At 62.9% G+C, this 50,168-nt stretch carries 45 protein-coding genes; 24 read left to right on the top strand and 21 right to left on the bottom strand.

Going from position 1 to position 50,168, the window contains the following annotated elements:
* Window positions 1–126: 126 nt before the first annotated feature.
* Both AB1384_14030 and AB1384_14025 read right to left on the bottom strand, forming a co-directional pair.
* On the bottom strand, window positions 127–1,260 hold the full coding sequence (locus AB1384_14030; GenBank protein ID MEW6555391.1) for a mandelate racemase/muconate lactonizing enzyme family protein: 1,134 nt from the start codon (window positions 1,258–1,260) through the stop codon (window positions 127–129).
* A 29-nt stretch (window positions 1,261–1,289) separates the two neighbouring features.
* Window positions 1,290–2,708 carry an amidase family protein gene (locus AB1384_14025; protein ID MEW6555390.1) on the bottom strand — a complete coding sequence of 473 codons (1,419 nt, stop codon included), beginning with the start codon at window positions 2,706–2,708 and terminating at the stop codon, window positions 1,290–1,292.
* 365 nt (window positions 2,709–3,073) lie between these two features.
* Here AB1384_14025 and AB1384_14020 point away from each other — a divergent pair, with 365 nt between their 5' ends.
* Window positions 3,074–5,959, top strand: coding sequence for a helicase C-terminal domain-containing protein (locus tag AB1384_14020; GenBank protein MEW6555389.1), 2,886 nt, complete (start codon window positions 3,074–3,076; stop codon window positions 5,957–5,959).
* A gap of 318 nt (window positions 5,960–6,277) precedes the next feature.
* Here AB1384_14020 and AB1384_14015 read toward each other — a convergent pair whose 3' ends face one another.
* Entirely contained in the window at window positions 6,278–7,921 is a 1,644-nt protein-coding gene (locus AB1384_14015) for an AMP-binding protein (GenBank protein ID MEW6555388.1), read from the bottom strand.
* Window positions 7,922–8,117: 196 nt separating this feature from the next.
* Between AB1384_14015 and AB1384_14010 the strand changes: the two genes are divergently transcribed.
* Window positions 8,118–8,717, top strand: a complete 600-nt coding sequence (locus tag AB1384_14010; GenBank protein ID MEW6555387.1) for a TetR/AcrR family transcriptional regulator — start codon at window positions 8,118–8,120, stop codon at window positions 8,715–8,717.
* Between the two features lie 84 nt (window positions 8,718–8,801).
* Window positions 8,802–10,232 carry an alpha-L-arabinofuranosidase C-terminal domain-containing protein gene (locus tag AB1384_14005; GenBank protein ID MEW6555386.1) on the top strand — a complete coding sequence of 477 codons (1,431 nt, stop codon included), beginning with the start codon at window positions 8,802–8,804 and terminating at the stop codon, window positions 10,230–10,232.
* 24 nt (window positions 10,233–10,256) lie between these two features.
* Here the strand turns inward: AB1384_14005 and AB1384_14000 are convergent, their stop codons facing one another.
* From AB1384_14000 to AB1384_13980, 5 genes are all read right to left on the bottom strand, one after another.
* Entirely contained in the window at window positions 10,257–10,691 is a 435-nt protein-coding gene (locus AB1384_14000) for a hypothetical protein (GenBank protein MEW6555385.1), read from the bottom strand.
* 141 nt (window positions 10,692–10,832) lie between these two features.
* Complete coding sequence (locus AB1384_13995; protein ID MEW6555384.1) at window positions 10,833–11,330, bottom strand: hypothetical protein; 498 nt, start codon at window positions 11,328–11,330, stop codon at window positions 10,833–10,835.
* 221 nt (window positions 11,331–11,551) lie between these two features.
* Window positions 11,552–12,859, bottom strand: coding sequence for a TrpB-like pyridoxal phosphate-dependent enzyme (locus AB1384_13990; protein MEW6555383.1), 1,308 nt, complete (start codon window positions 12,857–12,859; stop codon window positions 11,552–11,554).
* A gap of 718 nt (window positions 12,860–13,577) precedes the next feature.
* Window positions 13,578–14,270, bottom strand: coding sequence for a deoxyribonuclease V (gene nfi, locus AB1384_13985; GenBank protein ID MEW6555382.1), 693 nt, complete (start codon window positions 14,268–14,270; stop codon window positions 13,578–13,580).
* A gap of 128 nt (window positions 14,271–14,398) precedes the next feature.
* The gene (locus AB1384_13980; protein MEW6555381.1) at window positions 14,399–14,674 is read right to left on the bottom strand and encodes a late competence development ComFB family protein; all 276 of its coding nucleotides are present in this window, start codon (window positions 14,672–14,674) and stop codon (window positions 14,399–14,401) included.
* A 191-nt stretch (window positions 14,675–14,865) separates the two neighbouring features.
* Between AB1384_13980 and rpsF the strand changes: the two genes are divergently transcribed.
* The 5 genes from rpsF to dnaB all read left to right on the top strand — a co-directional run bounded on the left by rpsF (window position 14,866) and on the right by dnaB (window position 17,943).
* Window positions 14,866–15,159, top strand: coding sequence for a 30S ribosomal protein S6 (rpsF, locus tag AB1384_13975; protein ID MEW6555380.1), 294 nt, complete (start codon window positions 14,866–14,868; stop codon window positions 15,157–15,159).
* An 81-nt stretch (window positions 15,160–15,240) separates the two neighbouring features.
* Window positions 15,241–15,669, top strand: coding sequence for a single-stranded DNA-binding protein (gene ssb / locus AB1384_13970; protein ID MEW6555379.1), 429 nt, complete (start codon window positions 15,241–15,243; stop codon window positions 15,667–15,669).
* 49 nt (window positions 15,670–15,718) lie between these two features.
* Window positions 15,719–16,009 (top strand): 30S ribosomal protein S18, encoded by a 291-nt coding sequence (gene rpsR / locus AB1384_13965; protein ID MEW6555378.1) that lies wholly within the window; start codon window positions 15,719–15,721, stop codon window positions 16,007–16,009.
* A gap of 77 nt (window positions 16,010–16,086) precedes the next feature.
* On the top strand, window positions 16,087–16,533 hold the full coding sequence (gene rplI, locus AB1384_13960; GenBank protein ID MEW6555377.1) for a 50S ribosomal protein L9: 447 nt from the start codon (window positions 16,087–16,089) through the stop codon (window positions 16,531–16,533).
* Between the two features lie 60 nt (window positions 16,534–16,593).
* Window positions 16,594–17,943: a replicative DNA helicase gene (dnaB, locus tag AB1384_13955; GenBank protein MEW6555376.1), complete on the top strand. Its 1,350-nt coding sequence runs from the start codon at window positions 16,594–16,596 to the stop codon at window positions 17,941–17,943.
* 137 nt (window positions 17,944–18,080) lie between these two features.
* Here the strand turns inward: dnaB and AB1384_13950 are convergent, their stop codons facing one another.
* The gene (locus tag AB1384_13950; GenBank protein MEW6555375.1) at window positions 18,081–18,983 is read right to left on the bottom strand and encodes a 4Fe-4S binding protein; all 903 of its coding nucleotides are present in this window, start codon (window positions 18,981–18,983) and stop codon (window positions 18,081–18,083) included.
* Between the two features lie 329 nt (window positions 18,984–19,312).
* Between AB1384_13950 and AB1384_13945 the strand changes: the two genes are divergently transcribed.
* The 11 genes from AB1384_13945 (at window position 19,313) to AB1384_13895 (ending at window position 31,165) form a co-directional block, all read left to right on the top strand.
* The gene (locus tag AB1384_13945) at window positions 19,313–19,978 is read left to right on the top strand and encodes a TetR/AcrR family transcriptional regulator (GenBank protein MEW6555374.1); all 666 of its coding nucleotides are present in this window, start codon (window positions 19,313–19,315) and stop codon (window positions 19,976–19,978) included.
* Between the two features lie 369 nt (window positions 19,979–20,347).
* Window positions 20,348–21,616, top strand: coding sequence for an acyl-CoA dehydrogenase family protein (locus AB1384_13940; GenBank protein ID MEW6555373.1), 1,269 nt, complete (start codon window positions 20,348–20,350; stop codon window positions 21,614–21,616).
* A 46-nt stretch (window positions 21,617–21,662) separates the two neighbouring features.
* Window positions 21,663–22,898, top strand: coding sequence for an acyl-CoA dehydrogenase family protein (locus AB1384_13935; GenBank protein ID MEW6555372.1), 1,236 nt, complete (start codon window positions 21,663–21,665; stop codon window positions 22,896–22,898).
* A gap of 14 nt (window positions 22,899–22,912) precedes the next feature.
* Entirely contained in the window at window positions 22,913–24,181 is a 1,269-nt protein-coding gene (locus AB1384_13930) for an acyl-CoA dehydrogenase family protein (GenBank protein ID MEW6555371.1), read from the top strand.
* A 10-nt stretch (window positions 24,182–24,191) separates the two neighbouring features.
* Entirely contained in the window at window positions 24,192–24,890 is a 699-nt protein-coding gene (locus tag AB1384_13925) for a hypothetical protein (protein MEW6555370.1), read from the top strand.
* A 14-nt stretch (window positions 24,891–24,904) separates the two neighbouring features.
* On the top strand, window positions 24,905–25,588 hold the full coding sequence (locus AB1384_13920) for a hypothetical protein (GenBank protein MEW6555369.1): 684 nt from the start codon (window positions 24,905–24,907) through the stop codon (window positions 25,586–25,588).
* 92 nt (window positions 25,589–25,680) lie between these two features.
* On the top strand, window positions 25,681–26,127 hold the full coding sequence (locus AB1384_13915) for a hypothetical protein (protein ID MEW6555368.1): 447 nt from the start codon (window positions 25,681–25,683) through the stop codon (window positions 26,125–26,127).
* Between the two features lie 45 nt (window positions 26,128–26,172).
* Entirely contained in the window at window positions 26,173–27,591 is a 1,419-nt protein-coding gene (locus AB1384_13910) for a hypothetical protein (GenBank protein ID MEW6555367.1), read from the top strand.
* Between the two features lie 4 nt (window positions 27,592–27,595).
* Window positions 27,596–28,723 carry a 2-hydroxyacyl-CoA dehydratase family protein gene (locus tag AB1384_13905; protein MEW6555366.1) on the top strand — a complete coding sequence of 376 codons (1,128 nt, stop codon included), beginning with the start codon at window positions 27,596–27,598 and terminating at the stop codon, window positions 28,721–28,723.
* Window positions 28,723–30,144, top strand: a complete 1,422-nt coding sequence (locus tag AB1384_13900) for a 2-hydroxyacyl-CoA dehydratase family protein (GenBank protein MEW6555365.1) — start codon at window positions 28,723–28,725, stop codon at window positions 30,142–30,144. Before AB1384_13905 ends, AB1384_13900 begins: the two co-directional genes overlap by 1 nt.
* Window positions 30,145–30,385: 241 nt before the next feature.
* Window positions 30,386–31,165 (top strand): 4Fe-4S binding protein, encoded by a 780-nt coding sequence (locus AB1384_13895; protein MEW6555364.1) that lies wholly within the window; start codon window positions 30,386–30,388, stop codon window positions 31,163–31,165.
* A 24-nt stretch (window positions 31,166–31,189) separates the two neighbouring features.
* On the opposite strand, the gene AB1384_13890 is transcribed toward AB1384_13895, so the two are convergent.
* From AB1384_13890 to AB1384_13880, 3 genes are all read right to left on the bottom strand, one after another.
* On the bottom strand, window positions 31,190–32,575 hold the full coding sequence (locus AB1384_13890) for an NAD(P)/FAD-dependent oxidoreductase (protein ID MEW6555363.1): 1,386 nt from the start codon (window positions 32,573–32,575) through the stop codon (window positions 31,190–31,192).
* Window positions 32,576–32,610: 35 nt separating this feature from the next.
* Complete coding sequence (locus AB1384_13885) at window positions 32,611–33,345, bottom strand: hypothetical protein (protein ID MEW6555362.1); 735 nt, start codon at window positions 33,343–33,345, stop codon at window positions 32,611–32,613.
* 216 nt (window positions 33,346–33,561) lie between these two features.
* Complete coding sequence (locus AB1384_13880; protein MEW6555361.1) at window positions 33,562–34,296, bottom strand: GH25 family lysozyme; 735 nt, start codon at window positions 34,294–34,296, stop codon at window positions 33,562–33,564.
* 169 nt (window positions 34,297–34,465) lie between these two features.
* Between AB1384_13880 and AB1384_13875 the strand changes: the two genes are divergently transcribed.
* Together AB1384_13875 and AB1384_13870 are read left to right on the top strand one after the other, a co-directional pair.
* The gene (locus tag AB1384_13875; protein ID MEW6555360.1) at window positions 34,466–35,149 is read left to right on the top strand and encodes an epoxyqueuosine reductase; all 684 of its coding nucleotides are present in this window, start codon (window positions 34,466–34,468) and stop codon (window positions 35,147–35,149) included.
* Window positions 35,150–35,160: 11 nt separating this feature from the next.
* A complete protein-coding gene (locus tag AB1384_13870; GenBank protein MEW6555359.1) occupies window positions 35,161–35,622 on the top strand; it encodes an HXXEE domain-containing protein in 462 nt (153 codons plus the stop codon).
* Window positions 35,623–35,744: 122 nt separating this feature from the next.
* Here the strand turns inward: AB1384_13870 and AB1384_13865 are convergent, their stop codons facing one another.
* The 5 genes from AB1384_13865 to AB1384_13845 all read right to left on the bottom strand — a co-directional run bounded on the left by AB1384_13865 (window position 35,745) and on the right by AB1384_13845 (window position 41,505).
* On the bottom strand, window positions 35,745–36,560 hold the full coding sequence (locus tag AB1384_13865; GenBank protein MEW6555358.1) for an SDR family NAD(P)-dependent oxidoreductase: 816 nt from the start codon (window positions 36,558–36,560) through the stop codon (window positions 35,745–35,747).
* 97 nt (window positions 36,561–36,657) lie between these two features.
* Entirely contained in the window at window positions 36,658–37,860 is a 1,203-nt protein-coding gene (locus tag AB1384_13860) for an acetyl-CoA acetyltransferase (GenBank protein MEW6555357.1), read from the bottom strand.
* 1 nt (window position 37,861) lies between these two features.
* Window positions 37,862–39,322: an OB-fold domain-containing protein gene (locus AB1384_13855; GenBank protein ID MEW6555356.1), complete on the bottom strand. Its 1,461-nt coding sequence runs from the start codon at window positions 39,320–39,322 to the stop codon at window positions 37,862–37,864.
* A 93-nt stretch (window positions 39,323–39,415) separates the two neighbouring features.
* Window positions 39,416–40,321, bottom strand: a complete 906-nt coding sequence (locus AB1384_13850; GenBank protein ID MEW6555355.1) for an SDR family oxidoreductase — start codon at window positions 40,319–40,321, stop codon at window positions 39,416–39,418.
* Window positions 40,322–40,350: 29 nt separating this feature from the next.
* The gene (locus tag AB1384_13845) at window positions 40,351–41,505 is read right to left on the bottom strand and encodes an acyl-CoA dehydrogenase family protein (protein MEW6555354.1); all 1,155 of its coding nucleotides are present in this window, start codon (window positions 41,503–41,505) and stop codon (window positions 40,351–40,353) included.
* Between the two features lie 321 nt (window positions 41,506–41,826).
* Between AB1384_13845 and AB1384_13840 the strand changes: the two genes are divergently transcribed.
* Both AB1384_13840 and AB1384_13835 read left to right on the top strand, forming a co-directional pair.
* Window positions 41,827–42,663: a TetR family transcriptional regulator gene (locus AB1384_13840; GenBank protein MEW6555353.1), complete on the top strand. Its 837-nt coding sequence runs from the start codon at window positions 41,827–41,829 to the stop codon at window positions 42,661–42,663.
* 180 nt (window positions 42,664–42,843) lie between these two features.
* A complete protein-coding gene (locus tag AB1384_13835; GenBank protein ID MEW6555352.1) occupies window positions 42,844–43,830 on the top strand; it encodes an acyl-CoA dehydratase activase in 987 nt (328 codons plus the stop codon).
* A 198-nt stretch (window positions 43,831–44,028) separates the two neighbouring features.
* On the opposite strand, the gene AB1384_13830 is transcribed toward AB1384_13835, so the two are convergent.
* Complete coding sequence (locus AB1384_13830; protein MEW6555351.1) at window positions 44,029–44,334, bottom strand: DUF6788 family protein; 306 nt, start codon at window positions 44,332–44,334, stop codon at window positions 44,029–44,031.
* A gap of 63 nt (window positions 44,335–44,397) precedes the next feature.
* Between AB1384_13830 and AB1384_13825 the strand changes: the two genes are divergently transcribed.
* Complete coding sequence (locus AB1384_13825) at window positions 44,398–46,134, top strand: IS1634 family transposase (GenBank protein ID MEW6555350.1); 1,737 nt, start codon at window positions 44,398–44,400, stop codon at window positions 46,132–46,134.
* A 90-nt stretch (window positions 46,135–46,224) separates the two neighbouring features.
* On the opposite strand, the gene AB1384_13820 is transcribed toward AB1384_13825, so the two are convergent.
* From AB1384_13820 to AB1384_13810, 3 genes are all read right to left on the bottom strand, one after another.
* Window positions 46,225–46,908 carry a DUF4878 domain-containing protein gene (locus AB1384_13820; protein ID MEW6555349.1) on the bottom strand — a complete coding sequence of 228 codons (684 nt, stop codon included), beginning with the start codon at window positions 46,906–46,908 and terminating at the stop codon, window positions 46,225–46,227.
* Window positions 46,909–47,084: 176 nt separating this feature from the next.
* Entirely contained in the window at window positions 47,085–48,809 is a 1,725-nt protein-coding gene (locus AB1384_13815) for an IS1634 family transposase (protein ID MEW6555348.1), read from the bottom strand.
* 565 nt (window positions 48,810–49,374) lie between these two features.
* A partial coding sequence (locus AB1384_13810; protein MEW6555347.1) for a hypothetical protein occupies window positions 49,375–50,168 on the bottom strand: 794 nt, incomplete at its 5' end.

The raw sequence follows: 50,168 nt of genomic DNA, 5'->3' as shown, positions 1-50,168 counted from the left end.
CCGCTAAGGCGAAAGGGGCAAGGTGCCCGTTCGGAGGCGTCCTCCCAAGCTAATAGTTTTCAGCAACCCCTTCCGAAAGGGGCATGGAGAGGCTTACCCTTGACTTGGGTCTTTAAAGGTGACCCCTCAGATCTTTTCGCCGTTGGCGCGCACCTTCTCCCAGTCGACCTCCACCCCCAGGCCGGGCAGGGACGGGACGGCCACGTATCCATCGCCGTCGATGGTTATGGGCTGAGTGAGCATGGCGTCCCTCCCCTCCGGCACCCAGCCGGGCGGGTCGTAGGGGAACTCGCAGTGGGTGCAGTTGGGGATAGCCCCCATGAGCTGCAGGTTGGCCGCCAGCCCCAGCCCGTTGGTCCAGGTATGCGGGTTGTAGACGACGTTCGCGGCCTCGGCCATGCCCGCGATCTTGCGGCAGGTAAGGATGCCGCCCGCGAAGGTGACGTCCGGCTGTAGGATATCGTAGCAGCCCCGGCCCAGGAACTCGCGGAAATCGTCCAGGTCGTCGTTGAGTTCCCCGCCGCTGATGGCCAGGGTGGTGGAGCGCCTCAGGATCGTCAGCCCCTCGTAGTCGTTCATGCGCAGCGGTTCCTCCAGCCATGTCACGCCCAGCTCCTCCAGTTCGCGTGCCATGTACATGGCGCGCTTCAGGTCCCACAGGGGATATCCCGCGAATCCGTGGATGAGCCACGCCTGGTTGGCGTCCACCATGATCTCGATATCGTCTCCCACCGCCACGCGTACCGCTTCCACCACCGCGAGGTCCACGTGTGGGTCCTGGTTACGGACGCGCAGCTTTATCCCCTTGAAGCCCTCCTCCACCAGTCGCAGCGCGTCCTGGGCCCTGGTCTCCGGGTCACGCAGCTCACCGGTGGAGGCGTAGGCCTTGACTCGGTCGCGGGAACCCCCCAGGAGGCGGTAGACCGGCTGCCCCGTCGCCTTGCCGATGATGTCCCAGAAGGCGACCTCGACGAACCAGGGCCGGAAGCCTATGACCTTGGCAGCGCGCAGGACCTTGAGGAAGTCCTCCACCTGGAACGGGTCCCTGCCGATGAGGAAGAGCTTGATGAGGTCGGGTACCCCTTTCCACTCCTGGGTGAAGGCCATGCCCGCACACACCCCGTCGATGCCCTCGTCGGTGATGAGGCGCACGATGACGCAGCTGTTGTTCTGCAGGGGAAGTCCCGGTATCCAGCTGGGGTGGAACGGTTCCGCCAGGGGGAAGTGGCATATGTAGGCCTCGGCGTCGACGATCTTCATCCTGATCCTCCTTGCTTCGTCCTTGCCTTCTAATCCACCGCAGGCCTGGCCTGGCTCCAGGGGCGGGCCCTCTCCAGGGCCGCCGACGCGCGCAGCACCACCGCTTCCTGGAAGCGGTCCCCGACGATCTGCAGGCCCACCGGCAGGCCTTGAGAATTGAAACCGCACGGGACGGAGGCGGCGGGCTGTCCGGTCATGTTGAAGTGCATGGTGAACGGGACCCATCCGGCGGGCCCTACCTCCACCCCCTCGACATCGGGCGGGCCGAGGGGTCCGATGTCGGCATGATCGAAGGCGGGTGCGGCGGTGGTGGGGGTCAGGAGCAGGTCGTAGCGGTCGAATATCTTCCTCACCGCTTCCCATAGTGCGTAGCGGTGATTGAGGATCCTCACAATGTCTTTACTGGAAAAGACCGCCGCGAGGTCCAGGAACGGCAGGTATAGAGGGTAGGCCACGGCCTTGTATTCCTCGAGCCTCTCCTCGTTTGCGGCCACCATCTCGCAGATGGTCAGGGCAATGAAATCCGCCTCCGAAGTGGATGGGAGAGCCGCATCGATCTCCTCGACACTGCAGCCCAGGTCGGCGAAGGCGAAGGCCGCTTCCCTGGCGAGGGCAGCTACTTCGCGGTCCACGGCTGCGGCTACGCCGAGGTCAGGGCTGTAGGCGATGCGCAGGCCTTTAACGTCCTCCCTCATCTCATCCAGGAAACTGCCCGGATAGGCGGGGAGGGACGAGAAGTCTCGCCGGTCGGGCCCGGAGATCACGTCCAGCACGAGGGCGGAGTCCGCCACGGTACGGCTGAGGGGGCCCTCGTGCTCCAGCAGGTCGAAGCCGGGAAGGTGCGGGTACCACGGGACCCTGCCGATGTTGGGCTTGATCCCGAAGACCCCGCACAGCGCCGCGGGAATGCGGATGGAGCCCCCCGCATCGTTACCCATGGCCACGGGGCAGAGCCCGGCCGCCACCGCCGCAGCGGAGCCGCCGCTGGACCCCCCGCAGTGCTTGCCGGTGTCCCAGGGATTGGCAGTCCTCCCGAAGAGGGGGTTCTCGGTGATGCCGATGACGCCGAACTCCGGCATGTTGGTCTTGCCCAGGATGATCGCCCCCGCCTCCTTGAGCCTCTCCAGCAGCACCGCGTCCTCGTCGGGCACGAAGTCCTCGTAGAGCTTCGAGCCGTAGGTGGTCCTGACCCCCTTGGAGTGGATGTTGTCCTTGATGGCCACGGGAACCCCCTCCAGGGGCCTGGCCTTGCCCTGCCGATAGGCTTCCTCCGACTTCTTCGCTGCCTCCTCCGCCGCCTCGGGCAGCAGGGTGACGAAGGCGTTGATGAGCGGATTGACGCGGTCGATGCGGTCCCCCAGTTCCCTGATGGCCTCCCTGGGCGACAGTTCGCCCTTTTCGTAAGCGGTGATCAGCTCCAGGCCCGACATCCATGGTATCTCGGACATGACGGCAACCTCCTGGCTTAACCTCGAGCAGCGGCGGCCGCTCGCGCGGGACCTGCCCAACGTCTTATCCCAACGCAAAGCAAGCAATTTATGTCCTATATACCCACGCCTCGCCCCCGCAAAACCACGGCCGTGCCGTTACCCACAGTCCCTTCCGCCCCGCTCTACCCTTTCCCCGTAGAGCGTGGCCGGCATTAATACTGGCCCCAGTCGCCGGTACGGGGGGATCTTGTTAGATCCATATAGGTTCCCAAACACCATAACAAACCCGATATACCAGGGCCAATGCTCAGGCGTCATCACTCCGTTGTAGAATCAGCATGGTATATCCGACCGCCTGATTTCGTGCGCCCCGGAGGCCTGTTTTGAAGGACTGGAGCGACGGCTACTGCGTCCTGGAGATGGCGACCACCGGCCCCGACCCCGAGACCGCCATGCCGGTGGAGGTGGCGGCCATCCGGGTGCGCGGCGGTGCGGAGGCCGACAGCTTTCACGTTCTCATAGATGCGGGAGTGACCGTGCCGGCGTCCGTGTGCGAGCGGAGCGGCAGGAGCGCGGCGGACTACCACGACGGCGAGGGACCGCACGAAGCCCTGTCTCGCCTGCGCGACTTCCTCGGCCGCAGTAGGGTCCTCGCGCACGAGGGGAAGGCAATGAAGGCCGCGGTCCTGGAGCGCTTCGGGGCCCTCCCCGCCGGACCGGTCCTGGACACCCTTGAACTGGCCTGGATCGTCTCCCCCTACCTGCGCGATCATTCCCTCGCCGCCCTGGCATCAGCCCTGCTGGGCGAGGAACCATCCCATAACGCCCTGGGGGACGCCCGCCTGCTCCTGCGCCTGCTCGCCGAGCTGCGCCGGTCCTGGGAGGAGGCGCCGAGGCGACTGCGCTCCGCTGTTGCCGGCGCATTGGCGGAGGCCGGCAGCCCTTGGGAGGGTTTCCTGCCGGGAAGCGGCGGCCGCACCCCATTCCCCGACCTCGCCGACAGGCTCCCGTGCGTGGACGAAGAGGTGCGGGGCGGAGCGGTTCCGGACCGGTCCGACGAGGACGCCGCGGGAGAGGGGGGCGGCATCGACCCGCACCACGCCGTCTCGCTCTTCGCGCCCGGCGGTCCCCTGTCGGGACTCCTTCCCGACCATGAGTCCCGTCCCCAGCAGGATGCAATGGTCGAAGCGGTGGCCTCGGCTCTGAACGAGTCCGCCTGCCTGGTGGTCGAGGCGGGCACCGGGGTGGGCAAGTCCCTGGCCTACCTGGTCCCCGGGGTCCTGCACGCCCGTGCCAGCGGCGAGCCCCTGGTGGTCTCCACCTACACCCGCAACCTGCAGGAGCAGCTCTTCCACAACGACCTGCCCACCCTCTCACGGGCCCTGGGCAGCTTCGATTTCGCCCTGTTGAAAGGAAGGGGCAACTACCTCTGCGTGCGTAAGTGGGTCGAGTGGTGCGGGCTGCTCGCGCGCGGGGAACCGGTGCTCCACTTCGGCGAGCAGGCCCCGGCCGAGTCCTACGCTTTCCTGGTGTCGTGGCTGTCGCGCACCCCCTCCGGGGACCTGGAGGAGATCTCCCTGGGCCTGCGGTTCCTCCTTGCCGAGCTCGTGCAGGAACTGGCGTCAAGCTCCGAGGACTGCCTGCGCTCCCACTGCCCCTGGTTCAGGCGCTGCTGGGTAGAGAAGGCGCGGGCGCGGGCCGCGGCGAGCGAAGTGGTGGTGGTCAACCACGCCCTGCTCCTCTCGCAGGTGTGCGAGGCCGCTGAAGGGCCCGCCAATCTCGTCCTTCCAGACCACCATACTCTGGTGCTGGACGAGGCGCACCACCTGGAGGACGTGGCCACGGACGCCTTCAGCCTCTCCTTCTCCCTGGAGGCGTGCCTGCGGACCATGGAGGACATCTCCGGCCGCAACGGGCTGTTGACGCGCTGGGGGACCCTGCCGCTGGACCCGGAGGGACAGGCCATGCTCTCCGAGTCATACGAACTCGCGGACAGGTGCCGCTCCCGGGCGGAGGACCTCTGCCTGGGCCCCATCGCCTCGATGCTGCCCGGAGGCGCGGGGATGCGGCCCGAGGGGACGAAGGTGCGCGTGGAGCCGGGCCTGCTCACGCACCCGGCATGGGACCCGGCGCGCGCCGCCGGCCTGGACCTGGCGGCGGACCTCTCCCGCCTCGCGGAACTCTTTCCCGCCCTGGCGGAGAAGGCCCTGGCGCTTGAGGGTAAGGGCGACGAGGAGGCCCTGCACGCTGCGCGCAGGGCGGAGGCCCTCTCCATGCGGGCCGGGGAGGAGGCTGCCGGCCTGGCGGTCTTCCTGCGCGAGCCGGTGGACGAGGACTTCCCCCGTCACCTGCGCTGGATCGAGCGCGCGCGGCCGCGCGCGCGGTCCTCCGCGCCCATCTCCATGGCCCTCATCAGCGCCCCGGTGAGCGTGAGCGAGGAACTCTCGTCCCTGCTCTTCGCGCCCCTGCGGTCGTGCGTGTGCACTTCCGCCTCGCTGTGCGTGCCGGGCGAGCGGGGAGGTTTCGCGTTCTTCCTGCGGCGCACGGGGCTGGACACGCTGGAGGAATCCGGCAGGGATACGCGTCTGCTCGCCCTGGACTCGCCCTTCGACTACTCCTGCCAGGTGCGCCTCTTCGCAGTCACCGACCTGCCCGAGCCCAGGGCGGCGGGGGAGGGTTTCCGCCGCTACATGCAGAGGGTGAGCGGCGTGGTGGAGGAGACGGTGCTGGCCACCGGTGGCAAGGCCCTGGTGCTGCTCACCTCGCACCAGCAGGTGGAGTTCCTCTATTCCGAGCTGCGGCCCCGCCTGGAGGAACAGGGCATCTGCTGCCTGCGCCAGCAGCGCGGCATGCCCAACGCGCTGCTGTTGGAGAGGTTCCGCGCCGACCGTGATTCCGTGCTCCTGGCCACCGAGGCCTTCTGGGAAGGAGTGGACGTGCCGGGGGAATCACTCTCAGCGGTGATAATGGTCAAACTTCCCTTCCGCCACCCGCGGGACCCGGTGGTGGCGGGGCGCGTCGAGCACCACGACCGCGAGGGCAGCGGCGGTTGGGGCTCGTATTACCTGCCCCTGGCTGTGACCCTCTTCCGGCAGGGCATCGGCAGGCTGGTGCGGCGCTCCACGGACCAGGGGATCATCGTGGTGCTGGACCCGCGCTTTCTCACCCGCTCTTATGCGCGTCTCTTCCATGCCGCCCTCCCCGACGGCCTGCGCGTAGAGGTGGTGCGCCGCGAGGAACTGGGCGACTCCATCCGTTCCTGCTTCTGAGCCCTTCAATACCACCGAGAACCGGCGGTAACGGTCCTCGCACCAAGAACAATGGTCCGGCCCGGCGACAAGGCTGGTCGTAGTCGCAATTCCAGCCAGGCATTTCATGTTGTTTTCCCGCCCGCCTGCGCCTGTCGCCGGATTCCCCGCGCAGGCTTTTATATGGGAAACGCCCGATCGAGCTACAGTCCTCCCCCTAAGATGGCATACGCACGCCCTGGCCGTCGGGGCTGGCGCGCGTACCCCAGCCTTCCGGTTTCACGCCTGCGGCGTGAAACGTAGACCCCACCCTATTGGGAAAGGCCGCAGCGCGGGTGATCAGGCTTCGCCGGTGAAGAGGTCCGCGAAGCGGTCGCGCAGCTCCAGCTTGCGCACCTTCAGGGTCATGCCGTAGGGCATCTCCTCCGGCCTTATGATGCGCACGGCCCGGGGGCTCTTATAGAGCGCGATGTTCTCCTTGCACCAGGCCAGGATGTCGTCCTCGCCGGCCTGCGCGCCCGGCCTGAGGGTGACCACGGCCAGGGGGACCTGCTTCTTCAGGGGGTGCGGTATGCCCACCACCGCGGCGTCCGCGACGTCGGGGTGGTTGAGCACCTCCTGCTCAACCTCCACCGAGAAGACCGAGTAGCCGCCGCACTTGATGACGTCCTTCACGCGGTCCACGAAGAAGAGGCGGCCCCACTTGTCCTTGCGCCCCATGTCCCCGGTGCGCAGCCAGCCGTCCACGATGAGCTCGGAAGTGGCCTCGGGATTGCCCCAGTAGCCCTTGGTGATGCCGGGCCCGGCCACCGCCACCTCGCCCACCTCGCCAGCGGGGACCTTCCTGCCGTCCTCGTCGATGATGCGCACGCGCACGGGCGGCAGCGGCCACCCCACGCACCCGCGGGGATATTTCAGCCCCATGATGGCGATCTTCAAAGTGGCGATGCCCGCCAGCTCCACCATACCGTAGACCTCGGTGAAGAAGGCCTTGGGCTGGTAGGGCCCCAGCTTGAACAGTTTTCCCTTGGCGCGGAAGGCCTCCGCGTACTCCTCGGGCATGGCGTCGGCGGCGCTGCCGAACATCTTCAGGGTCGAGAGGTCGTATTTGTCTATCCCCTCGGCGAGCATCATGGCGTACATGGCGGGCACACCCACGAAGAGCCCGACCTTCTCCCTCTGCATGGCCTCGAGGACGGCGCGGGGCTCGAAGTGGCGCATGTAGTAGGCCTTCAGCCCCACGCAGGCGCCGATGATGTAGCAGCCGAAGCCCATGACGTGGGCCGCCGGCAGGCAGAAGAGCCCGGTGAAGCTGGGACCCACCGGGATGACGGCGGCGCCTATCTTCTGCGCGGTGAGCAGGCAGCGCGAGGTCATAACCGCGCCCTTGGGAAAGCCGGTGGTCCCCGAGGTATAGAAGATGGCCACCTCCTGGTCCGGGTCGAGCCTGACCCCTTCCCAGTCCCCCGCCGCGCTCATGGCCTCGTCCAGGGAATCGAAGCCGTCCATGGTCTCTTCACGCGGGCCGGCCATGATCCACTGCTTGATGCTGGGGATCTCGTCCTTGCTCCCGATGTTGCCCTGGAAGACCTCCCGGTCGACGATGATGCGCTCGGCGCCGCAGTTCTCCATGATGTAGCGCATCTCCCTGCCCTTGAGCATGTAGTTCATGGGCACGGCGATGGCGCCGGCGCGGGTGATGGCGAAGATGGATAGGGGGAGGTCGCCGTTGTTGCCGGTGGAGATGCCCACCCGTTCGCCCGGGCGCACCCCCAGGTCCCGCAGGGCGGAGGAGACCTTCTCCACGAAACGCGCGGCGTCCCGGTAGGACATGTGCTTGACTGGGAATTCCTGGTAGCGCAGCGGTTCGTGCAGGGTGCTGAAGGCCTGGTCCCCCCGCAGCTCCGCCATGCGGTCGTGGAAGTTGCCCAGGGTCAGGTCCCTCTGCAGCACAAGCTTGAATTTATCCGGTAAGAGTGCCATCCCGATCCCCTTCCTGCCTTGTGAACAATTATGCCGGAGTTGTCCGCTACTAATTTTACCTTCAGCCGACACCATGTCAAACCGGGCGCGGCCCGCGGTCCACCTGCGCCGCCTTATTGTGCTATATTGGGAATCGACATCAAGTCGAACCAATGGGCGGGCTTTTTCTGCACGGAGCCGGAGAAAGGTAGAGCAGATGACGGTGAAGCGGAGCAAATCCGACATCACCCGGGACAAGCTGACCATCGCCGCCCGCGAGGTCTTCGTGGAGAAGGGCTACCACCGCACCAAGGTGGTGGACATCATCGAGCGGGCGGGGTGCGGCCACGGCACCTTCTACGACTACTTCAAGAGCAAGGACGACGTGCTCATGGCCATCCTGGGTGAACTCATCCGCGAGCTGGAACGCCTGGGCGAGTCCTCGCGCGTGCTCATGGAGCGCATCGCCTTCGACGACTACGACGCCATCCGCATCCTGCTGCAGGGCATCAGCGACATCTTCAGCCGTCACGGCGACCTCAACAACGTCTACATCGAGGCGGCCCTGGAGAGCGCGGTCTTCAGCGACGTCTACAACGACTTCCACCGCGTCTTCTCGGGGATCCTCGAGAGCAAGATCCGGCAGATGCAGGAGGCCGGGAAGTGCGAAGGCCTGGACTCCCGCCTGGCGTCACAGATCCTCGTGACCCTGGTGGGACTGACCGATTACGGCCGCCAGGCCGGCTTCATCGAGGGCGACAACGAGGCGGTCACCGAGAACCTGGGGCTGCTGGTCTTCCGCGCCCTCAACTACTGAGCGCCCATCGCTTTCGCAAGACGGCGCGGCCGCTTCTCCGCCGGCCGACCGGACCTCGTCCCAGAGGAGTGAGGGGGGATAAGGATGAAGGCCAGGGTGACGCTGAAAGCGGGCGAGGCGCAGCAGGTAATAAGCCCGCTGCTCTACGGACATTTCATCGAGAACCTGGGCAAGTGCATCTACGGCGGCCTGCTCCGCCTCGGGGGCTCGGGGTGGGAGGTACACCCGGAAGTCAGGGAAGCGCTTACGGCGCTGCACCCTACCGTGATCCGCTGGCCCGGCGGGCTCTTCGCCGACGGCTATCACTGGAAGGACGGCATCGGCCCCCCCGCCTCAAGGCCGGTCAGGCCCAACCGCTACTGGCGGCGCTTCGGTCCCCTCATGGGCCCCCGGGACCCCAATGCCTTCGGGACCGACGAGTTCATCGACCTCTGCCGCGAGGTGGGAGCGGAGCCCCTGATCAACGTGAACCTGGCCACGGGGACGCCCGGGGAAGCCGCGGACTGGGCGCGCTACTGCGCTGGGCGCGTACGGTGGTGGGGGGTGGGGAACGAGCAATACGGGTTCTGGGCCCTGGGCCACTGCAAGCCCGCCGCATACGCCCGGCGCTACCTCGAGTTCCGCAGGGCGATGCTGGACGCCGACCCGGAGGTCCGCACCATGGTGGTGGGCACCGACGGCAGCTTCGTGCCGGAATGGAACCGCATCGTGCTCGACGCCGTAGGGGAGGAGGCCGACCTCCTCTCCTTCCACGCCTACGTGCCCGGCTTCGAGCACTACCTCTCTTACCTGCGGCGGCAGCGCCGGGACCCCGACGGGGTCTATTACGCCATGGTGGGGGCGGGAGCCGAGATCGAGAGGCGCATATCCTGGACGGAGGACACCCTGCGCGCTGCCCTGGGGCCCCGTTCCCGCCTGCGCCTGGCCCTGGACGAATGGAACCTGTGGTGGAAGCCCACCCAGACCTACCGCGCGGTCTTCACCATGCGGGAAGCCGTGGCCGTCGCGGGCATCCTCAACGCGCTGCACCGCAACGCCCACATCGTGGAGATGGCCAACATCGCGCAACTGGTCAACGTCCTCGGCCTCATCCTCGTCGATAAAAGCGGGGTCAGGCTCAACTCCATCTACCACCCCTTCCTCCTCTTCGCCCGGGAGGCCGGCAGGTTCCTGGTGCCGGTGGAAGCGGAGTCGGACTCTTACTGCACCCCTCCCCTGGGGCTCATCCCGGCCCTGGACAAGGTGCCCTATCTCGATGCCTCGGCGACGCTTTCGCTGGGCAAGGACCGGGTGGCCCTCTTCCTGGTAAACCGGCACCTGAGCGAGGAGGTGTCGGTGGAGGTGGAGGTCTCCGGGCTGCCGGTGCTGTGGGCAAAGCTGAATGCGCTGACCGCCGCTTCCCCTTACGACCGCGAGGTGCGCCTCGAGAAGAGGGAACTGGCGGTGAGCGGCCCCGGGCTGGAGCTGGCCCTGCCTCCCCACTCCATCGCGGCGCTCATCGTGGGCAACGCCTGAGAAAAAGCGGCGAGGCCTTTCGGGTCAGAGGTCGAGGAGGTCGAGGTAGGGGCGTCCGTCCTCGCCGACCAGCGGTATCCTGATGGCATCCGCCTCCTCGATGACCATCTCATCGCCATCGGCGCCCGTAAAACGGCCCCAGATATAGACGGCTGCCTTGCCCGTGCTCGCATATCCGAGGTAACTGTACTGCGGCGCCACTATCCCGGTGAACGGGATGTCCTCCAGGAAGCCGGCGATGAGCACCCCGCCCAGGACCTCGTCCCCCGCGTCCGGCATCTCCGCCCGCGCCTGCTCCAGGAAAGACGGGGCAACGTACCCAACGAACTCGGCCTTCTCCCCGGCCAGCGCCGCCTGCAGCGCCGCTTCCGCCACCTGCACCTCCCGGGGACGGGCATCGGGGACCTCGCCTCCGCAGCCGGCGGCGGTCGCGAGCAGGGCCAGGCAGGAAACGGCCATCAGCACTGCGGAGGCGCGGCCGCGCGAACACCGGCCAGGCCGTCCCCCGGCGCGGCAGCGGCCGGAAAAGGCGCCAGTGGCGGCGGAGGGAGTCCCTGAAGATGTATGCCCCTTACCCATGCGCTCTCCCCCAACGCGCGGTCACGACACCCAGACCGTCTGCTCCGAGACCTGCTCCCAGCCGTCCTCGCCCTTGCGCAGCAGGTAACGGACGCCGGAGCCCGCGAGGGGGCCATAGAGGGAGCCGACCTCCACCACCGCCTCCCCCTTCTCCTCGTCCGCCTCCATCACCGTGATGGAATGCTGGCTGTAGATCCAGACGCGGGGGTCCCCCACCTCTCTCTGCGCGGCCAGGTCCCCGAATTCCTCCAGGGTGATCTCGCTCAGGGCCCCGCCTTCCCACTTCCAGAAGCGCAGTCCCAGCTCCTCGGGGGAATCCTCCGCGACGCTGGCGGGTTTCCTCATCCACTCCACGACGAAGTCGGAGTCGCGGTTCTCGGGGATGAGGATGTTCTCGATGGCGTAGTCCACCGCCTCCTCCTCGAACCCCTGCCGGTCTCCGCCGCCGCAACCGGCCATGAAGGCCAGCGCCTGCAGGAGCAGCAGCAGCGCGATGGCGAAAGCACCCGTTCTTTTCATGCCCCCATTATAGCGGACGCGGAAGACCGCACCGTCCCGAAAACGTGCGGTTCCGGCAGGTCCCCGCTGAAAAGCGCGCTGGTCGCGAACCATCCTCTTCCGGTCCGGGCGGAACGCGCACGGTTAAGGCGAGCAACCGATGGCTGTCTTCGTCACGTCCGCCACAGAGAGAGGGGACCGCCCCGCGGCCCCCTCCTCCTCTGTCACTTCGGTGCTTGCGGCTACACGTCGTTCAGCTTGCCGCTGTGGTAGTCGTCGTAGGCCGACAGGTCGAGCATGCCGTGGCCGGAAAAGTTGAAGAAGATGCACTTGGACTCGCCGCTCTCCCGGCACTTCACCGCCTCGTCGATAACCGCCTTAATGGCGTGGGAGGTCTCGGGCGCCGGCACGATGCCCTCGGTCTGGGCGAAGGTGATCGCCGCGTCGAAGATCTCCACCTGGTGGTAAGCCCGGGCCTCCATGACGCCTTCTTTGACCAGCAGGCTGATGATGGGGGAGTCGCCATGATACCTGAGACCCCCGGCATGGGACGGCGGGGGCACGAAATCGTGACCCAGGGTGTACATGAGCACGATGGGCGCCATGCCCGCGGTGTCCCCGTAGTCGTATTCGTAGCGCCCCGTGGTCAGGGTGGCGCAGGATGTGGGCTCCACGGCGATGAGACGGATGTCGCTGCCGTCGAGCTTCTCCTTGACGAAGGGCAGGGCCACGCCGCCGAAGTTGGAGCCCCCGCCCACACAGCCGATGACCATGTCCGGGTAGTCGTCGAACATCTCGAAGGCCTTCTTGGCCTCTAGGCCGATGACCGTCTGATGCAGCAGCACGTGGTTTAGCACGCTGCCCAGGCTGTACTTGACGTCGTCAGCCTGCACCGCCTGCTCCACGGCCTCGGAGATAGCGATGCCCAGGCTCCCCGGCGTATCCGGGTACTCCGCGAGCATCTTCTTGCCGAACTCCGTCAGCTCGCTGGGACTCGCCGCCACCTGCGCCCCCCAGGTCTCCATCATGGAACGACGATAGGGTTTCTGAGCGTAGCTCGAGCGTACCATGAACACCTGAAGCTCCAGGTCGAAGAAGTTGCAGCCCAGGGAGAGGGCGCTCCCCCACTGCCCGGCGCCGGTCTCGGTGGTGAGCTTCCTCACCCCTTCCTTCTTGTTGTAGTAGGCCTGGGCGATGGCGGTGTTGGGCTTGTGGCTGCCCGCCGGGCTCTCGCCCTCGTTCTTGAAGTAGATACGTGCCGGGGTCTGCAGGCGCTGCTCCAGCCTGAGCGCCCGCACCAGCGAGGTGGGCCTCCAGATCTTGTAGATCTCGCGCACCTCCGGAGGGATCTCGATATAGCGCTCCTGGCTCACCTCCTGCATGATCAGGCCCATCGGGAAGAGCGGGGCGAAGTCGTCCGGGCCCGCCGGCTCCCTGGTCACGGGGTGCAGTGGCGGCGCCAGGGGCTTCGGGAGGTCGGGCTGCACGTTGTACCAGGCCTCCGGGATGTGCTCTTCGGACAATCGGATCGATTTCGGTTTTTCAGCCATCGTTCTCTCCTCCTGACTCCTTTCTCCGTCCATGAATGGAAAAATCTCTGCCTGCTCCCAGCTCCTTTCCCTGTCTATGCATAGAAAACGGCCACGGAGCTTTTCCTCTCCGTGGCCCGTTGATGCCTGCCCTCGGTTACCAGATGCACGGTGGGCAAACACCGCCACGGCGGGTCCGCCACCACCAGGTGAAGACTCCTCTGCTGCGTCCGATAACCTCGCTCACGTTTCCATCCTTTTCCTGGATGATCTCGACGTGGATTGATTATGGCCCCCACCTGCGCTTCTGTCAAGGTTTGCGGCTTCGTTTCTTGTCCGAAACCCAAAAGCGGACAGTTTAAGCTTGAAAACTGGGCACTAACATATTCCAGCTGGTGGTTTGCTCTCGGGAGCAATGGGGATTGAAATACCTTAGTATTTCCGAATATCGGAGGCAGTTGAGGATGAGCAGAGATGAAGCATTAAAGATGGGGAGGCGCGGAACGACGGTGATCCCAGCCTCTCTGCGCAAGGCCTATCACCTGGATGAGCGCTCTATGCTGGTAGCCGAGCTGACCCTCATCTTTACTATGTACTTTCATCGCTGGATTCATCCATGTATTCTTCTTCATCTTCGTACTTCCTTCTTTCTTGTTGCTCCTTTTAGGCAAGAGCCAATACTATCGAGACGATAACATTTCTCATGATAATCTCGCCCTCGATCTGATCACCACCGGCATCAGTGGCTTTCCTTCGCTTCGCGCTTCAGTTGCCCGGCTGTGGCGTGGGCACGCCGCTGGGGCTCGGGCAGCCTCACCCCGCGCAGGCAGGAAAGGACCATGCGCAGCGAGGTTGGCAGGTCCACCAGGTGCCCCACGGAGATGTAGAGGGGTTTCACGCCCCTGCGGGTGCGCAGCACCGCCCCCACCGCCCTCTCCTGGTAGATAAGCGGCTCCCAGTCCCCCACCTCGGGTCCGGGCTCCGCCGCCTCGCCCACCAGCCGGGACTTGGCGCAGCCGACGGTGGGGATGCCGGTGAGCACCCCCAGATGCGAGGCGAGGCCGAAGCCGCGGGGGTGGGCCAGCCCATGCCCGTCCGCGAGGATGAGGTCCGGCTTCCGCCCCAGGGCCTCCAGGGCGGGCAGCAGAGCGGGCAGTTCCCGGAACGAGAGCAGCCCCGGCACATAGGGAAATTCGACCCGCAGGACCGAGGTGTGCACCTCCAGCACCTCCAGGCGGGGAAAGCTCATGAGCACCACCGCGCCCAGGGCCAGCCGGCTCTCGCGCAGGTAGGAGATGTCGGTCCCCGCCACCGTCCGCACCGCGGCCGGATCCAGCAACGGCTCTTCGCGCACCTCGCGGCGCAGGCCTTCCTGGATAACCCTGGCCTCGGCCACGCTCACATCCAGAGGATGACATGATCGTATGCGCATGCGCTCTCCTTCTGCCGCGTCCATGCCTGAATGCTATCACCTTTGCCTGAGGCGGTATTGCAAATGGGATGGATATTTCACTGCCGGGGTGCCGCGTGGCCGACCGGTTGTTATCGTCCGCTTTACTCTCAGCAGCCCTCTTCGTGGCGGGGGTTCTTGCGGATGATCTTGATGGCGTTGGTGACCGCAACGGTGATGTCCGCCTTGAACTGGCTCTCCAGTTCGTTGACCTTGGTGTAAATATAACCCTTGTCCGTCACCACGTACTTGGGGGGGAGGTGGTTCAAGGCCAACGCCTTGATGTCCAGCTTGCACCTCTCGCACTTGCAGATGTCGTCGCGGAAGCCCAGTATCTCTTCCAGGGTCCTGTCCACAACTTCCTCCATATAGTTGGTCAGAAGCATGGCCGCACCTCCTTGTTCCTGATATGCAACCTCATTCTATCTCAATCGGGCGCCCCGCCATAGTGCGTACGCCGTCCTCCCTGCTCGCTCTGTAGCATGGCGGGCAGGCGGGTGCTATAATCTGGACTTGTGCTCGACGCTGCTCCTGCTCCCGGCACGGACCGGGGGCCGCTAGACCAAAGGAGGTGAAGATGCGCGAATACGAGCTCATGTACATCGCCAGGCCCAACCTGGAACCCGAGCAGTACGAAGCCCTGCAGGAAAGGGTCACCGCCCTCGTCGCCCGCGACGGCGGCGAGATGGCCGGCGCGGACGTGTGGGGGAAACGCAGGTTGGGATACCCCATCAAACACGAGACGGACGGTTATTACGTCCTGCTCACCTTCAAGGGCGGCGAGGAACTGGTGCGGGAACTGGACCGCGTCCTTTCCATAACCGACGAGATCATACGTTTCAAGATCTTCCGGATCGACCACCGGAAGTGACCTTCCGCCCGCCGGCGGCCTTGTCACTGCCCCGCGGTACCATCAGGGTGTGAGTCGGAAAGAGCGGAAGAGGAGGATATCATGGCTGGTTTGAACAACGTGGTGCTGATCGGGAACCTGACGCGGGATCCCGAACTCAGGTACACCCCGAGCGGATTGCCGGTTGCGACGCTGCGCCTCGCCGTCAACCGCAATTTCACCAACCAGCAGGGCGAGATAGAGACCGACTACTTCAACGTCATCGTCTGGCGCAACCAGGCGGAGAAGTGCGCGGAATATCTCAGCAAGGGACGCCAGGTAGCCATCACCGGCCGGCTGCAGAGCCGCAGCTGGGAGGCTAACGATGGACAGAAGAGGTCCGTCGTGGAGGTCGTGGCCGACCGCGTCGTCTTCCTGGGTCGCCGCGACCGCCAGGAGGGCGGCATGAGCGACCTGGTCGAGGTGGACCTCACCGAGGACGATCTCTCCACCGACCTGGAGGCCCGCGTGGAAGACGAGGTGGTCTTCTAACCGGAGGCGCGCCACAATAAAGAGAACGTGAACTGCAACTGGAGGAAAGATGAGTCCGAACCAGGGAAGAAAACCCGGCGGCAGGGAGAAGAGGTCCCGTGAGGGATACGCACGTAAGCCGCGCAAGAAGGTCTGTTACTTCTGCTCCGAGAAGATGGATTTCATCGACTACAAGGACGTCTCCCTGCTCAAGAAGTACGTCTCGGAGAAGGGCAAGATACGCCCGCGCCGCGTCACCGGCAACTGCGCCCAGCACCAGGCCAGGCTGGCCCTGGCCATCAAGAGCGCTCGGGAGATGGCCCTCCTCCCCTACACTTCGCGCCAGAGCGAGGTCAAGTAAGGCTCGTGGTTTCGCCGCAACAGGCGCCTGCCGTTTTGTTATACTGAGAAGGTTCGCAGACGACAAGGGAGTTCGCATTGAAGGTCATCCTGATAGCGGATGTGGAGGGACTGGGCGACCGTGGCGACGTGGTCGAGGTGAAGGACGGCTACGCCAACAACATGCTCATCCCCAAGGGGCTCGCCGTGCGCTCGACCAAGGGCAAGGCGAAGGAGGCCACCCAAGTGGCCAAGGAGAAGATGGCCAAGGCTGACCGTGAGCTGAAAAGGGCGGAGGACACCGCCCAAACCATAACCGGACACACCTTCGAGGTGGCCGCCAAGGCCGGCGAGGAGGGAAAGCTCTTCGGGACCATCACCTCCAAGGACGTCGCGGCCATGCTCGCGAGGGACCTGCATATCGAGGTGGACCGCAAGAAGATCCACATGGACGAGCACATAAAGACGGTGGGGTTCCACGAGGCGCGCATCAAGCTGCACCCCCAGGTCGAGGCCATCGTCCATCTCAAGGTGATACCGGAATAGAGCATTTTTCCAGGGCAGGGCGCCACCGACCCGCCCTGTCGCGATGGGGGGTAGAGGGGCATGAGCAACGTGATCCAAGCCTTCGACCGCCACGACCACCTGCCGCCGCACAGCCTGGAAGCGGAGGAGTCGGTGCTGGGCTCCATGCTCCTCTCGCAGGAGGCTATCGCCGAGGTCTCCGAGGTCCTCACCGCGCAGGACTTCTACAAGGAATCCAACGGCATCATCTACGACGCCGCCCTCTCCCTCTTCGCCTCCGGTGAGCCCGTGGACCCGGTCACCATCGGAGAGTCCCTGCGCGCCCAGGGCAACCTGGAGAAGGTGGGGGACCGCTCCTACATCCTCAACCTCGTGTCCTCGGTCCCCACCCCGGCCAACGCCCGTTACTATGCCGAAGTGGTCTCGCGCCTCTCCATCTACCGCCGCCTCATCGCGGCGGCGTCCCGGGTGGCGGCGGTGGGTTACAGCGCCCCCGAGGACCTGGCCGACGCCCTCGACGAGGCCGAGGACGCCGTCTTCAAGGTGGGCCAGCGCAAGCGGCGGGAGAGCATCAAGCCAATCAAGGAACTCATGGAGAGCACCTTCGAGGACCTGGAGAAGATAGCCGAGGGGACCATGGAGACCGGTGTGCTCACCGGCTTCACCGACCTCGACGAGCTGACCATGGGGCTGCAGCCCTCCGACCTCATCGTGGTGGCCGCCCGCCCCTCCATGGGAAAGACCTCGCTGGCGCTGAACATCGCCGACCACGTGGCGGTGGAGGAGAGGATACCGGTGGCCATCTTCAGCCTGGAGATGAGCGCCTCCGAGCTGACCAAGAGGATGCTGTGCTCGCGGGCCCGCGTCAACAGCCAGAGGCTCAAGTCGAGTTTCAAGGATGACGACGTCTGGCAGCGCCTCTCGGACGCGGCGGGGGAACTGACCTCGGCGTCCATCTTCATCGACGACAACGCGGATATCGGCGTCATGGAGCTGCGCTCAAAGATAAGGCGTCTCAAGACCCAGCACGACATCGGGCTGGTGATCATCGACTACATCCAGCTCATGGCCTCGGACCGCCGCCAGGAGAACCGAGTGCAGGAGATCGCGACCATCTCCCGCGGCCTCAAGGTCATCGGCAGGGACTTCAACATCCCGGTCATCGCCGTCTCCCAGCTCTCCCGCGAACCGGAGAAGCACAACCGTGAGCCCATCCTCTCCGACCTCAGGGAATCGGGGGCAATCGAGCAGGACGCCGACCTCATCATCTTCATCCACCGCGAGGAGGTGCGCGACCAGGACAACGAGGAGGTGAGGGGTCGGGCCAGCGTCAAGGTGGCCAAGCACCGCAACGGCCCCATCGGCCCGGTGAAACTGACCTTCCAGGCCCAGTACGCCCGCTTCCTCAACTACAGCCGCCGCGAGGAATGAAGAACATCTAAACCGCGCGACCTCTCCGCAAGGACGAGCCATACCGCTATGCTTTCGTATACGAAGCGTGAACCGGGGTCGGGATAGGTCCCGACCCCGGTTGGTTGGCGCAGTGCTGTTCAGCCACTGCCAGTGGCTTACCCCAGGATCTCTTTCGCGAGGTCGATATCCAGCGGGATCAGCCCACGCTCCGACTCTTCGTATATGAGCTTGATGGCACCGTTGGCGCAGTTCTCCACGCAGAGCCCGCAGCCGAAGCACTTCTCGGGGTAATGGGAGCGCGCCCCATCCACCACCTCGATGGCCCCGAAGTTGCAGGCCTTCGCGCATTCTCCGCACAACCTGCACTTCTCCGCATCATACTCCACCGTGTAGCCGGAGGGCACGTACATGGTGATGTCCTGCGCCCCCTTGATCTTCTGGGCCAGGGCGGTGGCGCGCATAGAGACGCAGCACTTGGGACAGCAGTTGCAGAGTACCCCCATACTGCCGCCGGTGGCCACCTTGAAGAAGGCCTGGTTTATATGGCCGCTCTTGCGGTGCTCGTCGATTATCTCCAGTGCCTGCTCCCTGGTGATGCGGCGCACGTTCAGTCTCTCGCAATGCTCCATCCAGAAATCCACCACCGGCCTGCCCACGGCGATGCAGGAGGCCAGGGGCTGGCAGGGGTCTTTCATCTCCTTCTTGCAGGGGCAGTCCATGACCGCGAGGTGCGTGGGCTCGCGCAGGATGATCTTGTTGGCGTGCTTGTACGGCACGATACGGCTGGTGGTATCCGGGCCCAGCATCACCGTCTCCTCCAGGTCCAGGATCTTGACGATATCGTCCCGCGAGAGCACCTTGGCATGGTAACGGTCGAAGATGAACTTGGGGATGTACTTCGCCGCCTCCACGCGCGATAGCAGCGCCACCAAGACCTTCGTCAGGTACAACGCCCCCCTCACGTAGATGTCGTAGAGCGTGAAGTAGAGATAGTTGTGGATGGCCCGGTCTACCCTCCAGCCATGCAGCCTGAAGACCCTCTTCGTCGATTCCTTCATGCGGTTCCCCCTCCTCTGACGCCGCGGCGCCGGCGCGACCGCGGCTTTCCTGCATCCAGCCCGATACGATGTGCGATGAACGTCACCAGACTATGTACAAGGCGAAGTCCGGGGTGTATGAAGCCTTGTCCCCCCTCCTCGCAGAACGCCCCTTGATATGCTGCCACGGATTTTCATATACGGCCCATAAACGTTTGCCCCTTGACGATTCGGGTATAAAGTTATTATATGACTGTGTCCAGTTTATGAACGCAGTCGGGATTCGTGGTGCTGATTCTAACAGTTACAGGCGCACTTGTCATCAGGTGCTCGAACAGGAGCAGCGGCTGATGTCCACCCTATCAAGGCGGGAACGCGAAAGACAGCAGCGCAGGAACGATATCGTGGAAGCTGCGGAAGCGCTCTTCTCCGAGAAGGGTTTCAAGGGCACCACTATGCAAGAGATCTCCGAGAGGGTGGAGCTCTCCAAGGGGACTATCTATCTGTACTTCAAGAGCAAGGAAGAGCTCTACCTCTCGGTGTGCGTAAAGGGCGTCGCGGGATTCGGAGAGGACCTGGAGGCCGCCGCGGCGTCGGCGGGCGGGATCGAGGACATCGTAAAGGCCGTGTACATGGCGTACATAAAGCATTCCCTTGAAAAGCCGGCCATCTTCCGCGTACTCAGGGACACCTTCATAGAGCAAGTTAGGCAGAACCTCTCCCCCGAGACCATCGAGGAGATCAGCGGTTACATCAAGGGTTGGCTCGAGCTGGAGAGCGGCCTCCTCGAGGAGGGCATCGAGCGCGGCATCTTCCGCGAGGACCTCGACCCTTACGGCTTCAGCCTCACGGCCTGGAGGACATCCACCGGGCTCATCGAGCTGGCGCTGCTCAATGAACCAGGCGTCGTGGAACACGAGGACCTCGACCGCTTCTTCCAGCAGTCAATCGATCTGCTCGTCGAGGGCGCCAAGTCCGGCGCTAAGAGGGCTGTGCGCAAGGCGGCTTCAAGATAGGGGCCGCCGCTTCCGCGAACTCGGTACGCTGCGCGGCGTCGAGCAAGGTCCGGCCTTTCCGGGCCTTATATGAAACCCGGGGAACGGGTTGGATTATAAACGAAGGAGGGCATACTTGTATTGACTTTGCATGACCACGGTCATAATATAACCCCAGTCATAACAATGTCTCCGGCTCCGCTTCGCAGCAATTTCTTACGAATTTCGAAGCCTTATCGCACTAACAAGACATATGTTCTGATCGCGTCCGTTCAACGGCTTTTCTTGGGGGGTTATGCCGTTCCTCTAACCGCTTATCGCTTCGCGCAACGGTGACGGCTTGAACTCCGGCATCAATCAGGCACAGACCCAGGGAACAGGGAGGTAGGGATGAGGACCATCGATGACTTCACGCGCCCGCTGGAATACATATCGCCCATGGACGGCCTCCTGGGCTCCATCTTCCGCGAGTGGGCCGAAAAGGACGTGATGCCTTACCGCAGGCAGTTCGACGAGGACTACCTGGAGCACAACCTCATCCATCCCCCCTTCAACCGGCTCCTCGGCGAATACGGCCTGCAGCGGATGATCTTCCCCGAGGACCTGGGCGGATGGGGCATGGGCAAATCGAACTACATGTGCGTGGCCGCCTACCGTATGTTCGAGGAGATAGCCCGCGTCGACTCCGGCATGGCCATGGCCTTCGGAGTCGTCTACTGGCCCCTTCTCTTCATCGCCCTGGAACCGCACGAGAACCGGCGCCTGCTGGAGGAGTTCGCGCCCATGTTCTGCGAGACCAACGAGGCGGTCTTCGGGGCCCTGTGCATGACCGAACCCCAGGGCGGCTCGGACATCGAGAACGTGGAGATCGTGAAAGGGAGCACCATCCAGACCACGGCGGTACGGGACGGGGACGAGTGGGTGATCAACGGCCACAAGCTGTGGCCGACCAACACCGGCGGGCTGGCCAAGCTCATGGCCGTGGTTTGCACCACCAACCCCGGCTCCGACGACCCCAATGACATCGCCGTCATCTACGTCAGGGACGATATGCCGGGGGTGACCCAGGGGGCGCCCTACGAGAAGGCGGGCATGGCGGCGGACCGCAACGGCGACGTCTGGTACGAAAACGTGCGCGTGCCCTTTTGGTACCGCGCCATCGGCCCCGGGGACGACGCCAAGTACTTCGGCGAGGTCATGTCCACCGGCAACATGGGCATCATCGCCTGGATCTCCGGGACCATGATGAACATCTACGAGCGGCTCCTCGATTACACCAGCATGAAACGTTACCGCGGCAAGCCGTTGAAGGAGGACGACGGCGTGGCGGGCCTGCTGGCCGACTTCGCCGCCAACATCGAGGCCATCAGGATCGTCGGCTATCAATGTGCCCGCATGTGCGACCGCCACGACCTCTACGGACCACTGTGGGACCCCGGCCTGGTGGCCAAGATGCGCGCCCAGCGCTATTTCGCCATGGACCGCTTCATGGACGTCACCGGCAAGGTGATGAACCTCATGGAGGCCTATGGAGCGGACCGCGACTGGGACGTCGAGAAGCACTGGAGGGACGTGAAGATGCTCCAGATGGTGGAGGGCTCGAAACAGCTCTGTCAGATCGAGGTGGCCCGATGGTTCTACGAGTGCGAGACCCTCTGAGGTATCGGGGCTGCGTCGGGTAGAATAAGAGTTTAGGGGGTAGATCATGAACGGCCTGGACCTTTTCCCTTTTCCAAAGAACCGGCTTCAGAAGACAGACCTCGATCTGGCCGCCAGCCTGCAGGGCCTGGTCGAGAAGCAAGTGATGGAAAAGCGCCTGGAGCTGAAGGAGGACTACGCGGGACTGCTCGAGCCCATGTTCGGCAGGCTCATGACGGAGATCGGCCTGCAGAAGATGTTCTGGCCGGAGAAGCACGGGGGCGACGAGCACAACCACCCCGCCGCCTCCTACACCGTCGCCGCGGCCCTGGAGCAGATCGGCCGGGCCGACGTCGGCCTGGCTTTCCTGGCCGCCCACAGCCTGGCCCTGCAGGCTGCCATAGTCCTGGAGGACGACTACCAGGAGGATAAGGTCGCGGCGGTAGCGCCCATGTTCTGCGAGGGGGACAAACCCCTCATCGTTTCCTTCGTGCTCCCCGCTTTCAGCGAGGAGGAAGGCGCACCGGAATGGAGGGGCAAGGGTTTCCAGGTCAAGGCTAGGGGCGGCGCGGGCGGATGGACCTTGAACGGCAGGGCAGTAAGGCCGACCTGCTCCGGCGCCGACGCCGGCCTCCTCGGCGTTTTTTGCGCCGTGGAGGGAGAGGACGAACCAGCCTTCATCCTGGTGCCAGGCGACGCTCCCGGGCTGAAGCGGGGAAAAGAGTTCCTGAAGACGGGCCTTGCGGCTAGCCGCAACGCCGACCTGGACTTCTCGGACGTCAAGGTCCCCGGCGTCAACTGCGCCTGGAGGGGTGATGAGGGCATGTTCCGGCTGCTCTCATGGTACTACCTGGGCCTCGCGGCCACGGGAGCCGGTGCCCTCCTGGCCACCTACGAGATCATCAAGGAGTGGGGGGACAACCGCGTGATCAAGGGGCGGGGGCACATCTTCAAGGACAACCCGCTCACCGCCGCCCTCATGGGAGAGATCGCCAAGGAGATAGTGATCGACCGGTTGCTCGCCTACGACCTGGCGGGCATGCTGGCCGAGCCGGATGTCTACGGCGGGGCCGGTTCGCAGGCCCTGTTCACCTCGGCCCTCATGCTGGCGCACCAGGTCTTCGTCTCGGCGGAGTACACCATCAACCGCACCATGGAACTCATGGCTTCCGCCGGTTACGCCAAGGAATGGCAGTTGGAGCGCTACTGGCGGGACGTAAAGACGGTTCAGTGCTACCTGGGGGCCTACGAGCTGGCCAAACACGACTTCGCGCGCTGGTTCTATCAGACCAAGTCCTTGTAGAAAAGGCGGGGGCCATGAAGACCATCGACGACTTCACCCGGCCCGTAGAATACGTGACGCCCCTGGACGAGCCCTTCGGCGCCATCGTCCGCGAATGGGCCGACAAGGAGGTCATCCCTTTCCGCAGGGAGTATGACGAGGACTGGGAGGAGCACCGTCTCATCTACCCTCCCATCAGGAAGCTGCTGGGGGAATATGGGCTGCAGCGCTTCTTCTTCCCGGAGGACCTGGGGGGATGGGGCATGGGCCACTCCAACTACGTCTTCACCGCCGTGTGCCGCCTCCTGGAGGAGATGGCCCGGGCGGATTCCAGCATGTGCGTGGCCATCGGGGTGGTGCTCTGGCCCATCCTTTTCATCACCCTGGAGCCGCATGTCAACCGGCGCCTGTGCAAGGAGTTCGGCCCCATGTTCTGCGAGACCACGGAGGCCGTCTTCTCCTGCCTGGCCATGACCGAGCCCCAGGGCGGCTCCGACATCGAGAACGTGGAGCTGCTCGGGGGGAACACCATCCAGACCACCGCGGTGCAGGACGGGGACGAGTGGGTGATCAATGGGCACAAACTGTGGCCCACCAACACCGGCGGGGTGGCGGACCTCATCGCCGTGGTCTGCACCACCAACCCCGGCTCCTCCGATCCCCGGGACATCGCCATCATCTTCGTGCCCGCCCACTTTCCCGGCGTGACCCAGAGCGGGCCTTACGAGAAGGCGGGGATGGCGGCGGACAAGAACGGCGATATCTGGTTCGAGAACGTGCGCGTCCCCCTCTGGTACCGAGCGCACGGTCCTGGCGACGACGCCCTCTACTACGGCGAGATCGTCTCCGTGGGGAACTGGGGCACCGCGGCCATGTCCGTGGGGGTGATGATGAACGTCTTCGAGAGACTGGGGGAGTTCTCGGAGAGCATGGCCTACCGCGGCCGTTCCATCAAGGAGGACGACGCCGTCGCGGGGGTCCTGGCCGACTACGCCTCCACCATCGAGGCCTTGCGCATCCTGGCCTACCAGGGAGCGCGCATGCTCGACCGCTCCGACCTCTACGGGGAGAGGTGGAGCCCGGAGATGGTGGCCAGGATGCGCGCCCTCAGGTATTTCGCGGTGGACAGGTGTATCGAGGCCACGGGGAGGGTAATGAACTTCATGGAGGCCCACGGCGCCGACCGCGACTGGGACGTGGAGAAACACTGGAGGGACATGAAGATGCTGCAATTCTGGCTGGGCGGCAAGCAGCTCTGCCAGATGGAGGTTGCCCGCTGGTTCTACGAGTGCGAGACCATTTGAGGTGATGAAGATGACCGCAGAGACCGAGACCGTGACCGCCATCGAGCTCAAGGGGCTCGTGGACGCCGCCGACCGCATCCTGCGCGAGCTGATCCGCACCCCCAAGTTCAAGGAGGGGGTGATGGTCCTCCTCAACTCCATCGACCCGCCAGCTGCGAGGAGACTAGTCCGCACCTTCATGTGGGGGGACCCCGGGCTGCTCATGTCCATCATGGGGAGCCTGCCACAGATGATCAACACCGCGAGTGAGGCCGTGGCCGAGCTGGCCGCCCAGATGAACACCATGCCCCCCCTGCTGCTGCAGGACTTCCTGAACCGCGTCTTCGCCGGCATCGACGGCGCCGCGGCGGGAGAGGCGGCGGGAGGCCTGGCAAGAATGGCCCTCAGCCTCAACCTCTCGGACAAGGAGGGCGGCCTGGCCCGGAGCCTCTCCGCGCTGGGGTCCGATTTCGGCCGCGCCTACGCCGAGGCGGCGGGCGAGGGCGCCCTCACCGCCCGCCTGGAGGCCTGGGTGGCGGGCCTGGCCGAGCGGGCAGCCGACAAGACCTCCAACACTCACGCCTTTATCCAGGCGGCGGGCAAGGCGATAGCCGCCAACCCCGCCTTCACCGAGAACGTGCTGCGGCCCCTGCTCTCTCCGGCGCTCGCGGAGGCCAAGAAGCCCGCGGCGAAAAAAGCGGCCAAGCCCAAGGCCGGGGAAGAGAAGTGAGGGGGGTGACGGGCATGGACGATATGAAACAGGCCCCCGGGCTCTCGGAGCGCCTCCTGCGCGAGGTCATCGCCACCCCGGCGTTGAAAGAGCTCATCCTGCTGCAGATGAAGGACATCAAGCCCGGGACCGCCCCCGGACTGATAAGGACCCTGCTGTGGGGGGACCCCGGCATCTCCATGAGCCTCTTCGGGGCCCTGCCGGACATGGTCAACTGGCTGCTGGAGCTCCTGCTGGAGCTGGGACATCAGCTCAACGGGCTGCCCGAGCCCCTGCTAAAGGACATCCTGGCCCAGGTGGGAGGGGGCATCGACACCGGCAAACTCGGGGAGTTCCCCGCCGTCTACGGCCAGCTGGTAAGGCGCATCCTCATCGGGGAGGGCAAGAGCCCCGAGGAGGTGCGGGAGGCGGCCATCGCGGCCGTAAACGCCGCCCTGGCCGGCCTGGACAGGCTCACGGCACGGATGGATGCCAACCGCGCTGACATCGCCGCCTCCCTGGCCCAGGGGATGCGGGAGATCGATCGGGCCGCCCTGGTGCGCTCGCTCAGGCGCGTGGGGCAGCTGGCCGCGGCGGCCGCCCGTCCCCCCAAAGCACAGGGCGGCGGGAGCAAGGCGCCCAAAGCGGCCGCGGCGGCGGCGGGAGTGGTCGCCGCGCTGGTGGTCCTGCGGGTAGTGGTCAAGAGGATAAGGGGATGAACGGCGCGCTGGCGCCGGGTCCGGCTGAGGATAGTGCCGTTCGGCACGAGGTGCGTGCCGGTTCTGGTGAAGCCTTAAAGGGGGAGATGGTCATGGCGGATATGGAGAGCTACCGGGAGAAGAAGAAGCGTTGGCAGAAGTTCATGTACGCCTACAACACAGTGATGTGTTTCAGCGCGGGCCCACCCATGGTGCTGGCGCAGGGCTTCACCAGGAAGCTCATGAAATGGCCCCACGACGACCCGGTGATGATGGGCATCTACGGCTCCATCGTCACCTCCGTGGGCGTGCTCTCGGCATCCGCGCTCGCCGACGAGTCGAAGTACGAGAAGATGCTGCCGGTCCTGTACGCCCAGATCATGTACAAGACCGCCACCTGCCTGCTCATCGCCAACCGCTGGCGCAAGAAGGAGGCGTCCTCCTGGGGGATGCACTTCATCTTCTGGCTCTTCGTCCTCTACATCGTGTTCCTCTCCCAGGCCATCCCCTGGAAGGCGGGCGCGTGCTGCGCGGAGGATGACGCGTGTTGTTGCGGCTAGCCCGGTCGTATTGGACATCGGGAACAGGACTGAGAGGTGATGTTGATGGACGCGCAGGTGGGTAGCGCTCCTCTCACGGTGGAGCAGATGCGGGACATTATTTCGAGCCTGGTGCAGGGGATAAACGCCAGCGACCCCGGAGAGCTGGCGCGTGAACTCTTCCGCGATGACGGAGAGTTCGCCTCGGACCTCATCGCGTCGGTGCCGCGCCTGGTAAGCGCAGCATCGCAGACGATCAAGGCCTTCGCGGAGTCGGTGGAGGGGATGACACCGGAAAAGGGCGCCGAGCTGGTCGCCGGTGCCCACGCCAGGATCAGCGGCGCCGAGTTCGCCGAGGCGGTGAACGCCGTCTCCCGCCTCATCATCCGCATTCACGAGCAGAACCCCGAGCTGCTGCCCGAGGCAAAAGTCGAGACAATGGCCGACTTCATGCTCGCAACGGACTTCGGTAAACTGCGCAAGGCGGTGACCTACCGGGCAAACGAGAGACTGGACCTGCTGCGCAGGGAGGTAGAGGTCCTGGGAGACAATCCCATGGCCTTGATCAACATCTTCAGCGTGGTGGCGCCCGTCGTGAACGACTTGCTGCCGGTGCTCAAGGCGGTCTTCGACATCCTGGCCCTGCCCGCGGAGGCGGTGACCTATGCCCTGTTCAAGATCCTGCAGGACATCGAGTGGCAGGATTTCGCCGCCATCATCAACGGGGCGGCCGCGTTCATCGTCAACGTCCACCGCGGCAGCATGATCCTGGGCGACGGTAGCCTCTATACCCGGGGTCCCTTCCAGCGCATCAGCTCAGAACTGGTCTCCGCGCTGGACGGGCAGGTGCTCGCCGAGGCCATAGTCGCCATCGGGGAGGAGGGGGAGGCTTTCTCAACCGCCCTGGCCAACAAGGTCATGGAGGACGAGAGCCTGATGATGCCGCTGCTGGAGGCCGTGGTGTTCGTGGCCAATTCCTCCTTCCGTGCCGCCGCCTCCATCCTGGAGAAGGCGAACGACCTGCCCCGGGAGACCCTGAGCAAGATGGTCGCGGCCGTTGCGGAAGACCTGGAGGTCGGCGAACTGGGAAGGACGCTCACCTCCCTGGCAACCTTCAACCACAGGATTATCGTAGAGAACCCCGAGCTCATCGCCGGGCTGTCGCGGCAGACCGTGACCGCCCTGGGGCTGGATGCCAGCCCTGAGGCTGCGGCTAGTTGGCTCAACAGGGCGCTCGCGTCTTACAACGGCTGGGTCGACCGCAACCCGGGCCTGGTGGCGAAGAACGTCGGCGGGTTCCTCGCGGAGGTCGATACGCGGGAGCTGGAGCGGGCCGCCAGGGCCACGGGTAACCAGCTGGCAGACGCGCTCTCCCGCAATCCGGCGGTGATCAAGCCCCTCATGAAGGCGGCGATATCCGTCCTCGGGACGAGTATCAAGGGATACGTCAAGGGCCTGGTGGCAGCCAGGAAGGCACGGGGGTGAGGATATGGAGACGACCACGACCCTGAGCAGGGAGACCGAGATATACAACGACTACGTCAAGGAATGGAAGGACAAGGGCGGCAAGGTGGTGGGGTATTCCTGCGTGGCCACCCCGGTGGAGCTCATCGAGGCGGCCGGCCTGCTCCCCTACCGCATCAAGGCCCTGGGCAACTCCGACACCGAGCTGGCCGACGGGGAGATGTCCCTCTTCAACTGCTCCTTCTGCCGCGCTTGCCTGCAGTTGGGCCTGGACGGCACCTACGATTTCCTCGACGGGCTCATCGAGACCAACGGCTGCGACCACCTGCGGGCCATGTTCGAGAACTGGCAGCACCGGAAGAAACTCGATTGTTTCTATTATCTCAAGGTGCCCCATTTTTACCGGGACGACTCCCTTGCTTACTTCGAGGAGAACCTGGGCCTTCTGAAGGGCCTCCTGGAGGAGAAGTCCTCCGTCAAGGTGACCGACGAGGCCCTTGATGAGGCCATTCATGGCTGGGAAACGGTAAGGGAAAAGTGGCGGGAGCTCTCCGCCCTGCGCGAGCTTGATACGCCCAAGGTCACCGGCAGCGAGGCCCTCGCGCTGGAGATAAAGGGCTCGTCCATGCTCAGCGGGGACTTCGTCGCCATGCTCTCGCGGTTCATCGCGGAGCGGAAAGATGCGGTGGGGACGAAACCCGCGGCCAGGCTTATGGTCTGCGGTCCAGCCACCGACGAGGTGGAATGGTTCGAGGAGATCGAGCGACTGGGGGCCGTGGTGGTGGCCGACGTTCTCTGCTTCGGCTCCCGCGCCTTCGTCACCGCCCCGCCGGCGAGCGACGGCAGCCCCCTGCACCGGCTGGCCGAGGCCTATCTCTCCAGCATCTTCTGCCCGCGTATGTACAAGGAATACGAGCGGCGCCGGGACCTCATCCGGGAGACGGCGCGCCGGGCTCGGGTGGACGGGGCCATCTACCTCTACAACAAGTTCTGCGACCTGCACGGCGTGGACTCCGTCATCGTGCGGCGGGACCTGGAGGAGGCGGGGATACCGGTGCTGGTGCTGGAAAAGGAGTACAGCGCCAAAGCGGACATCGGGAGGGTCAAGACCCGGGTGCAGGCCTTCATGGAGAGGATAGGAGGTGTGGCGTGATGGATAAGGGTTTCGTCATGCGGGAGGGCGAGAACGGCTTCGAGCGCGCCATGGGCATCCTGGAGATGATCTACAAGCTCCCCGACAGCCTGAGCGAGGAGGACGTGGAGGCCGCGAAGAACTTCGTCTTCCCGGAACTGCAGCAGACCGTCATAGGGCTGCTGGAGCTGCCGGCCGACCGGGAGCTGGAGCTCTTCTTCTTCCGCCTCCTGCTGGGCGTGCTCAAGGAAGCGCAGAACGCCCAGGCGGAGGGCAAGAAGCTCGTATTCATCCCCTTCACATTCCCCCCCGAGATCTTCTATTCCTTCGACAACATCTTCCCCATCTGCACCGAGATCGTAGGAGGGCTGATCACCAATATCTGCTATGGCCAGGGGGAACGGTTCTGGGATTACGCCATGGGGATGGGGCTTCCCGACTCCCTCTGTTCCGCCAACACCATAGGGACCATGCCTTTCTTCATGGGGCCGGGGCTCAAGGCAGACGCCATCGTCTACAACTCCGCCGGGAGCTGTAACCCCAACGCCAAGATCCATGCCTTCGCCTCCGACTACCTGGGCATCCCCCAGTTCCTCCTGGAGAAACCGGTGGACGAGTCGCCGCGAGGACGTGAGCTCTTCCGCCAGTATTTGAAAAGGTTCATCAAGGAGCTGGAGGAGTGGTCCGGTTCGGAGATGAGGGAGGAGAGGCTGCGCGAGGTCATGAAGAAGTCCTACCAGGCGGTGGAACTGTACAACGAGTTCTGGGAACTCAAGAAGGCCAGGCCCTGCCCGGTGCCTAATATCTTCAGCATGACCCTGCTGGTGCTGCGCAGCCAGTTGTGGGGCAGGCAGGAAGCCGTGGACGTCATGCAGAAGATGGTGGACATGTCCAAGGAGAGGTTGCGCAAGGGCGAGTACACCGCCTCCGAGGAACTGGCCCGGGTCTATATCACCTATATTTACTGGCTCTTCGACTTTTACGGCTACTTCACCTGGATGGAGAAGGAAGGGATAACCATCCTCGGAGACATCCTGGCCATCCATTACTTCCCGGAGATGGACTTCTCCTCCAAGGAGAGCATGCTCGAAGGCCTGGCGGATATAACCTTCGACTACCCCATGACGCGGCAGATGGGTGGGGAGTCCATCTCCATGCGCTGGCTGGACGACATCATCTACGCCGCACAGGACCTGGGGGCGGACGCCTGCATCTTCGGCGGCGTCCACGCCTGCAAGCACACCCTGGGCACGGCGGCATACTTCCGCCGGGAGATGATGAAGAGGACCGGCCTGGCCACCCTCATGCTCACCGGGGACGTCTTCGACAAGAGGCACACTCCCATGGAGATGCTGCAGGAAGAGGTGAAGACCTTCGTGGACCAGGTGGTCGCGAGGAAGAAGAGCCAGGACAAGAAAAAGGCTAAGACGGCGGGGGAATAGGGAAGAAAGATCCCCGGTCGCTTCAAGAGACCTGCGTTTCGTGTCAATGCAAGACATGGCGCCATGGTTGACCGTGGTGAGACGTAGCTCTGTATCATGTTGCGAGCGCAGCAAAAAACAGGAGGGGGCGGTCATGAAGGAGTCGACCAGGCAGCTCTTCAGGATGCACGGATGGCGCATCGACCGGGCGCTGCACGGTTACGTCTACTACACGTGGATCGACCACTAATTCAAGACGCTGATGACCATCGCCAGGAAGTACATACGCGTGCTGCCGCGCGGCCGCTTCATCTTCGATTACTTCTTCAACCGCTACCACTGCAAGGTGCTCACGGAGGAGCAGGCAAGGAAGTTGCTCACCCTGGACCGCGATATCGAGGTGGACCCGCAGGTGAGTTCGCGGGTGGTGCCCTTCCCTTACGCCAACCGCATCATCCTCGACCAGCCGCAGCATATCGTGGTCATGGACTGCGCCTGCCGCCTGGAAAGGGGCGATAAGGCTGACGCCGCTCCGTACGACGTCTGTTTCGCCATCGGCGAGCCGGTGGCGAGCTTCTGGCTGGAGCACGGGGCGGAGAGGCTGCACGCCCGCAGCATCAGCGCGCAGGAGGCCATCGAGATCATGGAGCGGGAGAGGAAGCGCGGCAGCATCCCCACCGCCTGGTTCAAGGACGCGGCGGGCAACCGCTTCTTCTCCATCTGCAACTGCCGCCCCGGCGTGTGCGGGGCCCTGGAGAGCCAGCGCATCGCCGGCATGCTGCAGGTGCCGTCGCCCCCGACCATCGCCGCACCGTCCGGGTTCTGCGCCCGCGTCGACCGCGATCTCTGCATCGGCTGCGGCACCTGTATGGAGGCCTGCCCGTTCCAGGCCATCAACCTGGACGGCGAGGACAAGGCGGTGGTCATCTTCGAGGCGTGCATGGGATGCGGCCTCTGCGTCGATGTCTGCAAGCAGGGCGCCTGCGGCCTCGCCCGTGATGAGCGTAAGGGCATCCCCCTCGACCTCGACAACCTCGTCTAAGGTGGTCTACGGGCCTGGTCCCCATTACTTCGACAGGAGGTCGGCCAGGGCCAGGGCGCTTCCCGCCGCCATCTCGGTGCCGATGCCCCGCGCTCCCGCGTCCGCGCCCACCAGGTACAGGCCCTGCACCGGGGTGGCGTGGCCGGGCCGGTCCTTGCCCACCTGCCCCGGCACCTGCGCCAGGCCGATACACTCGCCCGCGCGGTGCCCGGTAAGCTCGCGCACGTCCGCCCCGGTAGAGCGCGCCTCCCACAGCATGGCCCCCTCCAGGTCGGGGAAGACCTCACACACCTGTGCGTGCACGCGGTCCAGGATGGCGTTGCACAGCTCGTCCGAGGCCCCGGCAGGGGCCGCCGTCCCCGCGATCACCAGCTGCTGTCCCTCGGGGGCCAGGGACGGGTCGTGGTTGGAGGGGACGGGCATGAAGATGTAAGGCTCCTCCGGCGGTTCGCCCTTCGCGATGTAGTCGAAGACCTTCTCCGGGTCGATGTGGGGCATGTAGAAGACCACCGGGTAGGGCACGACCTTGCGGTCCAGGGCGTACTTGATGGTCACGTAGGCGTTGGAGTCCTTGAAGCCCTCGGCTTTTTCCATGTAGTCCTCGGGGAAGTTCTCCTTGCCCGCCAGGTAGGCGGTGTTGCGCATGCCGACGTTGGAGACCACTAGGTCGGCGGAGTAGGTCCCTTTGGCCGTCTCCACCCACGTCACCTTGCCCCCCTCGACGACGATGCGCGCCGCCTCCTCTTCGAAACGGGCCGCGCCCCCCAGGCGCTCCAGGCTCCGCACGTAGGACCCCGGGATGTTACCGCCGCTCCCCACCGGATAGCCGAAGCTCGCCCCCTTGAACATGCGCGTGAAGCTCCACAGGAACTCGCCCGCGGAAGATTCCCGGTAGGACTGGGCGAAGTAGAGCTGGGAGACGCAGTTGACGAAGAGATGGATGGTCTCGTCGTCGGTGAAGCGCGAGACATAGTCCTGCAGGATGACTCCCTCGTTCTCGTCCACCCCCTTGCCCCCCATGAGGTTGAGGAAGAGGCGGAAGGCCCCCAGGTAGTTCTTTGGCTTCACGCCCAGCTTGCGCGCGAGGTAGAACTGGCGCAGCAGCGAGTTGATATCCAGGGGGAAGTCGAACTCCATCCGGCCCATGATGTGGCAGGGCCAGTCGTAGGTGACCCAACTCAGGTCGCCACCGGTCCTGCGGTTGATCTCGCCCAGGGGACCCTTCTCACCCCGGCTGAACATGTGCACCCCGAAATCGTAACGGAACCCCTCCTTCTCCAGGGAGGCGCACCTGCCCCCCGCGAAGGCCTGCCCCTCCAGGAGGGTGACGTCGTACCCCGCCTTGGCCAGCAGGGCCGCGCTGCCGCTGCCGCCCACACCCGAACCGATGACTACCGCTCGCTTCCCCATGCTTCCCTCCCTGCTGTCTCGAACCGGCCTTCCGCTCAGGCTTCTCTTATCTCTACCAGCTCGATGCGTTGGGTCTCGCTCTCTCCCGCAGTCTCCAGGATGAGGCCAACGTCTGGTGCATAGTACTTGAACTCTACCACGCCGGGTTCTAGGGGGGTCCATTCCTTTATCTTCAGGCAGCCAGAGAAGGATGCTCCCGTCGCTAACGATATCGTTTCGTCCAGGCTCGCTACTTCAGCCATATCCTCGGCCTCGCCCTCGTAGTACTCCTGGCGGTACTCATGGCCTGCCTCAGGCTGCGCCCGCATCACAATCCCGGGCAGGGCACCGTCGACCCCTGCTTCCCACGAACCCGCCGAGTTCACCGGCTTCCCGTTTTCATACTCCTTGGAGTCCTCGCCGAAGTACCAGACGTTTCCCTCCTTGTCCTGCGCGTACCAGTCATAGGTGACCTCGACCACCTCCCCGTCGATGGTCACGGTGTCCAGGACCACCGTGCACTGCACCCCCATGACCACTTTCTTCTCGTCCGTCACCTCGACCTCGATATGCTCCAGACCCTCTCCGGTATTCCCCTCGTAGACGAAGGTGGTCCCGGAATCCAGGGGCAGGTACTGGTTATCGATACCCTCGACGAAATCGGCGGGGTCAATCTCGGGCTGATATTCTGATTTCTGTGTTGAAGTCTCCTCGGTTGTTTCGCCTCCGCACCCCGACACCAGGACCAGCATGAGCGCGATGGCCGCTGCTGCGATTACCGTCCTTCTCATTTCCGTGCACCTCCCATTAATCCGATTCAATACCGCATTCCACCCTTCAGGCTGCGCTTCTCCCTCATGTCTTCTGATCAATATTCTATCCAGACACAGTCCAGCTCACACTGGACGTCGTCCTCATCCGCGACGTAAGTGTCGTCCTTATTCTTTGGCAATCATTTCCGGTTGAACATAGCGAGGCAGATCAATGAGCATATTATCAGGATGTGCTTAGCCTTTGTCGGTTGTTTGCTTCATCATATCTTCGAATTCTCGCTCGTTTCCGTTGAAGATATTCAGGTCAACATATCCGTTTATGCCATCCACTCTTCCGCGCGGACAGTATTGCCAGAAAGACCAGTACCTACCATCACTCAGTTCAGGCACATCGTAGAGATCTCGGATCCAGATGATACAGTCCCAGAAATCACCGGCGATATACTTTTCATACGAATCATAGGTCACATAAAGTATGGGGCGGCGATGGTAATGATCCTCGATCTCTCTTAGAAAGATCTTCAGTTCCTCCTGGAAGACCTCCTTTTCTGGTATTTCCTTGCTGTTGCCCCCGAATTCAATATCGATGGCTGGCGAAAGACTGGCCCCGTCAACCGGAACGGTTGCAATGAAGTTCTTAGCCTGCTCCAGTCCAGGGCTGCGGAAAGTAAAGAAATGATAGGCGCCTCGAACGAAACCTGCATCCGCGGAATCTACCCAGTTATCGACGAAGCATGCGTCCTTGTGGTCCATGCCTTCAGTTGCCTTGATGAAGGCAAAAGTATTCCCCGCCCTCCTGACCTCGTCCCAGTCAATGTCACCCTGGTGCTCGGAGACGTCTATCCCCCTTACGGGATATTTATCATAGCTTGGATTGACGAACCATATATATCCAAAGTACGCGAGAAACCCAAAAACAAATAGAAAAATGAGGAGTGCGGACAATGTGATAGCAAGTATCGTTTTCATTGCTTTCCCATCCCCGTTTACCCCGTTTGCCGTGTTTGCAAATGTATCTGTTGTGATGCCTATATGTTTCTACTGGTTCCCGTGTGGTAGATAGGATATTGAGTCCATGAGCCTCTGGTAAAATAGGCTTGGAAAGACCAGACCGTATAGTACGACCGTGGTGGGTATCATGCTAAATGGCGAAGCGGCAAAAGGGGTGTTGCTCGGGCTGGGGGCGGACCTCTGCGGTATCGCGCCGGCGGAAAGGTTCGCGGATGCGCCGGCGGGTTTCCATCCCCGGGACATCTTCAGGGACTGCAGCTCCGTGGTGGTTTTCGCGAGGCGCCTTCCCGCCGGGGTCCTCGACGCGGATAGCTGCGTCCCTTATACACGCGCCAACGAACAGGCGGTGAGCGAGGTCGATTCCATTACCTTCAACGCCGCCCTGAAGCTGGAGGACCTGGGCGCGAGGTGCGTGGTCGTCCCGTCGGACGACCCCTACGAGCACTGGGAGCCCGAGCGCATGCACGGAAGGGGTATCCTATCCATGCGCCACGCCGGCATGCTGGCCGGCCTGGGGGTGCTGGGAAGAAACACGCTGCTCATCAACGAGAGCTACGGCAACATGGTCCAGATCGGGGCCCTGCTCGTGGACTTGGAGCTGGAGGGTGACCCCATCGCAGGCTACGAGGGCTGCCGGCCCGACTGCGACCTGTGTATCTATGCCTGCCCGGCGGGCGCGCTGGACGGCGAAACCGCGGACCAGGCCAAGTGCCGCCCGGCGTCAATGGTCGTGAGCGCGCGCGGGTTCCTGCTGAAGAAGTGTTACGCCTGCCGCGCCGCCTGCCCGCACGCGCTGGGCCTCAAAGTCTAGGGGTAGCGAAGATGCACTGGGTGTTCTGGGCCATGGTGGGAGCGGCCTTGGTGCACGTGGCCGAGGAGTACTTCTTCGGCTTTATCGATTTCACGCGCGAGCTGGGCTGGCGCTTCCTGGGGGGGATGGACTTGGTAGCCTTCGCGATAGTCAACGCGCTCTTCATCCTGCTCTGCGTCGCGGGAGCGCTGGTGGGCATGGACCAGCCCTTCTTCAGCCTCTCCATCGCCGCCCTCTTCCTCATAAACACAGTGATGCACCTGGTGCCCATGGCCATGGTCAGGCGCTACTCCCCGGGTGCGGTCTCGGCGGTCTTCCTCTACGTGCCCCTGGCCGTCTACGCCTTCTACGTGGTGGACCAGGCGGGCGAACTGAGCGCACTCACCGTCTTCGCCGCCTTCCTGCTGGCCGTCCTGTGGCTGGCCTTCCCCATCGGCGCTTCCTTCATCCGCTCCGGCCGCCGCGACTATTGAGAATCCGGCCCGCTGCCAGCGGGCGGCCGTGTACATGATCAATCAAGCGGCACGCGCGCGTTCCAGCCGGGGTTTTCACGTCCCACGGAGACCACTCCTGTCGGCGGTGGCGCGTTTCAGGATCAGAAGGGCCGGCCGCGCTCCTTTTCCATGGTGGCGAACGATCGGTTAAGGCCGCTGACCGCGCAGACCAGGTCCATAAGCCGGGGCAAGCCCAGCCCGCGTAACAACGCCGTCATACGTCCGGCAAAACGCGGAACGAAGATCTCTGCCCTGTTCTTCTTGATAGCGGCCACCATGGCGTCGGATACCCTCCGTGGATCCTGCCAGGGCTGGATGACCGGAGCCTTCGCCCCCGCGAACATCCCGGTATTGGTATATCCGGGGTTGACGATGATGAAGCGCACGCCGGTCTTCTTCAGCTCCTGGCGCATGGTATCCGTCAACCCTATCAGCGCGTGCTTGGTGGCGCAGTAGGCCCCCAGCCTGGGGACCCCCACCTTGCCCGCCACCGAGCATACGTTCACCACGTGCCCGCCGCCCCGCCTCACCATGCCGGGGACCACCGCCTGCATCATCCACACCTGGCCCAATAGGTTTACCTCCACCGTCCTGCGCAAAGACCGTTCCGATTGCCCCAGGACTTCCTCGTTCTCAGCGACGGCGGCGTTGTTGACGAGAACGTCTATGGACCCCATCTCCGCTTCCACCTTCTTCACCAGTTCAAGGCAGGCGTTCCGGTCGGAGATATCCAGCCCGTGAAAAGAGACCCCGCAAGCCGCACCCCCGATATCCGCGGCAGCGCACGCAAGCCTGTCTTCGTCGATGTCGGCCATGACCACGCGGGCTCCCTCGCGCACGAAGGTGGCTGCATGCTGTTTGCCCATACCGCGCGCCGCGCCGGTTATCAATACAACCTTACCCTTCAGGTCCTGCATCTCTTTCCTTCCCCCCGGCTGTTCGTGGCGGTTAGATCGCCCTTGTATCCCGCGCAGTTCGGTCGGCAAATGCGATTTCGATCTCCTAATGATAGGCTTACAGGCCGACGATGGCGATGCTGCACACGTTCTGCGCCGGATGGCCGCCCAGATTGTGGGTCAGGCCGATCTCCGGGTCCTTCACCTGCCTTTCCTCCGGAACACGCCGCAGCAGTTGCAGATACATCTCGTAGAGCATCCTCAGGCCGGACGCCCCTATGGGATGGCCGAAGCACTTCAGGCCGCCGTCAGGCTGGCAGGGGAGTTCGCCGTCCAGGTCGAAAAAACCGGCGGCGATGTCCTCGGCGGCTCCACCGTTCGGGGAGATGCCGAGGTCCTCCATGGTGCACATCTCCGTGATGGAGAAACAGTCATGCACTTCCATCATGCTGATCTCCCTGCGGGGGTCCTTGATACCCGCTTCCGCGTATGCCTTGCGGGAGGCTTCGCGCGTGGTCGGGATGCCCACCCCGTCCCAGAGGTCGCCGACGTATTCCTCGCCGGAACTCACCGACCCCTGCAGGGCTTTGACCTTGACCAGCTCCTGGTTTGGTTTGATCTTCCTGGCCAGCTCCGGAGTGGTAACGATGGCGGCGGCGGAGCCGTCGCTGACCCCGCAACAGTCGAAGATCCCCAGGGGATAGGCGATCATGGGCGATCCGATTATCTGCTCCATGCTCACCTCCCGCCGCAGGTGCGCCTTGGGGTTCCTGGCTCCGTTGCGATGGCTCTTCCAGGAGACGCGGGCCATGGTCTCCTTCACTTTCTCCATGGGTATCCCGTATTTTGACGCGTATGCCGTCGCCAATTGGGCGAAGAATCCGGGGCCAGTAGCCATGGGCAGGTAATAGAGGAATTCCTGTCCGAAGCCGGGGTAGTTGGGGAGCCCGCCATAGCCGGTGTCCTTGAGTTTTTCCACCCCTATGGCCAGCGCGATGTCGCAGGCGCCGGACGCCACACCATAGACCGCGGCCCGGAAGGCCTCGGTGCCTGAGGCGCAAAAGTTCTCGGCGCGGGTCACCTGGACACGCGGCAGGTGCAGGGCATTGGCCACGTAAACCCCGCCCTTGCCGATATTGATCTCGGTGATATGGCTGCCCACCCAGGCCGCCTGGATGTCTTTTTTCTCAATGCACGCGTCCTCCATGGCCTCGCCGAAGGCTTCCACCAGGAGGTCGTCGGACCCCATGTCCCAGCGCTCCCCGAACCTGGTACATCCCATGCCCAGGATGGCTACCTTGTCCTTGATGCCCTCAGCCATCTCAACCCACCTCCTGCAGTGCGGGAACGGCCTTCCAGAAATAGTTCGTCACGTCCCGCTTGGGGTCGTAGAGCTTGATGCGGAAGGAGAACTCCATGGGCATGCCCACCTCCAGGTCGTCGGCGGTGCAGTCCGTGAAGTCCATGAGCATCTTCCCCCCGCCGCCAAGCTCGATGTTGCCATAGGCGGCGGGAGGGTCGTAGGAGGCGGCGAGCATGTCGCCGGTGTAGCTGAAAACCCTGCCGCCCCTGTCGGCCAGGTATACCAGGTCCATACTGTCCACGGCGCCGCACGCCGGGTTGGCGCAGACGCGTTCGGGCGGGAACTGCTGCGTGCCGCAGGCACGGCATATGCCTCCGTGCAGGCCCAGCATGGCCTTGCGTTCGCGCCAGATAAGCGACCAGCGCGTCTCGAGGTCGAATTCTCCGCGCATACCCATGTCGGCCTGGATGAGCCGCCTCCACACTATGTACTTCAGGTAATTGTCCAGCTCCGCCCGGCGGGCCAGCCACCTGGATACGCCGCGGTCCTTCCCGAGCGCCGTAATCGCCTCGGTGACCTCGAAAACCAGGGCGTCACAGCCGCTGCCATAGCCCACTACCAGGATCTTCTCCCCGGGCCGGGCGTCCTCCAGGGCTTTGGCCAGCATGAGCAGGGGATGCGCGGCGCCGCTGTCTCCCACGGCCGCGAGCAGGTCGTCCTGCACCGCACCTTCCTTGAACCCCATCCCGCGGTCGATCTTCCTGCGCGTGCTCCCGTAGGTGCAGGGATAGACGACCTTGTCGAAGTCCGCGGCGGTCATGCCGAGCTTCGCGCAGACGCCCGCCACGGCCTCGGCTATGAACTGCCCGTATCCCACCTCCCTGATCCAGCGGTCTTCCCACATGCGGTCGTAGAGGGAATTCGCGCCGCGCAGGTGGTCCACGAAATCGTGCGCGGTCGAATAGGAGCCCTTGAACTCGGCGATGACGTTTTCCTCGCCCACCAGGAAGGCCGCGCCTGCGTCCCCGAAGAGCATCTCCTGCACGCTGCCGATCTTTCCCAATCGCTGGTCCCCCGCGCATACCAACGCTCGCGACCCGCCGCCCGCAGCCGTGAACTCCAGGGCCGAGAGCAGGGCCGTCGTCCCCGCCTTGAGGGAAGCCGTGTAATCCGCGCTGCGCACGTCCTCCCTGGTCCCCAGGGCGCTGGCCACGATGTTGGCGTTGAGCCTCTCTTTGAAAGGAGCGGTGGTGGTGGCGAAATAGACCGCATCGATGCCGCAGCGATCGAAGCCCCTGACGCAGTCCATGCCGGCCGCTACGGCCATGGTCAGAGCGTCCTCGTCGAAGTTGCCCACGGCCTTCTCCCCCCTGGCGACGGTGAGGGTCACCGGGTTTATCCATCCCATGGCCCCGAAAATGGCCATGCAGTTGAGGCGGTAGCGTGGGACGTAACCGCCGTAAGAGATCAATCCTGCCATTTATTTCCTCCTCTCGGATCGTGCCGGCACCGCGAGGTCTACTGGCATCAGCGTTCTCCTTTCATATCGATGGCTGCCCGCATCAGAGCGGTCTCACATTATTGCGGAGAAGATGCGGCTTCCCGCCTCCATGGCCGCTTCGAACTCTTGGGCCCCCTCCAGGGTGTCTATATCGCCGATACGCTCGGCCACCATCTCCACGGTGATCTCGGAGTCGGGGTCGAGGTAGATGCCCGGCCCCTCCATGACGGCGGCCCGGCTGAAGTAGCCGGCCCCGGCGACGAAGACCTTCCCGCTCACGTCGCACTGTTCCGAGGCCAGCCAGCCGGCCATGGGCGAGACGACCTCGGGCTTCAGCTTCTCCAGCACGTTGGGGGGCATGATGCTGGCGGTCAGCCGCGTGCCGGCGACGGGAGTCAGGATGTTGGCCAGGATATTGTATTTGGCCCCCTCCTGCTTGACCGAGAGCGTGAAACCAAGGATGCCCATCTTGGCCGCCCCGTAGTTGGTCTGGCCGAAATTGCCGTAGAGGCCGGCCCCGGAGATGGTGTTGATTATCCTGCCATAGCCCTTCTCCTTCATGTGGGGGAAGGCCGCCTTGGTGCAGTGGAAGGTTCCGTCCAGGTGCACGGAGAGCACTTTCCTGAAGTCCTCCATCTCCATCTTCAGCAGGCTCTTGTCCCGCAGAATGCCGGCGTTGTTGATAAGGATGTCCACCCCACCGAAGGCGTCCAGGGCGGTCTGGATTATCTTGCGGGCGCTCTCCCAGTCGGCTACGTCGTTATAGTCCGCCACCGCCTCTCCCCCGGCCGCCCTGATCTCATCCACTACCTGCTGGGCGGGAGTGGTGTCGGAGCCGGTGCCGTCAGTCGACCCCCCCAGGTCGTTGACCACCACCCTGGCTCCCCTGCTCGCGAGCAGGAGGGCGTGGGAGCGCCCCAGCCCTCCTCCGGCCCCGGTCACTACCGCCACTCTGCCGTCGTACCTGATCTCATCCATATCTTCCACTCCCTTCCTTCACACCCGTATCACTCATATAGGCCCATGGATGTCGCAATGATCTCCCGCATGATCTCGTCCGTGCCGCCCGCGATACGCCATATTCTGGAATCACGCCAGTGGCGCTGCATTGGCTCCTCCATCATGTAGCCGTAACCTCCCATGAACTGCAGCCCCTCGTCACCGGCTTCGAAGACGACCTGGGCCGCCATGAGTTTGGCCATGGATATCTCCTGCACCGGGTAGGAACCCTGGTCGAACCTCCAGGCCGCCAGATAGACCAGCGCCTGTGCCGCCTCTATCCTGGTGGCCAGGTCCGCGAGGCGGTGGGCGACGGCCTGGTTCCTGGCGACGGGCCGCCCGAACTGGACCCTCTCCTTGACGTAGGCGACCGTCCTGTCCAGCGCGATGCGCGCGCCCGCCACCATGCCCGCCGCCCCGATGAGCCGCTCCCCCTGCAGTTCCCACATGATGTTGTAGAAACCCCTGCCTTCCTCGCCGAGCAGGGCATCGTCCGCCACGAGCATGTCCTCGAAAAAGATCTCGGCCGTGTCCGAGGTGCGCATCCCCACCTTGTCCAGCTTGCGGGAGACGACGAACCCGGGCGTATCCGTATCCACCAGGAACAGACTCATGCCCTTGAACCCCTTGACCTTCTCGGTGCGGGCGAGCAAGGTCATGAAATGTGCGCTTGCGCCGTTGGTGATGAATATCTTGTTACCGTTGACCCTCCAGCCGCCCTCCACCTTCTCGGCGAAGGTGCTCAGGTTGGCGATGTCCGAGCCGGCACCGGGCTCGGTGATGCCGAGGCAGGCGATCTTATCCCCCTTGATCGCGGGCACCAGGTACTTCTGTTTCTGTTCCTCCGTGCCGAAGGCGAGGATGGGGGGCGTGGCGCATCCCACGTGCACCCCGACGCCCGCCCCTATGCCCGTTGTCCCGCAGCGGGCGAGCTCCTCCGCCAGGACCATGTTGGTAAAATAGTCGCCGCCTCCGCCCCCGTATTCCTCGGGATAGTTCAAGCCCAGGTAGCCCAGGTCTCCCATACGTTTAAAGACCCAGTCCGGGAAACCTTCCTCCTTTTCCCATTCTTCCGCATGGGGTTCGAGTTCCCTGGCGACGAACTCGCGAAGGCTCGTGCGGAGCATATCGTGTTCCTCCGTGAAGAAAATGTCCAGCGGCATGTCGCCTCCCTTCTATCAGCTGCCTGCCTGGCGCCGCGTGGGTCTCCGGCATCAATGATGCATGCACGATACGCCGGATAAACGTGGTAGTAGCGAGGTTAGATTTTCTATTCCGTTAAGTCAATATTTTGATGACAGAAAAATGCTGACATCAATTATGGTCTCTTACGCTGCTTTTATAGTTGATTATTCTTCCTCATTATGAAAATATTTATATAGTGTTATATAGTTGTTTATGAATTGTGTTATCCACGTGGCGAAAACGCTCCGCGCTTGACACCCGGTAAGCGGGGTTCGTGACCGGAGGTAATGACCGTGCGTATGGGCGAGCTTGCAAGAAGGTCCGGCCTGAACCACCAGACCATACACTATTACATCCGCAAGGGTTATCTGGAGCCGCCGCTGTACAAGAGCTCGACCCAGGCCCTGTATGATGAATCACACCTGGAGAAGCTCCTCTATCTCAAGGAAGCGAGAAGCGAGGGGCTGCCCCTCGCCTATGCGGCCGAGCTATGGAAAGGGGGCCGCAACAAGCCCTCGGGCAGGCGCCGCCGCGTCCAGTCGGGCGAATCGGATACGCGTGAGCGCATTGTCCGCACCGCTACCAGCATCTTCCTTAAGAACGGCTACCAGAGGACGACCATATCCGAGATCGTGGACACCCTGGGGGTGACCAAGCCTTCCTTTTATTATTACTTCGAGAACAAGAGGGACGTCTATTTCGTGTGCCTGGACCAGATATTCGAGACCGTCTTCGGCTCCGCCTACGAGGAGATCCGCGGCGAGAAGAACCCAATGAAACGCTGGGAGGCACGCTGGAGAGTCACCAGCTCCTTCATACCTGAGATCATCACCATCCTGCAGCTCGCCAAGGAATCCCTGCGGGACGAGGACGAGGAACATATGAGACGAGTCACATCCGTGCTGCGCAAGCAATTGATAGAGCCCCTGATCGGGGACCTCAACATGGGCATCAAGAGCGGCCTCTTCCGTGATGTACCGAGTGAGATCATCGCCTACGCTCTCCTCTGCGTGCTCGAGGTAACGACCTACCGCCCCATGATCGACGAGAAGTACGGAGACCAGGACATCAAGGACGCACTGCTGGGCTTTATCCTCAACGGCCTGCTGAAGGACGACGCGACCACTTTCGCCTGAGGCCAGATCGTACCCGGCGAGCCGAACATGGGACTGACACCGGGCGGCAAGAGGTCGATTCACGTCACAGCCAGGTCCTCTCGGGCAATCCGTATCCCTTTAAGTGTTTGCCCGACCGAGTGCGAGGAAATACAATGTTATGCATTGCGCAAGCACTCATAGCACAGCAAGGAGGAAGTCTTGAGAGGATATCTCGGAGTGGACGTGGGCTCGGTCAGCACCAACCTGGTCCTGCTCGAGGAAAACGGGGAGGTCGCGGCCTCGGTCTACCTGCGCACCATGGGGCAGCCCATACGTGCCGTCCAGGACGGCCTGCGCGAGCTGGGCACCAAGCTCCCCCCCGACGTGGAGGTGCTGGGGGCGGGGACCACCGGCAGCGCCCGCCACCTCAGCGGCATCATCGTCGGCGCGGACATCGTCAAGAACGAGATCACCGCCCACGCCGTGGCCGCCCTGCACGTGGTGCCCGAGGTGCGCACGGTGCTGGAGATAGGCGGCCAGGACTCCAAGATCATCATCCTGCAGGACGGCATCGTGGTGGACTTCGCCATGAACACGGTTTGCGCCGCCGGCACCGGCTCCTTCCTCGACCACCAGGCCGCCCGCCTGGACATCCCCATCGAGGATTTCGGCGACTACGCCCTGCGGGCGGAGAGCGGGGTGCAGATAGCGGGTCGCTGCTCCGTCTTCGCCGAGTCTGACATGATCCACAAGCAGCAGGTGGGCCACCCCATGGAAAGCATTATCTTCGGGCTGTGCGAGGCCCTGGTGCGCAACTTCCTGAACAACCTGGCCAAGGGCAAGAGCATCGAGGCGCCCCTGGTCTTCCAAGGAGGGGTGGCGGCCAACGTGGGCATGAAACGCGCCTTCGAGGAGGCCCTGCAGGTGGAAGTGGTCGTCCCCGAGCACTTCGCGGTGATGGGGGCCATCGGCGCCGCGCTGCTGGCGCAGGAGATGGGGCTCTCCGCCACCAACTTCAAGGGCTTCCAGGTCACGGAGATCGTCTACCGCACCTCCAGCTTCAACTGCAACGGCTGCTCCAACAACTGCGAGATCGTGAAGATCATGGTCGAGGGGGACACCCTGGCCCGCTGGGGCGGGCGCTGCGGCAAGTGGGAGCTGGACCTCCCCGGCGCCAAGAAAGCCGCCGCCACTTCCGCCGGTTGAGCGAAATCCTAAGACATTTGATGAGCTCTGAAGGGACAGTGGCACTGTCCGGCAAGCTCATGACTTTTACACTTTACGTTTCCCTAAAGGTCGTATTCATAGGCGGTGGTGTAGTCTTCCGTCTCCCCCATAACCGTCTGGGAGCCCACTTTCCCCACCCCGAATCGAGTTTACGATAGCATTTTATTAGCTCCGAGATCAGCGCTCTTTCGACCTGCCCCCCCGCCGGAGCTTCGACAGCTCGATCTCGAGCGCTACCCACCTCGTGGTGAGTTCTCTGAACCTCTGATAGGTCTTGAGTTCACGCTTCACCTGGGCCACGTCGGCGGGCCTGATGTAGTTCGTGTGCCCTCTACCTGAGTGGCTGTAGCTGAGCTGCCAGTACTCCTCCCCCCGGGACCGTTTCTGCCTGGAGAGGGAACCGGGGTGCATGCGCCCGAGCTTTGACAGGCCCTTCTTTATCTGGGCTATTTCCGCCTCGATCTGCGCTTGACTCCTGCTCATAGTTGAATCATAGTATAGATACAACTTGCTGTCAACATGGTCATGCGGGGAAAGGAGGACCTGTTGGACGATCGTGTGCGCGAGTTCCTCTCCGGCGTGAGCGCTAGCCAGGCGGGGCACCTGCCGGTGGTGGCGGGCTTCTTGAGCAGGATCGGCCTCGCCGGGGCGGTGAACGCGGCAGTGCCCTCTCAGATGGAAGTGGACATCGGCACCTATGTGTCGCTGATGGTCCTGGACACACTCTCGGGGAGGAGCCCTCTCTACCGGCTCGAGAAGTTCGCCTCCTCGGTGGACACCGGTCTTCTGCTGGGCGGCGACGTCCCGGCAAGCGCCTTCAACGACACGGCGGTCGCGCGCGCGATGGACGCCATCTTCTGCGCGGGAACGGAGAAGGTCTTCAGCGAGGTGGCCTTGAGGGCGGCCTCGGCCTTCCCCCTGGAGGTGGACAGAAAACACGTGCACTTCGACACCACCTCGGTCTCCGTATGGGGGGATTACCCGGGCTGCGAGGAGATCGACGACCCCGAGAGCCTGCGCGTCACCTACGGACATAGCAAGGACCGCCGCCCCGATCTCAAGCAGTTCCTCATAAAGATGCTGTGCGTGCACCGTAACATCCCCATCATCGGTGGGTGCGAGAGCGGTAACTCCCCCGACAAGAAGATCAACAACCGCGTTCTCACGGAACTCTCAAGGCACATGGCCTCCCACGGGCTTTCGCCCGGGGCCTTCGTCTATATCTCCGACTCGGCCTTCGTGACGCCCGCCAACCTGGAGGCCATCGCAGGCAACCTCTTCATCACGCGCCTTCCCTTCACCTACGCCGAGGCCGATCGCGCCATCACAGAAGCGGTGCGGGAAGGCGAGTGGGCAGAAGTCCCCGGCGAGCCTCGGGGCTCGGGGAGCCGACCCAAGACCAACTACCGCGTCTGCGACGCGATGGTCAGCCTCTACGACAAGGAGTACCGGGCCGTGGTGGTGCACTCGGACGCGGGCGACAAGCGGGCACAGAAGAAGATCATAAAGGCGCTCACGCAGTCGATCGAGGAGGCCGGCGGCATCCTGGAGGAGGCGGGAAAGACGGAGTACTTCTGCCGCGAGGATGCTTCCGCCGCCGCCGACAGGCTCAGGGGCGAGGGCTCGGCCCTCCACTACCCTGACTGCGGCGTCAGGGAGAAGGTGACCTACTCGCGCGGAAGGCCTCCCAAGAACGGCGAGCGCAAGGTGTCACGAACCAGGTACGTGCTCGAGGGCAAGCTCGCCGAGCGCGCAGACGAGGTCGAGCGCATGAGGCAAGCCGCTGGGTGCTTCATGCTGCTGACCAACGTGCCTGGCGAGGGAGAGATGGCCCACACCCCGGAGGAGATACTTGCCGCCTACAAAGAGCAGCACGGCATCGAGCGCAACTTCGGCTTCCTGAAAGATCCCCTGATCGTAAACGATATATTCCTGAAGAGGCCCGACCGCATCGAGGTCCTGGGCTTCATCCTGCTCGTCTCCCTCCTGGTCTGGAACCTGATGGAGCACGTGATGCGCGCCTATTTGAGAAGAACCGAATCCACGATTCCCGGTTGGGACAACAAACCCACCAGAAAGCCCACCTCCTTCATGATGGCAATCAAGTTCAAGGGGACCCTGGTCTTCAAGATCCGGGGTGTGTGGTACTTCAGCACTCCGCTGACCGATGAGCTTCAGCAGTACATACGAGCCCTGGGTTTGACCGAGGACCTGTTGCTTCGCAGGATTCCTGATAATGCCGCAGCCCAACGAGATCAGAAATTACCCGGAGGGATGCGCTGATGGGTGGGGAAAGTGGGCTGTAAGGGGAAGGGACTGGGTGCGCAGGCGGGAAAGGGTGTCGTAGGTACTATGGGTGGTATCCAAATAACATCAAAGCGTCCCGTGATTGACGCATTCGATCTCTGGGGGTGCTTGATCGCTCCATTCAATGGTATAGGGTGAACCATCAAGCGGGCAGAACGGCGTTGTTTCATCGTCTACATATTCCGGTACCAGGCTATCCCATGACGTCGGATATATCCCACCATTATCTGCAGCATAAATGTTTGCAGAACTTTTTATAAGCCTCATGTTAGCTTTGCAGGTTTGTTCATCCGCACCCTCTTTTGCAGATACCAACAACGAGGAATTGAAAAAGTCTATCTTCCAGACATTGTCCTCTTTGACCAAAGCAATGGTGTGGTAGCTTGAAGGATAATCGGCATGAGTTACATATACCAATGCCTCATCTTCACTTTCTTTGGCCAGTTCATATTTCATCTTGTTTAACGCTTCTTCCTGCTCCCTTCGCTCTTTCTCGGTGACATGGTAATCGTTCCCGCCAGAACCATTACCGAATTCCCCAAGAGACATCTGCTGCTGGCTTGCTTCGGAGAGCATTGGATATGCTTCTGAATAGTCTCCCCTAGCAATATGAGCCATGAATTCATTGGCCGTATCAAGAGGTGAGTTCTCGCTTCCGCAGCCAGTGAAGCACAAGCAAATTAACGTGATTGACAACATTAAGAATATTACTCTTTTTACTACTCTACGTTTCAAAGCTATCCTTCCCATAATTCTCTACTATCTACCCATTTAGGCTAATAAAGATATCTTATTCAACTTATCACATAATTGCAGATTCTCTAAGAGCGCTTTTTCTTCTCCTAGCCCGAGTTTACCGAGTTAGCGAAATGAGTACCAGCCAAAGCCTGTGATAGAGCGAAATTCTGAGATCGCGGGTGTATGACCTAACACCTGTAGCGGTCCAGGCCAAATATCTCATAAAGCCTCGTCTGGGTCTTGTTCATGGAGGAGATGGTTATAGTGGGCTTGGGCGCCGCCTTGCCCTTCTTCGGGGCCGGGTAGAGGATGGCCACCTCGCGTATCCCGGAAAGCTCGTTCATCATCTTCTCCAGGCTGACGTCGAGGCCCGCCTTTTCAGCCTGGCGGTAGAGCAGCGAGCATAGCGTCAGCGCCAGCACGCAACAGAAGGCGTGCACCCGTATCTTCTGGTCGGTCCAGTGGAACATGGGGGAGAAGGAGACGAAGTGGGGTCTTTTCATCCTCTTGAAGGCCTCCTCTATCTCGCTCCGGGCATGGTAAGCGGCCACTATCTCCTTCGTCGACCAGTCGTGGTTGTCGGTGAAGAGGACCTTCTTGCCCAGGGTGGTCTCCGCGAGGCGGGAGAGCGCCCGGGGGAGGACGCGGTAGCGGAGGCGGGGAAGCCCGTCCTCCTCGGTGATCTCGACCTCGATGAGCTGCTTCATGTGCTGGGCGGAAAGCGCCGCCTCCACCTTCTTTCTGGTCCCCTCCAGCGTGGGCCTGCGGCCCTTGCGGGGCTGCTTGCTCCTGCGCCACGCCGCCAGCTGCCCCTGGATATCCTCCAGGGCTCCCTTGGCCTTGGCGAGTTCCCGGGAGATGGTCTTGAGCTGGGTTATGAAGAGGCGCTCGTTGTAGGTGATAACCACCGTCCTTTCCCGGCCGAAGACCTCCTTGCGCGTGCGGTGGGCGCTCCACTGCTCCGGCGGGAAGCCTTCCAGCTCGAGCGGCTCATAGGTCTTTTGCGAGCGCGGGATCGAGAGCAGATCCTGGTGGTGGGAGGGGATGAGGGAGCCCACGAAGCGGTAGGGGGAGGCGTCTATCTTCTCCATGCCCCGCTGCGAGTTGTTCCCCTTGTCGAAGACCAGGGTTACGTCCTCCACCTGCCCCCGGAGCACGCGGTGGCGCTCGACCAGTTCGTCGGTTACCGAGAGGAAGGAGGTCCTGTCGGCGGTGTTCCCCTCGTAGACCTTGCTGAAGAGCGGTATGTGGTAGTCGGCGGTGGCGAGCAGCGCCAGGTTGACCTGCCTTAAGTCTCCCCGTTTGGCCTTGGAGTGCCCCCGGGCGGGAAGCGAGCATCTCTGGTTGAAGGTGTCTATGTAGGTGAAGAAGTTGGTGGTGTCGTAGACCAGCAGCCGCAAATCGAGGTCGAACTCGCCAAGGAGCCTTGAGGCGATGTCCGACTCCATGGCCCCGATGGCGTCCTCTTCCACAAGGTCCATGTGGTCCCAGAAGCGCTGGCTGGTGAGGTGCTCGTCCTCGATGTGCGGATAGAGCCTGCGCAGGATGGTGCCCGCGAACCACTCCCCGGTGGCCCGCTTGCTCACCTGCTTGAGCGCCCGCGAGACCGCCGCCAGCACGAGGTATTCTCCCACCGAGACCCCCTTGCCCCTCTTGCGCACGTGGCGGTTTACCGTATCCACGACTCCCAGCCTCTCGGCCATGGAGTGCAGCGCCGCCACCGCTCCGAACTCGAAGAGGGAGACCTCCTTGGGCTCCGGCACCGCCACCTCGCCCTCGCTTCTTGAAATGATGTCGTCGGCCGTTCCGAGGTACTTCTGCCACACGATCTTGGGCTTGCCCCCGACCCTTTTGCATTCGCGGGCGTAGTAGTAGGTATTCCCCTTGATCTTCTTTGGCGTTATGCTTGCCATAGTTAGGTCATCCAATATCTAGCTTCCTGCTGTCAAGTCTACCCCCTTATCTTGTGTAATGACGTATTATCCCGCCTCTTCTTCCGCTTTCAATGGGTCTTTCCTGTTAGGTCATACACATTGCGAGGCATAGCTGGCTTCGGAAGGGTCTGCTTGGGAGGATGAAAGCGGTGTTGAAACCCCTTTGTAGTGGTGCTTTGCTCTCCATTGCGCCAGAACCGGCGCTTGTCAGTCATGGAAATGCGTATGAATATAGGCGCTAACTCGGTAAACTTGGGCTAGACTAATTACTAATCAAGATCAATGAATAGTAGATACCAACAACTATGAGTATTGCACCCATCAATGACGAACCTATCCAGACCGCTACCCAGCGCGATCTCCACATTCTTTCATCATCAATCATGTAAAAATACTTCGCAAACCAGTGGCTTCTAGGGACTATAAATAGTCTTACAATAATTCCCAACAGTACTAGCGCTAATCCGCCAAGTATATACCCCCAATCACCCATAATTTATCATCCTTGTTTCTCATCTAGGCTTCTGTTGAAGCTTTGTTCCAGCTACTCATCCCAAAATGTCCATATTCTTATCCCTGCATCCCATGTTGCTGACCAGCCGCCATAGTATCTCCTGCCTACGCTTCCATCTTCATAAACAACCACATCAACACCATATTCTATGCAGAAGGGAGGTATCCCATCACCTCCATGCGCGCTCATAGTGTGTATGACCTTCTTGCCAGGATTAGGATCATGCATAGAAGTATAGGATGCTCCGGGAAGCCCTAATCCTACTCCCCCATCCCAGTCAAATCCCTTGTTCGATATATTCAAGTTAATATCTACCACGATAAGGTTAAAATTCAAATTGAATGAAAGCCGCCCAGATTTCCATGCATCTGCAAAGTCGAGACCTGGAGTATAATACAGTCCTTGCTCAGCCTTGCGGAATATGTTCGTGAAAGCGTCCTGCATGCCTTGGTCGATGCCTGATTGGGACAAGAAGAATTGTACTTGCTGTTCAGTGAACTTTCCTGATTCACCCATATCAATAACCAGATTCTGCACCTTATCCCAGTCACCATTTTCTATCGCCAGCAATAAATCGTGTTCGTAGGTCAGGCTCTCTAAATATGGGGCGAGGTAGCCTATGGTTAGTCCCTGCAATAAAGGCTTGTCCAGCCCGGCTTCCATGGCTGCTTTGCGTGCGGCGTCTATCTTTTCCTGTATCTGCTGGATGAGCTTGGCCCGGTTCTCCGCCTCTCTTCTTGCCCTCAGTTGGCCGCAGACGTATGCTCCCGCTCCCGGCGGCGGGTCGGGAAGGTCGATACCGAGCGCGTCCTCTATAAATCCCT

This window comes from Actinomycetota bacterium (genome assembly GCA_040757835.1).
In the GTDB taxonomy this organism is placed as follows: Bacteria; Actinomycetota; Geothermincolia; order Geothermincolales; family RBG-13-55-18; genus SURF-21.
This window is presented reverse-complemented; position numbering and strand designations above follow the sequence as displayed.

What these genes read in the sequence shown, in the direction of transcription:
- AB1384_14000 (MEW6555385.1), bottom strand. Translation starts at nt 10,691, where the DNA reads ATGGCCGTTTCCTGCCTGGCCCTGCTCGCGACCGCCGCCGGCTGCGGA.
- rpsF (MEW6555380.1), top strand. Translation starts at nt 14,866, where the DNA reads ATGCGCGAATACGAGCTCATGTACATCGCCAGGCCCAACCTGGAACCC.
- AB1384_13880 (MEW6555361.1), bottom strand. Translation starts at nt 34,296, where the DNA reads ATGAAAACGATACTTGCTATCACATTGTCCGCACTCCTCATTTTTCTA.
- AB1384_14010 (MEW6555387.1), top strand. Translation starts at nt 8,118, where the DNA reads ATGACGGTGAAGCGGAGCAAATCCGACATCACCCGGGACAAGCTGACC.
- AB1384_13830 (MEW6555351.1), bottom strand. Translation starts at nt 44,334, where the DNA reads ATGAGCAGGAGTCAAGCGCAGATCGAGGCGGAAATAGCCCAGATAAAG.
- AB1384_13865 (MEW6555358.1), bottom strand. Translation starts at nt 36,560, where the DNA reads ATGCAGGACCTGAAGGGTAAGGTTGTATTGATAACCGGCGCGGCGCGC.
- AB1384_13890 (MEW6555363.1), bottom strand. Translation starts at nt 32,575, where the DNA reads ATGGGGAAGCGAGCGGTAGTCATCGGTTCGGGTGTGGGCGGCAGCGGC.
- AB1384_14005 (MEW6555386.1), top strand. Translation starts at nt 8,802, where the DNA reads ATGAAGGCCAGGGTGACGCTGAAAGCGGGCGAGGCGCAGCAGGTAATA.
- nfi (MEW6555382.1), bottom strand. Translation starts at nt 14,270, where the DNA reads ATGCGCATACGATCATGTCATCCTCTGGATGTGAGCGTGGCCGAGGCC.
- dnaB (MEW6555376.1), top strand. Translation starts at nt 16,594, where the DNA reads ATGAGCAACGTGATCCAAGCCTTCGACCGCCACGACCACCTGCCGCCG.
- AB1384_13845 (MEW6555354.1), bottom strand. Translation starts at nt 41,505, where the DNA reads ATGCCGCTGGACATTTTCTTCACGGAGGAACACGATATGCTCCGCACG.
- AB1384_13820 (MEW6555349.1), bottom strand. Translation starts at nt 46,908, where the DNA reads ATGGGAAGGATAGCTTTGAAACGTAGAGTAGTAAAAAGAGTAATATTC.
- AB1384_13930 (MEW6555371.1), top strand. Translation starts at nt 22,913, where the DNA reads ATGAAGACCATCGACGACTTCACCCGGCCCGTAGAATACGTGACGCCC.
- AB1384_14030 (MEW6555391.1), bottom strand. Translation starts at nt 1,260, where the DNA reads ATGAAGATCGTCGACGCCGAGGCCTACATATGCCACTTCCCCCTGGCG.
- AB1384_13950 (MEW6555375.1), bottom strand. Translation starts at nt 18,983, where the DNA reads ATGAAGGAATCGACGAAGAGGGTCTTCAGGCTGCATGGCTGGAGGGTA.
- AB1384_13915 (MEW6555368.1), top strand. Translation starts at nt 25,681, where the DNA reads ATGGCGGATATGGAGAGCTACCGGGAGAAGAAGAAGCGTTGGCAGAAG.
- AB1384_13885 (MEW6555362.1), bottom strand. Translation starts at nt 33,345, where the DNA reads ATGAGAAGGACGGTAATCGCAGCAGCGGCCATCGCGCTCATGCTGGTC.
- ssb (MEW6555379.1), top strand. Translation starts at nt 15,241, where the DNA reads ATGGCTGGTTTGAACAACGTGGTGCTGATCGGGAACCTGACGCGGGAT.
- AB1384_13860 (MEW6555357.1), bottom strand. Translation starts at nt 37,860, where the DNA reads ATGGCTGAGGGCATCAAGGACAAGGTAGCCATCCTGGGCATGGGATGT.
- rpsR (MEW6555378.1), top strand. Translation starts at nt 15,719, where the DNA reads ATGAGTCCGAACCAGGGAAGAAAACCCGGCGGCAGGGAGAAGAGGTCC.
- AB1384_14015 (MEW6555388.1), bottom strand. Translation starts at nt 7,921, where the DNA reads ATGGCACTCTTACCGGATAAATTCAAGCTTGTGCTGCAGAGGGACCTG.
- AB1384_13990 (MEW6555383.1), bottom strand. Translation starts at nt 12,859, where the DNA reads ATGGCTGAAAAACCGAAATCGATCCGATTGTCCGAAGAGCACATCCCG.
- AB1384_13925 (MEW6555370.1), top strand. Translation starts at nt 24,192, where the DNA reads ATGACCGCAGAGACCGAGACCGTGACCGCCATCGAGCTCAAGGGGCTC.
- AB1384_13815 (MEW6555348.1), bottom strand. Translation starts at nt 48,809, where the DNA reads ATGGCAAGCATAACGCCAAAGAAGATCAAGGGGAATACCTACTACTAC.
- AB1384_13875 (MEW6555360.1), top strand. Translation starts at nt 34,466, where the DNA reads ATGCTAAATGGCGAAGCGGCAAAAGGGGTGTTGCTCGGGCTGGGGGCG.
- AB1384_13855 (MEW6555356.1), bottom strand. Translation starts at nt 39,322, where the DNA reads ATGGCAGGATTGATCTCTTACGGCGGTTACGTCCCACGCTACCGCCTC.
- AB1384_13940 (MEW6555373.1), top strand. Translation starts at nt 20,348, where the DNA reads ATGAGGACCATCGATGACTTCACGCGCCCGCTGGAATACATATCGCCC.
- AB1384_13910 (MEW6555367.1), top strand. Translation starts at nt 26,173, where the DNA reads ATGGACGCGCAGGTGGGTAGCGCTCCTCTCACGGTGGAGCAGATGCGG.
- AB1384_13895 (MEW6555364.1), top strand. Translation starts at nt 30,386, where the DNA reads ATGACCATCGCCAGGAAGTACATACGCGTGCTGCCGCGCGGCCGCTTC.
- AB1384_13900 (MEW6555365.1), top strand. Translation starts at nt 28,723, where the DNA reads ATGGATAAGGGTTTCGTCATGCGGGAGGGCGAGAACGGCTTCGAGCGC.
- AB1384_13840 (MEW6555353.1), top strand. Translation starts at nt 41,827, where the DNA reads ATGGGCGAGCTTGCAAGAAGGTCCGGCCTGAACCACCAGACCATACAC.
- AB1384_14025 (MEW6555390.1), bottom strand. Translation starts at nt 2,708, where the DNA reads ATGTCCGAGATACCATGGATGTCGGGCCTGGAGCTGATCACCGCTTAC.
- AB1384_13870 (MEW6555359.1), top strand. Translation starts at nt 35,161, where the DNA reads ATGCACTGGGTGTTCTGGGCCATGGTGGGAGCGGCCTTGGTGCACGTG.
- AB1384_13920 (MEW6555369.1), top strand. Translation starts at nt 24,905, where the DNA reads ATGGACGATATGAAACAGGCCCCCGGGCTCTCGGAGCGCCTCCTGCGC.
- AB1384_13980 (MEW6555381.1), bottom strand. Translation starts at nt 14,674, where the DNA reads ATGCTTCTGACCAACTATATGGAGGAAGTTGTGGACAGGACCCTGGAA.
- AB1384_13935 (MEW6555372.1), top strand. Translation starts at nt 21,663, where the DNA reads ATGAACGGCCTGGACCTTTTCCCTTTTCCAAAGAACCGGCTTCAGAAG.
- AB1384_13850 (MEW6555355.1), bottom strand. Translation starts at nt 40,321, where the DNA reads ATGGATGAGATCAGGTACGACGGCAGAGTGGCGGTAGTGACCGGGGCC.
- AB1384_13995 (MEW6555384.1), bottom strand. Translation starts at nt 11,330, where the DNA reads ATGAAAAGAACGGGTGCTTTCGCCATCGCGCTGCTGCTGCTCCTGCAG.
- AB1384_13945 (MEW6555374.1), top strand. Translation starts at nt 19,313, where the DNA reads ATGTCCACCCTATCAAGGCGGGAACGCGAAAGACAGCAGCGCAGGAAC.
- AB1384_13905 (MEW6555366.1), top strand. Translation starts at nt 27,596, where the DNA reads ATGGAGACGACCACGACCCTGAGCAGGGAGACCGAGATATACAACGAC.